The organism is Azohydromonas lata (genome assembly GCF_034427735.1).
GTDB classification, from domain to species: Bacteria; Pseudomonadota; Gammaproteobacteria; order Burkholderiales; family Burkholderiaceae_C; genus Azohydromonas; species Azohydromonas lata.
Map to the genome: position 1 here is coordinate 1 of NZ_JAXOJX010000053.1, position 48,680 is coordinate 48,680.

Here is a 48,680-nt window from a genome sequence, read left to right on the forward strand (position 1 = left end):
CCCGGCGCCGGTGACCTGATGGGTCCGCAGGCGGCCGGTGGGAGCGTGCCGGCATTGCCGGCGCGGGTGGAGGAGGGCGGCGGCACGCTGGTGGAGCGCCTGCACGCGCATGTGCTGGAGTCCATCCTGAACGGCGCCTTTGCGCCGGGCACGCGGCTGCCCACCGAGGCCGAGCTGGCCGTGCGCTTTGGCGTCTCGCGGGCCACGGTGCGCGAGGCGTTGTCGCGCCTGCGCTCCGAGGGCCTTATAGAAACCCGGCGCGGCAGCGGCAGCCACGTGGCCGCGATGAGCCCTGCACAGCCCCAGGCCGCGCTACTGCCCACGGTGGCCAGCCTGGCGGACGTGGAGCGCTACTACGCCTTTCGCGACTGCATGGAGGCGGGTGCCGCCGCTGCTGCGGCCGAGCACCGCAACGCGGAAGACGTCTTGGCCCTGCGGCTGGCCTTCGACGATTTGCAGGCCTGCCTGCAGGCCGGCCGCCCCGCGGCGGACGAGGACGCGCGCTTTCACGCCGCCATTGCGCACGCCACGCACAACCCCTTCTTCATCACCGCCATGCAAGGGCTGGTCGTCCCCATACGCCAGTACATGGACCGCTTCAACGTGGCCCGCGACCAGGCCAGCCCCGCGCGGGTGCAGGCCGCGCTGGACGAGCATCGGGCCATCCTGGACGCCATCGCCCAGCGGGCTGCGTCACAGGCGGCGCAGGCCATGCGCCAGCACGTCTTCAACGCCCGGCAGCGGCTGTTCGAGGCCACGCGGCTGGTGTGACGCCAATGCGGCGCTGATCGCCGCCTTTCTTTCTGTCCCGGTCCGCCACCGCGCCCGGGACTTTTTGTTTTTGGCATTCGCATGCCCGTTTTGGCCTGTGTCGTCGTACAACTTGCAAAGACCTTTCAGGTGATCTTTGCTATGTACGTGCTTCCCACATGCACGCGATCTTGCAGGTAGCGGCACTAGGTTGTACGATGACATACAACGCAGCGATTCAAGCTGTGTGTCACGTACCCGCACCCCCCACGGAGAACACTGAATGTCCCCCCAAGAGCTCAAGAGCGCCCTCCAGTCCGGCCTGCTGTCCTTCCCGCTGACCGACTTCGACAGCGAGCTGCGTTTTGACGCGCGCGGCTACGCGCAGCGCCTGGAGTGGCTCATGCCTTACGGCGCCACGGTGCTGTTTGCCGCGGGCGGCACGGGGGAGTTCTTCTCGCTGGAGCCGGGCGAGTTCTTCGACGTGGTCAAGGTGGCGGCCGAGACCTGCCGCGGCCGCGTGCCCATCATTGCCGGCGCCGGTGGCGGCACCACGCTGGCCATCCAGTACGCCAAGGAAGCCGAGCGCGCCGGTGCCCAGGGCATCCTGCTGCTGCCGCCCTACCTGACCGAGGCCACGCAGGAAGGCCTGCTGCGCCACGTCGAGCTGGTGTGCAAGAGCGTCAAGATCGGCGTGGTCATCTACAACCGCGGCAACACCCGCTACAGCCCCGAGACCCTGCAGAAGCTTGCCGAGCGCTGCCCCAACCTCATCGGCTTCAAGGACGGCATCGGCGACATCGAGGCCTTCGTGAACGTGCGCCAGAAGCTGGGCGACCGTTTCGCCTACTTGGGCGGCCTGCCCACGGCGGAAGTGTTCGCCGGTGCCTACAAGGCCATGGGCTGCCCGGTGTACTCGTCGGCGGTGTTCAACTTCATCCCGCGCACGGCCATCGAGTTCTACAACGCCCATGCCGCCGGGGACACGGCCACCACCGGTCGCCTGATCAACGAGTTCTTCCTGCCCCTGGTGGAGCTGCGCAACCGCGGCCAGGGCTACGCCGTGAGCCTGGTCAAGGCCGGCGCCACGCTGGTGGGCCACACGGCCGGCCCGGTGCGCCCGCCGCTGTCCGAGCTCAAGCCGGCTGAAGTCGAGCACCTGCAGGCGCTAATCGCCCGCCTGGGCCCGCAGTAAGCGCGGGTCAACCGCATCGCAGCCCGTCGCCCGGGCTGCTGACCAGTTTCTGTAGGAGGCCCGCTGGCGGGCCGGACCCGTGGCCCGGCCGCGATTCGGCCCGCCAGCGGGCCTCCTGCAAGGCCAAAGGGGCACGCCCCTCTCAAGGACAAGCCATGTTCAAGAACCTCATCGGCGGCGAGTGGGTCGAAGGCGCCGCCGTCAGCCGCAACATCAACCCCTCGGACACGCGCGACGTGGTGGGCGAGTACGCGCAGGCCGACGCCGCGCAGGCGCGCCTGGCGATCGCCGCCGCGCATGCCGCCGCGCCCGCCTGGGCGCTCACCACGCCGCAGCAGCGCTTCGACATCCTGGACGCCGCCGGCAGCGAGATCCTGGCCCGCCGCGCCGAGCTGGGCGACCTGCTCGCGCGCGAGGAGGGCAAGACGCTGCCCGAGGCCGTGGGCGAGGTCGTGCGCGCCGGCAACATCTTCAAGTTCTTCGCGGGCGAGGCGCTGCGCGCATCCGGCGACGTGGTCGCCTCGGTGCGTCCCGGCGTGGGCGTGGAAGTCACGCGCGAGCCCGTGGGCGTGGTCGGCCTGATCACGCCCTGGAACTTCCCCATCGCCATTCCCGCGTGGAAGCTGGCGCCCGCGCTGGCCTTCGGCAACGCCGTGGTGCTCAAGCCCGCGGACCTGGTGCCGGGCTCGGCCTGGGCGCTGGCCGACATCCTGCAGCGCGCGGGGCTGCCGGCGGGCGTGTTCAACCTCGTCATGGGCCGCGGCTCGGTGGTGGGCCAGGCGCTGCTGGACGACGAGCGCGTCAACGCCATCAGCTTCACCGGCTCGGTGGGCACGGGCAAGCAGGTGGCGGCCGCGTGCGTGGCGCGCATGGCGAAATTCCAGCTGGAGATGGGGGGCAAGAACCCCTTCATCGTCCTGGACGACGCCGACCTGAACGTGGCCGTGAGTTGCGCCGTCAACAGCGGCTTCTTCTCCACCGGCCAGCGCTGCACGGCCTCCAGCCGCGTCATCGTCACCGAAGGCATACACGACAAGTTCGTGGCCGCCATGGTGGAGAAGATGAAGTCCATCAAGGTGGACGACGCGCGCAAGGCCGGCACCGACATCGGCCCCGTGGTCGACGAGAAGCAGCTCGCGCAGGACCTGGAGTACGTGGCCATCGGCAAGGGTGAGGGCGCGACGCTGGCCGCCGGCGGCGAGGCGCTGGGCCGCAACAGCGCGGGCGCGCCGGGCTTCTACATGACGCCGGCGCTCTTCACCGACACCACCGCTCAGATGCGCATCAACCAGGAAGAGATCTTCGGCCCGGTGGTGAGCGTCATCCGCGTCAAGGGCTACGACGAGGCGCTGGCCCTGGCCAACGACACGCCCTTCGGCCTGGCCTCCGGCATCGCCACCACCAGCCTCAAGCACGCCACGCACTTCAAGCGCCATGCCCAGGCCGGCATGACCATGGTGAACCTGCCCACCGCGGGTGTGGACTACCACGTGCCCTTCGGCGGCCGCAAGGGCTCCAGCTACGGCCCGCGCGAGCAGGGCCGCTACGCGGCCGAGTTCTTCACGACCGTGAAGACGTCCTACACGCAGGCCTGAGGCCTGCGCCATTCCCGGCGGCGCCGCACCCCTTGGGGGCCGGCGCCGTCGGTCCATCAAAAGAGCCAAGAAGAAGGAGACAACACATGCAAGACCAGTTCATCGCGCGGCGCCGCCGCCTGCTTCAGACCTTTGCCGCTGGCGGCCTGGCGTCGCTTGGCGGCAGCGCGCTGGCGCAGGCGTTCCCGTTCGCGCCGAACCAGCGCTACCCGGACCCGGCGGTGCTGATCCTGGACCCCAGCTTCGCCAAGTACCGCATCTACAGCTCCAGCGTGGAACAGATCACCACGGGCTTCCGCTGGGCCGAAGGGCCGGCCTACTTCCCGGAAGGCGGCTACCTGCTGTTCAGCGACATCCCCAACAACCGCATCATGAAGTTCGACGAGAAGACGGGTGCCGTGACCGTCTTCCGCGCCAACGCCAACTACGCCAACGGCAACGCGCGCGACCGCCAGGGCCGCCTGGTGACCTGCGAGCACTCGGTGACGCGCCGCGTCACCCGCACGGAGAAGGACGGCAAGATCACCGTGCTGGCCGACAGTTTCGAAGGCAAGCGCCTGAACGCGCCCAACGACATCGTGGTGAAGTCCGACGACAGCGTGTGGTTCACCGACCCGCTGTTCGGCATCAACGGCGAGTGGGAAGGTTTTAGAGGTCAGCGCGAACAGGCCAACACCAACGTGTTCCGCATCGGCGCGGACGGCAAGCTGACGGCCGCCATCACCGATCTGGTGAACCCCAACGGCCTGGCCTTCTCGCCGGACGAGAAGAAGCTCTACGTGGTGGAGTGGAAGGGCACGCCCAACCGCAGCATCTGGAGCTACGACGTGGGTGCCGACGGCGTGAGCCTGTCCAACAAGACCAAGCTGATCGACGCCGCCGACCAGGGCGCGCTGGACGGCTTCCGGGTGGACCGCGACGGCAACCTCTGGTGCGGCTGGGGCAGCAACGGCGCGCTCAACGCCGAGCCCGCCGACGTGGGTGGGCGCAAGGTGTTCCAGCTCAAGGGCAAGCCGGAGGACCTGGACGGGGTGATGGTGTTCAGCCCGCAGGGCAAGCCGCTGGCGTTCATCCGGCTGCCGGAGCGCTGCGCCAACCTGTGCTTTGGCGGGCCGAAGAACAACCGGCTCTACATGGCCAGCTCGCACTCGGTGTACGCGCTGTACGTGGAGGCGCACGGCGCGGTCTGAGCGCCCGGCCCGGCTCGCTCCGAAGGGGCGAGCCGTCCCGCTTCATGCAAGAGAGCCGCCCTCACATGCGCCTGCGGGCAGCCTCTCAACACAGCGCTCAGTCAGCGCTGATCTTCGCTTCGACGACCAGCTTCTGCCAGCGTGCCATCTCACGCTGGATGTGGCTCTTGAACAGGGCGGGGCTGCCACCGGCCGGCTCCGATCCCGTGGCGGCGAAGCGCTCCCTGATTTTCGGTTGCTTGAGCAACTCGTTCACCTCGGCGTTCAAGCGCGTGATGGCGGCTGTGTCGGTACCCGACCTTGCAACAAGCCCCACCCAGCCACGCAGGTCGATTCCTGGAAAGCCGGCTTCGGCCAGCGTGGGCACATTGGGAAACGCGGGAAGTCGCTGTGGAGCCGAGACCGCGAGTGCCCTGACTCGCCCGGAATTCAGGCCCTGCAAAGCCGCATTGGAGCCGGCCAGTGCAACATCGATCTGCTTGCCGGCCAGGTCCGTCACGGCACTCGCAATGGTCTTGTAGGGCACATGCACCAGGCTCATGCCGGCGGCCCGCTGCAGCAGCTCCATCCCCAGGTGCGCAGGCGAGCCGCTTCCTGCGGAGCCATAAACGAGCATCTGGGGCTTGGACTTCGCCAACTCGATGAATTCCTTCAACGTGTTGGCCGGCAGGTTGGTGTTGACCAGCAGCACGGGCGATTCGGTGCTGAGCTGAACGACGGGCTCGATGCCCTTTTCCAAGTCGAACGGCATTTTTCCGTTGCGCATCGCCGGGGCCGCGGCAAGCTGCAGGTGCATCATGCCGAACGTATGGTTGTCCACAGGAGACTTGGCCACCGCATCCAGGCCGATGACGCCTTGAGCGCCAGGCCGGTTTTCTATGACCATGGGCTGGCCCAGGCGGGCGGGCAGAAGGTCTTGAAAAGCGCGTATGGCCGTATCGGCGGGGCTCCCGGGCCCCGCGGGCGCGATGATGCGCAGCGGCTTGGAAGGCCACGCATTGGCGCTTGCGTGGCCACTCAGCGCGGCAGCGGCGCTTGCCAACATGAAGTCTCGGCGGTGCAGTCTCATGGTCTTGTCTCCGTTGTGGCGGACCCCGTGACGTCGGGTCCTTGTCAGGCCAGCGCCGTCGCCGCCGGGCTGGTTTCGGTATGTGCAAGCATTTCGCTCGACAGGCGGGCCCTCAGCGCCTCGCGCACGGTGCGGTATGAGGGCTCGTCCCAGAGGTTGCGTGCCTCATCCGGATCTTCCAGCCGGTCATAAAGCTCACCCCAGGACACCCCGTCGTACACGCTGAGCCGGTGCCTGTGGGTCAAGAGGGTTCGCATGCGCACGGGCTGGTCGAAACCGAAATAGGTCCGCTGGCCTTCTTCCTCGATGAGCAGGGCGTCGCGCTGCCGCTGCGCTTCACCGCAGATCGCAGGCAGGAAGGACCGCCCCTGCATGCCGTTGAAGCGCTCGATACCGGCCCGCTCCAGCAGCGTGGGCGCGATGTCTATGGTCGACAGCAGTGAGCGGTCGGTCCGGCCCCCGTGCGCAGCCCACTGGGGATCGCGCCATATGAACGGCGTGCGGGTCAGGCTCTGGTAGTGCAGCGAGCCCTTGAACAGCAGCTGGTGGTCGCCGGCAAACTCGCCATGGTCGCTGGTGAACACGACGACGGTGTCCTTGTCCAGGCCAAGCTCGCGAAGGACTGCGAGCACGCGGCCGATCTGCGCGTCGATGAAGCTCAGCGAACCCAGTCCGAGCGCCATCGCTTCCCGGACTTCGCGCTCGGTGGCCGCGTAGCAGGCCATCGTGTTCTTGACGGCCCGGCCGGCATCACGCTGCGCCCGCAGCCATGCAAGGTGCGGCGGCGGCGTGTCGGCGTGAAACGACGAAGGCAACGCCATGTCTTCGGGACGGTACAGGTCCCAGTACCGTCCGGGCGGCGTGTACGGGTGGTGAGGGTCGGCAAACGAGCTGTAGAGAAAGAAAGGCCGCTGCCGCCGCTGGGCCTCGCGCAGCTGCGCGATGGTCTGGTCAGCGATCCAGGCCGTCGGATGCAGCTCCTGCGGGATCGCGCTGCGCCAGGCCTGTCCGTGCTTGACCAGTTCGTACCCGGGTGCGGGCAGGCTGTGCTGCTTCCCGACCTTGTCGGCGAACTCGGGATGCTCGGCCTGTAGCCATCGGCGGTAGTGCCCGTCGGAAGCATCGCCGTGTCCGATGGCCAGCTGCACATGGTCGAAGCCGTAGAAGGGCAGCTCCATCTCGAAGGACGGGCTCGCTTCCCAGGTCTTCTGGCATTCCTGTTGATAGTTGCCCGGATAGGGGCGTTGAGCTTCGCGTTTGGGCCGGTGTGCGTCCTGGGCATGCAGCGGCGGCTTGGCCGTCATGTTCTGCAGATGTGACTTGCCGATCAGCGAGGTCGCGTAGCCCGCCTCGCGCAGCAGGTCCGTGACCGCGCCCAGCGACAGCGGGATGCCGTTGTGGCGCACGCCGTGCACCGAGGGCATGCGCCCCGTGAGCAGGCTGGCACGGTTGGGCATGCAGATCGGTGTCGCGACATGGCACTCCTGCGCGCGCCAACCATCAGCGGCCAGGCCGTCGATCACGGGCGTGGCCTCAATGGAATTGCCGTAGCAGCCCAGGTGAGTGGCACACAACTGGTCAACGATGAAGAACAGGAAATTGCAGGTCATGGCAAGAGCTTGGAAATGCGGTTACCTTGCGCGGCACCGATACCAAAGACTAACGGCTCCTGCCTGTACCGGTGCAATACCAATTCATAATGGCGCCATCAGGCTCCGCAATTTCTGCCATCATTTAATCTGAGAGCCCCATAAAAACAAAGTATGCCGCCACTCGCATAATTCAAGTGCACATTGCGTGCCTTGACATCATGCCTGTGGAGACACCGTGAAGATTGCCCGCCAAATTCTGTGCTTCCTGCCATTTGCAGGTTTGGCCCATTGTGCATGGGCACAATCTTCAGTGCAGATTTATGGTATCGCAGACGTATACCTGGGGCCAGTCAAGGATACGCGCACCACCATGAAAATCGCCGACGGCGGTATTGCGGCTTCGCGGCTGGGTTTTCGTGGAACTGAAGACCTCGGCGGCGGCTGGCAATCGGTTTTCAATCTCGAAATGGGGATGAATCTTGACGATGGCTCATTCACCCTGGGCGGCGGATTCGGCCGCATGGCATTCGTGGGTTTGAAAAGCCCGTACGGCACCGTTGAAATGGGCCGGGGATACGCACCGCTGTTCTACAGCATGCAGACGGTCGATCTGTTCACGATGAACGTCAACTGGTCGCCGGCCCAATTGCTGAGCAAATCCGATGGCCAGGGCGCGGCCTTCGCGCCCATCGCACCGCCCATGCGTTTGAGCAATTTGGTGCGCTACCGCCATGGCGACTTGTCCGGCTCGGGGTTTCGTTTCGAATTGGCTGCCGCACCGGGGGAAGGCGCGGCCACATCGGGCCGATTCGTCGGCGGCACCCTGAGCTACCGGGCGGAAAATTATTATGTGTCCTACAGCGGCCAGCGTTTGAACACGGGAACCAATTCCGCAGTCAGCTACCATGCTGACGCCCACCTGGTGAACGGAAAATACATGATGGGTCCGGTCACCCTGAGTGCAATGTATGGCGTTGCCGATGCGGATGCCCCCGGCACATTCAAATCCACGCTGACTTTGCTGGGCGTCACGTGGAACCTTGGCGAGCATCGACTGCTGGCTGAATTTGGACGACGCAACGTCAGCAACAGCACCCGTGACAACGACATGCTGACGCTGGGTTATGACTACAACCTGAGCAAGCGCACCACGCTGTATGCCCGCACGCTTCGCTTGAATAATAAAGGGCAGGCAGCCATTTCCATGGGCCTGGCCACGGTACCGGCCAACACCGGCGTGGACGTGAGCGCCATGGCGCTGGGCATCAAGCACAACTTCTAAAAATCCCTGAAATGCTTGCAAGCCGGCTGAGCAGGTTGACCTTGTCTGGCCCAAATCAGTGACGAGCAGGCCTTCGCGAAATGTCCGTGCCTGGCTGGTATAGGCGGCAGGCCGACATATTCCAGGGGTCAAGGTTGAGTCCGCGGCAGCCTTGTTCGATGCGCCCTGTTGGGCGCTTTTTTCATGGGGCGCCGCCGGCGTGTTTACACAAGGATTTGTCGTGCGAATGGGATATTCCGAAATGCCTTGTGCCCCCGCGCTTTGGGCCGACCTGCTGGCAGGCTTGCTGGGTGCGGTGCTGGTGCTGCCGCAGGGCATCGCTTTCGCGACGCTGGCGGGGCTGCCGCCGCAGTACGGGCTGTATTCGGCCGTGGTGCCGTGCATCGTGGCGGCGTTGGCGGGTTCCAGCCGCCACGTCGTCTCAGGGCCTACCAACGCCAACTCGCTGGCGCTGTTTGCCATGCTGGCGCCGCTGGCCGCCGTAGGCAGCCCGGCCTACGTGGAACTGGCGTTGGCGGTGACGGTGCTGGTGGGGCTGCTGCAGTTCGCCACCGGCGCGCTGCGGCTGGGAGCGATCGCGAACTTCATCTCCCCGACAGCACTGCTGGGCTTCACGACCGGCGCGGCGCTGCTCATCGTGGTCCATGCACTGAAGGACGCGCTGGAGCTGACGCTGCCGCCGGGCGCGAGCGCCGGCGCGGTGCTGCAGGCGGCCGTCTCGCAAGCGCCGCAACCCGGGGCGCTGCTGGTGGCGCTGGCCACCTTGGCCAGCGCCGCGGGGCTCAGGCGCTGGCGGCCCGGCTCGCCTTTCATGCTGGCGGCGCTGGCTGTGGGCACGCTGCTGGCCTGGGCCCTGCAGCATTGGGCGCCCCCGGCGTGGCAACTGCGACTGCTGGGCCCGCTGCCTCCCGCGCTGCCGCCGCTGCATGTGCCCGGCGTGAGCCTGGAGCAACTGCCGCACTTGCTGGCCATTGCCGCGGCGCTGACGGTGGTGGCGCTGGCGCAGTCCATTGCCATCGCCAAGGCCGTGGCCGCGCGCGCAGGCCAGCGCATAGACGCCAACCGCGAGTTCCTGGGACAGGGCCTGTCCAACATCGCCGGCGGCTTCTTCTCCTGCTACGTCTCCTGCGGCTCGCTCAACCGCTCCATGCCCAACCTGGAAGCCGGCGCCCGCTCGCCCCTGGCGGCCGTCTTCTCGGCGCTGCTGGTGGTGCCGATGGTGGCGCTCACGGCGCCGGTGCTGGCGTGGATTCCGTTTGCCGCCATTGCAGGGCTTTTGGTGCTGGTGGGATGGACGCTGCTGGACCTGCCGCGCTGGCACCGCTTGGCCGCCGCCAGCCGCCAGGAACTGGCCGTGGCGCTGATCACCCTGGCTGCCACGCTCACGTTGCGCCTGGAACTGGCGGTGCTCATCGGCAGCGCCCTGTCGCTGGGCCTGTACCTGCATCGCACCTCGCGCCCGGCGCTGCGCACCATGGGCTTAGGCGGCCCGCGCGGTGACCTGCACCGGCCCTTCGTGGTGCTGGACCACACGGCGCACGCGCAGCCGGAGTGCCCACAGCTGAAGCTGCTGCGCATGGAGGGATCGGTCTACTTTGGCGCCACGGCGCACGTGTCGGACCGGCTGCAGGCGCTGCGCGACGCGACGGGGCCGCAAAAGCACCTGCTGGTGATGGCCAAGAGCATGAATTTCGTGGACGTGGCCGGCTCGGAGCTGTGGCGCCAGGAACTGCGCGCACGCCGCGCCTTTGGCGGCGACCTGTATTTCCACCGCCCGCGCCCACGGGTGCTGGACCCATGGCGGCGCGACGGCTTTCTCGACGAACTGGGTGCCGATCATGTTTTCGCCGACAAGCGGTCTGCCATTCGCACCATTTGTGCCCGGTTGGATCCGGCCCTCTGTGCCCGCTGCACGAAGCGGGTTTTTCAGGAATGTTCGGACCCGCTCATCGTTGCACAGCCACCCGCGCAAGCGTCCTCGTCCCTGCATCCCATTTGAATGCTTGAAATTGAAGTGACAAATAAAGCGGATTATTCAATCCAAGGTCTTTTGGGTATTTATCTATGGCGTCAACATAATATTTCACGGTGATTTTTCGTGATGCATCATTTTCCATGATGGGGGGTCAAGAAAAAACCATTGGAGATTTATTTCCTGATGTCCTACGCTTGCATTCCAACGTCAGGAAGTACGGAATGTTCCCATCCAGTCGCATTTTCTCCGCAGGCCGAAGCTTTTGGCTCGCATCGCTGCTGTGCTGTGCCACGCTGGGTCATGCGCAGGGCTGGCCCAGCAAACCCATACAGATCATTGTCCCGTCCACGCCTGGAGGAGCCATCGACAGCTACGCCCGGGTATCGGCCGAGCATTTGGCGCAGCAGGTGAAACAGCCTGTCGTTGTGGAAAATCGGCCGGGTGGCGGTGGCGGCCTGATTGCGACCGAGGCCGCTGCCCGCGCTGCCGCAGATGGATATAGCCTGTTCGTTGGCACCGCCGCGATCCTGACCATCAACCCCAGTGCCTACAAGAAACTCCCCTACAGCCCGGGAGATTTCACCTATCTTTGCAAAGGCGTCGAGTTCCCCTTGGTATTGGTGGCCCATCCATCGACCAACGCCAGAACCATTGACGACCTGGCTCGCTGGCTACAGGCAAATCCCAAAAATGCAAGTTATGCCTCCTACCAGCCGGGCACGCCTTCCCATTTCTTGGGATACCAGCTCGGAGAAAAGCTGGGTATTCCCCTGACCCATATTCCGTACCGCGGCAGCGCCCCTCAGGTGACCGATTTGCTGGGCGGCAATGTGTTCTTCGGCTTCACGCAACTGCCCACCGCACTGCCGCACATCAAGAGCGGCCGGCTGATTGCATTGGCCACGACCGGTACCGTCAGGCCCGATTCGCTGAAGGACGTTGCGACGCTGGCGGAGCAGGGCTTGGGCGACCTGACGACGACTGCCTGGTTCGGTCTTCTGGCACCGAAAGGCATTCCCGCTTCAATTGCGCAACGGCTCATCAAGGCTCACCTGGATGCACTGGGCGACACGAACGTCAAGGCCAAGATGGCTGCCCAGGGCCTGAGCGTATCCGGCGTTTGCGGCCAGGAGTTTCAGGACGCGGTGAAGCAAGAAGCGGCACGCTGGGCCAGGGTGGTGAAGGCCACGGGATTTTCTGCAAATGAATAAGCAAGGCACGGACATGAATCGACCGAATTTCATCTTCATCATGGCGGATGACCTGGGCTATGCCGACCTCGGCTGCACCGGGGCACGAAGCAGCATGCCCGTGTCGCCGAACCTGGACCGCATGGCCGCGGAAGGGATGCTCCTGCGCCACGGCTACTCCAATTCGCCCGTGTGCTCACCGACGCGCTTTGCCCTGGTTACCGGGCGCTGGCAATACCGTTTGCGTGGCGCGGCAGAAGAGCCGCTCACGGGAAGGGCCCGGGGGGACAAGGTCGTGGGTTTGCCGCCGGAGCACCCCACGCTGCCGTCGCTGCTGCGGGATGCCGGCTATGCGACCGGCCTGGTCGGCAAATGGCATCTGGGTTATCCCCCGCATTTCGGCCCGTTGAAAAGCGGCTACCAGTATTTCTTCGGCCCTCTCTCCGGCGGCGTGGATTATTTTTCCCATCAGGGCAGCGACGGCGTGCATGACCTTTGGGAAAACGAAACGCACATCGAGGAAAAAGGCTACCTGACGGACCTCATCACCGACCGGGCCGTGCAGTTCATCGATTCACAAAACCAGTCGAAACCGTTCATGCTGAGCGTGCATTACACCGCGCCCCACTGGCCTTGGGAAACGCGTGCAGACGAGGCGGAATCCCGGCGGATTGGAAAATCCATCCGGCATACGGATGGAGGTTCGCTGGAAACCTACCATCGCATGATTTACGAGATGGACGAAGGCATCGGGCGCATTCTGCGATGCCTTGAAGAAAAAGGGCTAGATGAAAATACCCTCGTGATCTTCACCAGTGACAACGGCGGTGAGCGTTTCTCGGACAACTGGCCTTTTGTCGGCCAGAAAATGGACCTGCTCGAAGGGGGTATCCGAGTGCCGCTGATTGCCCGCTGGCCCGCGAAAATCATTCCCGGCATCACCAGCGACACACCCGTGATCACGATGGACTGGACCGCGACGATGCTGGAAGCCGCAGGCGTCCAAGCCGATCCGGACCATGCCATGGACGGCTTGTCCTTGTTGCCGCTGCTGGCGGACCCGCGCTGGACGCTGGAGCGCGACCTGTGCTGGCGGATGGCCCACCGCGAACAGCGTGCGCTGCTGCGCGATGGCTGGAAATACCTGCAGGTCGATGGACACGAATATCTTTTCAATTTGGCCAAAGACGAGCGCGAACGTGCCAATCTCGCCCAGCTTTACCCCGAGAGATTGAAGGAGCTGCGCAGCCGCTGGCTGGCTTGGGCGGCCACCCTTCCTGGAATTCCTGCCGATGCCAAGGTCACGCTTGCATTCACCGAGGCCGACTTGCCCAGGGCCACACACTGACGGCCGTCAGGGCGGTGTGGGCAACAGTTTCAGACAGGCATGCCATGGATATTCGTCATCTGCGCTATTTCATCGCCATTGTCGACAGCGGCAGCCTTTCGGAAGCTTCGCGCCGGCTGCATATCGTGCAGCCTGCCCTCAGCCAACGCCTGTCCAGCCTGGAAGAGGAATTGGGGGTGCAATTGCTGGTACGCGGCCGCTCGGGTGTCGCCGCCACGGACGCAGGGGCGGAGCTTTACCAACGCGCCAAAATTATTCTCAAGCAGATGGATTTGACGAAGGGCGCCGTCCAGGAGAAAGCCGGGGCGATGAAAGGCAAGGTCTCCATCGGCGTGTTGCGCACCGTCGCGTCGGTCATGGGCGCGCGGCTGTTTCTTGCGCTCAAATCCGAGCTTCCCGATATCACTCCTGAGCTCGTGGTGGGATATTCAGCCGAGCTCAAGAACCAGTTGAACTCCATGCGATTGGACTTGGCCATGCAGGTCTACCGGCCCGACGCCAAAAGCGAAAATGGCATCCATCTGTTTCGTGAACGTTTGTACCTGGTTTCACCACGATCCATTTTCGATCCCCAGCAACCCGTCAAGCTGGCCGATTTGGAGGCGGTTCCCTTGCTGCTGTCGTCCATGCAGCCTTTTTACGGTTTCCTGATCGATGCTGCCCGTGAAGCGGGCGTGGATCTCGCCATCGTGGGAGGCATCGAGGACGGTGCAGCCGTCCTCGACGTCTGCCGCGCAGGCGTGGCATGCACGGTGGTGCCGGAGATTGCCGCGCAACGCATCGAGCCAAATTCGGGTCTGTCGGTGACGGTTATCGACAACGACAATCTCCATCGGGAAATCAGGCTAGAAAGCCATCCCGATATTCCGAAAACCGGCGCCATGATGGCTGTGGAAAAGGTGATGGCCCGCGTGGTGACGGATTTTCTTGCCAACAGGCAGTGACCTGCGCACGGGCATCTGCTGCAAGGCGCCCGTTGTCAATGAAGGCCGGTCCATGAGCCGGGCCACGAATAACACCCCTGGAAACAAGCATGACTTCTGAAGCCATTCGGGCCATGTGCAAGCACATGGCTTCATCCCACGCAGCGACGGTTGGAATATTCGTGTTGACAGCGGCGCTGCCGTTGGTTGCCCACGCCGAGTATCCGGAAAAGCCCGTTCGCATCGTGGTGGGGTTTGCCGCGGGCACGGCACCGGATATCGCGGCGCGCGTGCTTGCCCAGAAACTTCAAGCCCAGTGGGGCAAGGGCGTGGTCGTCGACAACAAGGATGGCGCGGCAGGATTCCTGGCGGCGCAGGAAGTCGCGCGCTCTCCAACTGACGGCTATACCCTGCTTTTTGGCGCCGTGGCCCAAATCAGCATCGCGCCAAATACTTACAAGAAGCTGCCCTACGACCCGCAAAAGGATTTTGCGCCGATTGCCCAGGTCGCCAATCTGGATTTCGTGATGGTCGCGCCCACCACCTTGCCGGCAAAAAACCTGATGGACTATGTGTCTTGGGCCCAGAAGGAATCACCCATGATGGGCACTTTCGGTGCGGGAACCATGGGTCATTTTGGCGCGGCGATGCTGGCAAGCGCGGCCAATTTCAAAATGGAGCCCGTGCACTACAGGCGCACTGGCGACGCGATGACGGGCGTCATCAACGGCGATGCGCAAGGGCTGTTCAGTTCCGTGGCATTGGCCACGCCGTATATCACCGCCGGCAAAATCACGGGGCTCGCAACGACCGGCGCATCGCGCTCGGCTTTATTGCCCCAGGTTCCCACCTTCAAGGAACTGGGATACCAGGATCTCGATTTCACTTCGTGGGTCGGCATGTTTGCCCCGGCAAAAACGCCGGCGCCCATCCTTGACAAGATCAATGCCGATATTGTCCGAGTGCTCAAGGATTCGGACAGCCAGCAGGCTTTGGGAAAGGCAGGCTTCACGCCAGCAGGGTCGAACAGACAGGATTTCGAGGCGTTTATCCAGCGTGAAAACGTCCGCTGGGCCAACGTCGTCAGGACCACGGGTTTCAAGGCACTGGACTGAAGGGCAAGCCATGGGAATCGATGCAGACCGCGCCTTGTGGCGTGCGGAAACCTTTGGCGCGGGCGGACTGCTCTGCACCACGATAGGCGACATCCTGGACCAGCAGGCCCAGGAGCGGCCGCACCGGGAAGCCCTGGTCTACCGTTATCCCGAAATCGGCCTGGAGGTGCGATGGACCTACCGGGCGTTGCGCGACAAGGCCAACGAAGTAGCCAAGGGGCTGATGGCGCTGGGTGTCCGGTCCGGTGACAAGGTGGCGGTGCTGGCCACCAACGTGCCGGAATGGGTGTTGATGCAAATGGCGCTGCCCAAGATCGGTGCCGTGCTCGTGACGGTCAACACGAATTACCGGCGCGCCGAGTTGGAGTACCTGCTCAGGCAGGCGGACGTCCACACCATCGTTCTCATCGAGGAGAACCGCGGCAACGAGTACCTCCAGTCCCTGAAGTCGATTGCGCCCGAGATCGACGCGATATCGGATCCCGAGCGTCGGGCCATCCAGTCGGCGGCGTTGCCCGCGCTGCGCCGCGCGGTGCTCATCGGCGGCGAGGCCAGGCGAGGCCTGGTTGCCTTTGACCGCCTGCCCATGCTGGGGGCCTCGGTTGCCGATGAGGCGCTGGCCTGCCGGCAGAACCTGGTCAAGCCGGAAGACGTGTCGCAGATCCAGTTCACGAGCGGAACGACCGGCGCCCCCAAGGGCGCCATGCTGACCTACCGAGGGACGCTCAACAATGCCCGCCTGGTGGCGCAAAGAGCGGGCCTGGCGCAAGACGACCGCTTCCTGACCGCGATGCCGCTGTTCCATGCCGCGGGCAACGTGGTCAACCAGCTTTCCATGCTCGTGGCGGGCGGCACCATCATCAAGGCCATTGCCTTCGATGCCGTGAAGATGCTCTCGCTCATCGAGCAGGAGAAGGCCACCGTCATGGACGCGGTGCCCACCATGTACATCGCCATGCTGCAGGAGCCCCGCTTCCTGGCCGGCGAGTTCGACGTCTCGTCGATGCGCCGCGTCATCAGCGGCGGCACGTCCATTCCCGTGTCGTTGATGGAGCAGTTGAAGTCGCAGTGGGGCGCCGAGCCGGCCATCGTCTTTGGCATGACCGAGGCCAGCCCGATCATTGCCCAAACGCTTCCCGAAGACAGCTTCGAGCTGCGCTCGACCACCGTGGGCCGGCCTCTTCCCTTCACGGAAGTGAAGATCGTGGACTCGGAAGGCGGGGTGGTGGGCCACGGCCAGCCCGGCGAGCTTCTCGTGCGCGGCTACAACGTGATGAAGGGCTACTACAAGATGCCCGAGCAGACAGCCAGGGCCATCGATGCCGAGGGCTGGCTGCATTCCGGTGACATGGCGTCCATGGATGGCAGGGGCTACATCCGGATCGTGGGCCGCATCAAGGACATGCTCATCCGCGGTGGCGAGAACGTCTACCCGGCCGAAGTCGAGGGCTTTCTCATGCGGCATCCCAAGGTGCGCCAGGCCGAAGTCGTCGGCGTGCCCGACCCTTACATGGGAGAGGAAGGCGCGGCTTTCGTGCGTCTCAAGGAGGGCGAAAGCATGGCCGAGCAGGAGGTGATCGACTATTGCCGCGCCAACCTGAGCCGCCACAAGCTGCCGAAATACATCCGGTTCATCGACGCGTTTCCCTTGACGCCCAGCGGGAAGGTCAAGAAGTTCGAGCTGCGCGCCCAGCTGATCGAAGAGCTTGGCCTCGATGCCACACTGAAGGGGTGATCCATGAGCTTGCCGTTCGTCTATGAGAAGAAAGGCCACATCGCCTATTTCACGCTCAACCGGCCCCATGCCCACAACGCCCTGACGCCGGAGCTGGTGTGCCGGCTGGCCGATGCCGTCGAGGACTACGCGAGCGACCCGCAGCTGCGAGCCGCCATCATCACCGGCGCAGGCAGCAAGGCGTTCTGCGCGGGCGGTGACCTGGGCTCGATGATTCCGCTGCTGGCGGGCAACCGCGCACCGCAGGACGAATGGGATCGTCGCGTGTTGGCCGAGCCCAAGGTGATGGCGGCGTCCTCGCTGCGGGACTATCCGCTGTACAAGCCCGTGATCGCGGCTGTCAACGGCTACTGCCTGGCCGCCGGGGCGGAGCTGCTGCTGGGCACGGACATCCGCATTGCGGCGCAACACGCCAGCTTCGGGTATCCCGAAGCCAAGCGCGCCATCATCCCGTTCGCCGGCTCGCTGGCGCGGCTGCCGCGACAGATTCCCCATGCACTGGCAATGGAGCTGCTGCTGACCGGGGACGCCATCAGCGCGGACCAGGCGTGCCGCATCGGCCTGGTCAACCGCGTCGTTCCTGCCGAGTCCTTGCTGGCCGAGGCCGAAGCGGTGGCGCACCGTATCGCCGAGAACGGCCCGCTGGCCGTGCAACGCATCAAGGAGACGGTGATGCGCAGCAGCGGCACGCCACTGTCCGAAGGGTATGCCCTGGAGGACGAAGCTCGTCGCGCCGTGCTCGCCAGCGATGACGCCAAGGAAGGCCCGCTGGCATTCATGCAGAAACGCGCACCTCAGTACACGGGGCGCTGAATCGCCCGCGAAAGGACAGCAATGAGTGAAATCAGGCTCGACGGCAAGGTGGCGGTCGTCACGGGCAGTGGCCGCGGTCTCGGTCTGGCATTTGCCCAGTCGCTGGCCGCCGCGGGGGCCTCGGTCGTCATCAACGACATCGATGCGGAAGTGGCGCAAGCCGCCGTGGACGCTATCCGCTCCGCGGGCGGGCAGGCGGTTGCCGAGGTCGTGCCGGTCGGTGACGCCGCGGCGGCGGATCGATTGGTGGAGCGTGCCGTCAGCAGCTACGGCCGGCTGGACATCCTGTGCGCGAACGCCGGGATCTTGCGCGACCGGGTGCTGTGGAACATGTCCGATGACGACTTCGACCAAGTCATCGGCACGCATCTTCGAGGCACCTTCACCTGCGCGCGCGCCGCGGTCCGCCGGATGCGCACGCAGGGCAGCGGGGGCCGCCTGATCCTCGTGTCGTCCATCGCGGGGCAGCGCGGGAATTTCGGCCAGACCAACTACTCGGCCGCCAAGGCGGGCATTGCGGCCCTTGCCCGGACCTGGGCGCTGGAATGCGCGCGCTCCGACATTCAGGTGAACGCCGTGGTGCCCGTGGCGCTGACCCGCATGCTCGCGTCCATCCCGGGACTTGAAAAGCAGGTCGAGATGTCGGAGCGCGGCGGACCGATCCTGCCCGGCTTGCGCCGCCTGGGGCTGGGCAGCCCGGCGGACGTGGCGTCCCTGGTCGTCTTCCTGTCTTCCGACCATGCCAGGAGCGTGACGGGGCAGTGCATAGGCATTGGTGGCGACAAGCTGTCGTTGTGGTCTCATCCGCAGGAAATCCAGACCGCTTTCCGTGACGGTGGATGGACGGCAGAGGCCATTGCGCAGACGTGGAGCACCTCCATAGGCCGGGAGCTCCAGAGCTTTGGCGACGACCTGCCCAAGCACCTTGCCGAGGTGATCCCGCCGGGCGATGTGGCGCCCTAGTGCTCGCCGGAGACGAGTACTTCAGGATTCGTTGAGCGAGGGTGCACGCGTGAGCGCCGCCGCCGGCTTTCGCCTTACTTCGGCGTGGCGCCGCGGCGGAACTCGTCCGGCGTCACGCCCGTGAGCCGGCGGAACATGGTGATGAAGGCCGAGGCGCCCGCGTAGCCCAGCTCCAGCGCCACGGTCTCCACCTTCTCCCCGGCCTGCAGCCGCGGCAGCGCCTTGACCACGCGCAGCCGCTGGCGCCACTCGCTGAAGGGCATGCCCAGCTCGCGCCGGCAGCGGCGCAGCAGCGTGCGCTCGGTGCTGTGCAGGGCCTGTGCCCAATCGGCCAGCGAGCGGTGGTCGCCCGGCTGCGCGTCCAGCGCGCGCAGCAGCGGCGCGAGCACGGGGTCGTCCGAGCCGGGCAGATAGCTGCCCGCGCGCGGCGCCCGGGCGAGCTGATCGACCAGCACCTGCAGCAGCCGCGCGTCAGCGGCCGCGGGCGGCTCGTCGCGCGGGTGCGGGTGCAAGCGCAGGTGCTCCAACAGCGCGCGCACCAGCGGGCTCACGCTCAGCGCGCAAGCGTTGGCGGGCAATTGCGCGCACAGCGGCGCGGACACGTAGAGCGAGCAGTGGCTGGCGGCGTCGCGGTTCAGGCCGATGTGCTCCACCAGCGGCGGCAGCCACACGCCGCATTGCGGCGGCGCCAGGAAATGGGCGTCCGACAGCTTCAGCTCCATCAGCCCGCTGTAGGCATAGACGAACTCGCCCCAGGCGTGGCGGTGCCGCGGGTAGGCGGTGTCGGCCGGCAGCTCGTCGGCGCGAAACCAGATGGGCGACGGCAGCGCGTCCACGAAGGGCGGCGTGCGCAGGTGCGTGGAGCGGGCGGGCATGGCGAGGGCGTGCAAGGGGGTGTGCGACAGGCGGCTGCGTCGTGCCCGGCCTGCAGGCTGGCGGATCTACGGCATGGATTGTCCGATATGTGCAATTCCATTTGAAAACGCCAACGGACAATGCGCCGCTCCATCGCCTTTCCAGCAGGACCTCCCCATGTCAGCCCGCAAGCCCCTGGACACCCAAGCCGTCGCCCTGATGCTGTTGCTGTGCACGATTTGGGCGCTGCAGCAGATCGCGGTGAAGGCGGGCGCCGTGGACATGGCGCCGCTGCTGCAGATCGGCCTGCGCTCCGGCATCTCGGCCGTGTTGCTGGCGCTGCTCATGGCGTATCGCGGCGAGCGCGTGTTGTGGCGCGACGGCGCCTGGCGCCCGGGCGCGCTGGCCGGAGCGCTGTTCGGCCTGGAGTTCCTGGTGGTGGGCGAGGGGCTGCGCCACACCAGCGCCTCGCACATGGTCGTCTTCCTCTACACCGCGCCCATCTTCGCGGCGCTGGGCCTGCACTGGCGGCTGCGCGCGGAGGCGCTGCGGACGCTGCAGTGGGCGGGCATCGCGGTGGCGTTCGGCGGCATTGCCTGGGCCTTCCTGGGCCGTGGCACGTCAGGCGCGGCCGTCGGCGACAACCCGCTGCTGGGTGACGCGCTGGGCCTGCTGGGCGGCGCGGCCTGGGGCGCGACCACGGTGGCCATACGCTGCTCGCGCCTGTCCTCGGCGCCGGCCACGGAGACGCTGCTCTACCAGCTCGTGGGCGGCTGCGTGCTGGCGCTGGCGGGCGCCCTGGCCTTCGGCCAGATGAGCTTCACGCTGACGCCGCGGCTGCTGGGCAACCTGGCCTTCCAGTCCATCGTGGTGTCCTTCGCCAGCTACCTGGCCTGGTGCTGGCTGCTGCGCCGCTACCTGGCGTCGCGCCTGGGGGTGTTCTCCTTCCTCACGCCGCTGATTGGCGTGGGTGCCGGCGTCGTGCTGCTGGGCGAGCCGCTGGAGCCGGCCTTCGTCCAGGGCGCGCTGCTGGTGCTGGCGGGCATCGTGCTCGTGAGCGGGCATGCGTGGGTGGCGCAGGCGCTGGCCGCGCTTCGCGCCAGGACCCTGGGGAAACCCCGAGGCATCTGACAGCCGACCGACAGCGCCCCTCACAACAATCCAGCCGCGACGGGGGCGCGGCGATTGCTGCACGCCCGCACACCAGGCGCCGCTGCCCGCGGCGCTCCCACAAGAGACACAACAAAGGGTGCACGCATGGACATGACCAGCGGCTTCTGGCTGGCGCTGTTGCAAATCATCGGCGTCAACATCGTTCTTTCCGGCGACAACGCGGTGGTGATCGCGCTGGCCGCGCGCGGGCTGCCGGCCGAGCAGCAAAAACGCGCCGTGGCCTGGGGCAGCGGCGCGGCCGTCGTGATGCGCATCGTGCTCACGCTGGTGGCGGTGGAGCTGCTGCGGCTGCCCTACCTGAAGCTGGTGGGCTGCGTGCTGCTGCTGTGGATCGCCGTGCAACTGCTGGTGCCGGAAGAAGAAGGCGAAGGCCATGGCGCCGCCGCCACGGGTATGGCAGCGGCTGTGAAAACCATCCTGCTGGCCGATCTGGTGATGAGCCTGGACAACGTCATTGCCGTGGCCGCTGCGGCCAAGGGCAACAACGTGCTGCTGATCGCGGGCCTGGCCGTGTCGATTCCGCTGGTGGTGTTCGCCAGCCGGCTGCTGCTCACGCTGATGGAGCGCTGGCCCGTGATCATCACCCTGGGCGCTGCGCTGCTGGGCTACGTGGCCGGCGAAATGGCCATCGGCGACCCGGTGGTGAAGCCGTGGATAGACGCCAACGCGCCCTGGCTGCACTACGCGGCGCCGGTGGCGGGCGCGGCCCTCGTGCTGCTGGTGGGCAAGCTGCTGGCCGCGCGTGCAGCGCGGGCTCCTGCGCCCGTGGCGGCTCCCGCACTGGCCGGGGCCGGCGTGGCGCCGCTGCAGCGCGTGCTGCTGGCTTCCGACGGCTCGCCGGGCGCGGCCCAGGCGCTGCAGCGGCTGCTGGCGCTGCGCGCGCAACTGCGCGAGCCCGCGGCGCTGGAAGTGCACGTGGTGAACGTGCAGCGGCCGGTGTCCGGCGACGTGGCGTCCTTCGTGCCCAAGACTTCGCTGGACGACTACCACCACGAGCGCGCCGAAGCCGCGCTGCAGCCCGCACGCGCGGCGCTGGCCGCCGCGGGCGTGCCCTTCAAGGAGCACCAGCACGTGGGCGACCCGGGCGCGGCCATCAGCGACGTGGCCGCTGCCCAGGGCTGCGACCTCATCGTGATGGGCGCGCAGGGTTTGGGCTCGCACACCGCCGCGCTGCTGGGCTCGGTGGCGGCGCGCACCTTGCACCTCTCCCGGGTGCCGGTGATGGTGGTGCGCGCCTGAGCGAGCTGGCCCCGCGGCGCGGGGCGGCGCGTCAGCGCAGCAGGTCCAGCAGCGTGCGGGCGACGACCTTGGTGGCGCGGCGCAGGTCTTCGAGCGCCACGCGCTCGTCGTTGCGCTTGGCGTGGCTCTCCAGCACGGTGCGGGGGCCGGCGCCGTAGATCACGGCGGGGATGCCGCGCTCGCAGTACAGGCGCACGTCGGTGTAGAGCGGCGTGCCGGAGGTGGGAATCTCCTCGCCGAACACTTCGCGGCCGTGCTGCTGCAACGCCTCCACCAGCGGCGCGTTGCCGGGCAGGGGCTGCATGGCGCGGGCCATGAGCATGCGGCGCACGTCCACCGCGATGCCGGGGCAGGCGGTGGCGGCTTCCTGGATGACGCGGCGGATGTCGGCCTCGACCTGCACCGGGTTCTCCTCGGGAATCATGCGGCGGTCCAGCTTCAGCACCACCTTGCCCGGCACCACGTTGGTGTTGGTGCCGCCCTCGATGCGGCCGACGTTGAGGTAGGGGTGGCTGATGCCCGGCACCTGCGAGGTCACCTGCTTGTAGAGCCGGTTCTGCTCGTACAGCGCGTTGAGGATGGCGACAGCGCCCTGCAGCGCGTCTACGCCGGTGTCTGGAATGGCGGCGTGGGCCATCTTGCCCTGCACCGTCACTTCCATTTGCAGGCAGCCGTTGTGGGCCGTCACCACCTGGTAGCTGAAGCCTGCCGCCATCGCGAGGTCGGGCTTGGTCAAGCCCTTCTTCAGCAGCCATCCCGGGCCCAGCTCGCCGCCGAATTCCTCGTCATAAGTGAAGTGCAGCTCCACGCCGCCTTTGAGCTGGGTACCCAGCGCTTCGAGCGCGCGCACGGCAAAGGTAAAAGTGGCGAAGTCGCTCTTGCTGACGGCGGCGGCGCGGCCAAACAGCTGGCCGCCTTCGATCTCACCGCCGTAGGGATCGTGGGTCCAGCCTTCGCCCGGGGGCACCACGTCGCCGTGGGCGTTGAGGGCGATGGTGCGGCCGCCGTCGGCGTAGCGCCGGCGCACGATCAGGTTGGTGATGCTCTCCAGGCCGCCGGCCTTCACTTCCTCCGCCGGGACGGCGTGCCTCTCGACGTCGAAGCCGAAGCCGCTGAGCAACTGCGCGGTGCGCTCGGCGTGCGGTGCGTTGTTGCCCGGGGGCGTGTCGGTGGGGACGCGGACCATCTCCTGGAGGAAGGACACCTCCTCGTCGAAATGGGCGTCTATCCAGGCGTCGAGTTGGGCGTAGGGGGTGGTCATGTCGTCCTCTGAGGTCAAGCAGGAAAGTCTGTAGGAGGCCCGCTTGCGGGCCGAATGGCAGCGATGGCTGGCGTCGTGATGGGGCGGCGGTTCGGCCCGCAAGCGGGCCTCCTACAAGGGGTAGTTGTCGCTCGTCCGGCTTCAGGCCAGTTGCACCAGCAACTGGTTGAAGGCTTGGACGCACAGCTCGGCGTCGTCGTTGCTGATGCTCTCCAGCGGGTTGTGGCTGATGCCGGCGTTGCCGCCGCGCAGGAACAGCATGGCTTGCGGCATGGCCTCGTGCAGCTTCATGGCGTCGTGGCCGGCGCCGCTGGGCATGCGGAACACGGGCAGCCCAAGCGCCTGCACGGCCTGCTCCCAGCGCTGCTGCCACTCAGGCGCGCTGGGCGCGGCGGCGGCGCGCAGGGTCTCTTCCAGTTTCAAGGCCACGCCGCGGCGCTCGCAGAGGCGCTGGGCCTCGGCGCGCACATCCGCCAGGCAGGCGTCGCGCACCTCGTTGGTGGTGGCGCGGATGTCCAGGCTGAAGCGGCAGCGGCCGGGGACGACGTTGATGGAGCCGTTGGGCACGTCCAGCATGCCCACCGTGCCCACGAGATCCGGTACTTCAGCCGCCCGCTTTTCCACGTACAGCAGCAGCTCGGCCACGGCGGCTGCCGCGTCGCGGCGCTGGCCCATGGGCGTGGTGCCGGCGTGGCTGGCTTGGCCGGTGATCTCGCCCATGAGCCGCACGCTGCCGTTGATGGACGTGACCACGCCCAGCGGCAGGTCCAGCGCGTCCAGCACCGGGCCCTGCTCGATGTGCACTTCCACGAAGCCCAGGTAGCGGGCCGGGTCGCGCTGCAGCGCCGGGATGTCTTCAATGCGCAGCCCGGTTGCCTGCATGGCCTGGCGCATGGAAACGCCGTGGGCATCGGTCTGGTCCAGCCAGCGCTTGTCGAACTGGCCGACGAGCGCGCCTGAGCCCAGGAAGGTGGCCTTGTAGCGCTGGCCCTCTTCCTCGGCGAAGCCGACCACTTCGATGCCGAAGGGCAGCCGCTGGCCGGCGCGCTGGAGCTCGCGCACGCAGGCCATGGGCACGAGGATGCCCAGGCGCCCGTCGTACTTGCCGCCGTTGCGCACGGTGTCGTAGTGGCTGCCGGTGAGCAGCCGTTTGGCGTCCGGATCGCTGCCGTGGTAGATGCCCACCACGTTGCCCACGGCGTCGATGCCCACGTCGTCGAAGCCGCAGTCCTGGCGCATCCAGTCGGCGAGCTGGCGGGCGCAGGCGCGGTGCGGCTCGGTCAGGTAGGTGACGGTGAGGGCGCCGTCCTGCTCGCTGTGCTGGGCGAGCTGCTCGGCCCAGTCCCACACCTGGTTGCCCAGCGTGGGCGTGAAGCCGAACTTGTCGTTCAGGCGCATCTCGGCAATGCGGTGGATGTGGCGCAGCGCCTCGGCGAACTCGAAGTCCGGGTGATGGGCCAGGCGGCGCTCGAAGGTCTCGATGATCTGCCGCCGGTGCAGGCCGGTGCCGCGCGGGCCGCGCACGGCCATGATGAAGGGCCAGCCGAAGCGCGCGTTGTACTCGGCGTTCAGGCGCTGGAGCTTGTCGAACTCGGCCGGCGTGCAGTCGGTCAGGCCCGCCTTGCCCTGCTCGTGGGTGGACTCGGCCGTGAGCGACTGGGCCACCATGGCCCTGCCGGCCAGCTCGGGGTGGGCGCGTATGAGCCCAAGCTGCGCTTCACGCCCAGCCTCGTGCAGCACGTCCACCAGCGCGCGCTTGAGATGCGCCAGGCTCAAGAAAGGCCTGCGTTGCCAGGCCTTTTCGGCGATCCAGGGCGAGTGTTCGTACACGCCGTCCAGCAGCGCGGTGAACTCGGCCTGGGGCGCGGCGTTGAGGCTTGAGAGGGTGAGCGTGGGGTGCATGGCGTCTCCGGGATCGTCGTCCTGCCGCTGGCGCCGCGGGCGGGGTGCCAGCCTCGGCTTGGGCGCTGCGGTGAAAGTGTGCGCATAAGTGTATACACAAGAGCGCACGAAATGCTCGGCAATTCCCTACCGGAGTGCATGCACCACGACGGCTCCATGTGCTTCACGGCGGTGCGTGGTGCACCGCCGTGAGCCTGGAAAACCCACGTTCGAGGGAGGCTTCAGCAGCCTGCGGAGGCTGGCCACTGCCTGGCCCGGGTCTTGCAAACAATCGAGTCTTGTCGTTGGGCGGTCCGGGAAAACACGGTCCGCTTGGCGCACCAGTCTGTATACAGTTTGTTCACGTCGCCGCGGAGCCCGCGCGGGCGCCTCGCACAGCGAGGGCCTGCATCAGGTTGCGACGTTCGCTCCTCACAGAGCCCGCTGTGGTGAGGGGAAGAGGCCGGCACTTTCCCAAGCGCCGGCCCTTCTTCCGCTGTTCACCGATGGACGTTTCCTACCTCATCGACTGGGCCAACCTGCTGCTGCGCTGGGCCCACGTCATCACCGCCATCGCCTGGATCGGCGCCTCCTTCTACTTCGTGATGCTGGACAACAGCCTCGGCGCGCCCACGCATTCGGACCTGAAGAACAAGGGCGTGGACGGCGAGATGTGGGCCGTGCACGGCGGCGGCTTCTACCACTCCAACAAGTACATGGTGGCGCCCAAGTGGCTGCCGCTGCCCGAGAACCTGCACTGGTCGTACTGGGAGAGCTACTCGACGTGGCTCACGGGGTTCGGCCTCTTCACGGTCCTGTACCTCTTCAACGCCGGGACCTTCCTGGTGGACAAGAGCGTGCACGACTGGTCCGCGGGCGCGGCCATCGGTGCGGCGCTGGGTTTCCTCGCGGCCTTCTGGCTGCTGTACGACGGCATCTGCCGCACGCTGGGCCGCAGGAAGAACGGTGACCTGATCGTCGGCGTGCTGGTCTTCGCGCTGGTGGTGTTCGCGGCCTGGCTGGCCTGCCAGCTGTTCGCGGGCCGCGCGGCCTTCCTGCTGGTGGGCGCGATGATGGCCACGTCCATGAGCGCCAACGTGTTCTTCTGGATCATCCCGGGCCAGCGCACCGTGGTGGCGCAACTGCGCGCCGGGCAGCCTGTGGACCCGGTGCACGGTCAGCGCGGCAAGCAGCGCAGCGTGCACAACACCTACTTCACGCTGCCGGTGCTGATTGCCATGCTGTCCAACCACTACGGCTGGCTGTACCAGGCCAAGAACAACTGGCTGGTGCTGGTGCTGCTGATGCTGGCCGGCGCGCTGATCCGCCACAGCTTCGTCTCGCGCCACAAGGCGCATGTGCTGGGCAAGCGCACGCCCTGGGAGCACGCCGTGGTGGGCACGCTGACGCTGGCGGGCCTGGCCTTCTGGCTGGCGCCTCCCCCGCGCGGCGACGCGGCCCTGGCTGCCGTGCAGCAGCCCGCGGGCTTCCAGCAGGTGCGCGCGGTGGTGGAGCAGCGCTGCGTGCTCTGCCACAACGCCCAAGTGCAGAACAAGAACGTGGCGCTGCACACGGCCGAGCTCGTCAAGGCCCACGCGCAGGCCATCTACCAGCAGGCCGTGGTGCAGAAATCCATGCCGCTGAACAACGCCACGCAGATCACGGACGCCGAGCGCGACCTGCTCAAGCGCTGGTACGAAGGCGGCGCGCCGGCGCAGTAACCCCCTTTTCCAATCCGCACGCGACTTCCATCGTGGCCGCGCCCAGGTGCGGCGCCGCGAGGCCGCGCTTCATCCCTCAACCACCTTCTTCGACAAGCCATGGCCACTTCCCAGACCCATCCGGTGGATGAACGATTGCCCACCGGCCGCCTGGCCGCGCTGGGCCTGCAGCATGTGCTGGTGATGTATGCCGGCGCCGTGGCGGTGCCGCTCATCATCGGCCGCGCCCTCAAACTCAGCCCCGAGCAGGTGGCGATGCTGATCTCGGCCGACCTGTTCTGCTGCGGCCTGGTGACGCTGATCCAGTCGCTGGGCTTTGGCCGCCACTTCGGCATCCGGCTGCCGGTGATGATGGGCGTGACCTTCGCCGCCGTGGGCCCCATGGTGGCCATGGCCAACGCGCAGGGCGGCGTGGAGGGGGCGCGCGCCATCTTCGGCGCCATCATCGGCGCGGGGTTGATTTCCATGGCCATCGCGCCGCTGGTGAGCCGGCTGCTGCGCTTTTTCCCGCCGGTGGTGACGGGCAGCATCATCGCGGTGATAGGCATCAGCCTGATGCGCGTGGGCGTGGGTTGGGCCCTGGGCGGCCCCGCCAACCTGGCGCAGCAGGTGGACGTGCCCAAGCTCGTGGCCATGGTGGACGCGGCCAAGGCCGCGGCGGCCTCGGCGGCGGCCGGCGCCTCGGCGCCCGCGCTCAAGCTGGGCCCCATTCCCATGGTGGACAACCCCGCCTACGGCGCGCTGGACAACCTGGCCGTGGCCGGCTTCGTGCTGCTGGTCATCCTGGCCATCAGCCGCTTGGGCCGCGGCTTCGTGGCCAACATCGCCGTGCTGCTGGGCATCATTGCGGGCTGCGTGGTGGCCACGCTGCTGGGCAAGATGGGTTTCGACAAGGTGGCCAAGGCGCACTGGTTCGACGTGGTGACGCCCTTTTCCTTCGGCCTGCCCACGTTCGACCCCGTCATGGTGCTGACCATGACGCTGGTGATGATCGTGGTGATGATCGAGTCCACCGGCATGTTCCTGGCGCTGTCGGACATCACGGGCAAGCCGATCAGCCGCGCGGAGCTGGCCGCGGGCCTGCGCACCGACGGCCTGGGCACCGTCATAGGCGGCGTGTTCAACACCTTCCCCTACACCAGCTTTTCGCAGAACGTGGGCCTGGTGGGCGTCACGGGCGTGAAGAGCCGCTGGGTGTGCGTGGCCGCGGGCCTGATCATGGTGGTGCTGGGCATGCTGCCCAAGATGGCGGCGCTGGTGGAGTCGGTGCCGGTCTTCGTGTTGGGCGGCGCCGGGCTGGTGATGTTCGGCATGGTGGCGGCCACGGGCATACGCATCCTGTCCACCGTCAACTACCAGGCCAACCGGCACAACCTGTACATCGTCGCCCTCTCCATTGGCGCCGGGATGATCCCGCTGGTGGCGCCGCGCTGGATGCAGCAGATGGCGCATGGCCTGCACCCGCTGCTGGACAGCGGCATCCTGCTGGCCTCCATCACCGCCGTGGCGCTGAACCTGTTCTTCAACGGCATGCGCAGCAGCGCCGGTGAGGCCGTGGCCGCCGCCAAGGCGCAGGACGCGCATGCCTGACCCGACGCGGCTTGACCGTCGGCGCCGCGGCGCCTAAATCCAACAACGGGCCCTGCGGGGCCCGTTGTCCTTGGCGGGCCCTGGCCTGGCGGCATGGGCCTTGCCCAGCGGTGGCAACGTCACTTTGCGGGAGAGTCGCATGCAGCAGGATCAGCTCAGGCAGCGCATCAACCAGGTCGAGCAGTGCGCGGAGGACGCCAAGCGTTCTTCGTATGGCAACACCGTGCCGGCCGAGGTGCGCGAGTGCGTGGACAAGATGTACTGGCAGGCGCGCCAGGCCCGCGCGGCCTGCAGTCCGCAATTGCAGCAGCAGGTGGCCGGGGTGGATCAATTGCGCGGCATGGTGGACGAGCTGCAGGAGTTGGGCGGCCGCGCCGTGCAGGCCTGCCGGGCCAGCGGCAACGTCGACCCGGCGCTGGAGAAGGCCGTGCAGCGCGCGCATGACGAGACGTCGCGGCTGCGCCAGCAGATGGGGTGAGGCTCGCTGGGAGCCGCCGCGCGGCCCCCGCCAACGAAAACGGGCTCCCGAAGGAGCCCGTTCTCATGTTGCCTCGACGCAGCGCTATCGCTGCCTCAGAACGACGTCCACTCGTCGCTGTCCGAGGTGCCGGTGCGCGCCGGCGGCGGCTCGGCGGCGGGCGGCGTGGAGCGGGGCAGGGTCTTGCGGCTGAAGTCCGGGCGCATCACGTTGGGGGCCGTCGCCAGCTCCCTGCTGCTGGACGCGGACGCCATGGCGGTTTGAACCGGCTTGGCTTGCAGCGGCGCGGGCATGGCGGGCACCATGGCTTGAGCCGCCCGCGAGCCCATGGCGCCGCCATGGCTGTGCAGTTGGAACACGGCCACCGCGTGCACCAGTTGCAGCGCCTGCACCTTGAGGCTTTCGGCGGCCGCGGCGCTTTCTTCCACCAGCGCGGCGTTTTGCTGCGTGGCGTGGTCCATCTGCGTCACGGCGCTGCCCACCTGCACCACGCCCTTGCTCTGCTCGGCGCTGGCGGCGCTGATCTCGGCCATGAGGTCGGAGACGCGCTGCACGGCCGTCACCACCTCTTCCATGGTCTTGCCGGCCTCGTCGGCGAGTTGCGAGCCGTGCTCCACGCGGCTGACGCTGTCCGTGATCAGGCTCTTGATTTCCTTGGCCGCCGTGGCGCTGCGCTGCGCCAGGTTGCGCACTTCGCCGGCCACCACCGCGAAGCCGCGGCCATGCTCGCCGGCGCGCGCGGCTTCCACCGCGGCGTTCAGGGCCAGGATGTTGGTCTGGAAGGCGATGCTGTCGATCACGCCGATGATGTCGGCGATCTTGTGCGAGCTGGCCTCGATGCCGCGCATGGTCTCCACCACCTGCGCCACCACCGTGCCGCCCTTGGCCGCCACGGAGGAGGCGCCCACGGCGAGCTGGTTGGCCTGGCTGGCGTTGTCGTCGTTGTGCTTGACGGTGGCGCCCAGCCGGTCCATGGCCGCGGACGTCTGCTCCAGCGACGTGGCCTGCTGCTCGGTGCGCTGGCTCAGGTCCAGGTTGCCTTGCGCAATCTGCGCGCTGGCCGTGGCCACGCCCTCGGCGTTGTCGCGCACGCGCGCCACCGTGACCGTGAGCTTGTCCTGCATGGTGTTGAGCGCGCCCAGCAGCTGCGCGGTCTCGTCGCTGCCCTCGACCACCACTTGCGCGCCCAAGTCGCCCTCGGCCACGCGCAGCGCCACATCGCAGGCGCGCTTGAGCGGACGGGTGATGGAGCGCGTGATCAGCAGGCCCATGAGCATGGACAGCGCCATCATGGCCGCGGTGCAGCCTATGAGCAGGTTGCGCGCGCCGGCGTAGGTGGCCTCGGCATGCTCGTAGGTCTGCCAGTTGGCGGCGTCCTGCAGCCGGATGGTCTCTTCCACCAGGGCCTGCCAGGCCAGGTTCAGCGGGCGGGCCTTGGTCATGAGCAGCGACATCGCCTCATCGCGGTGGTCGATCATCGCCAGCTTGTACAGCTCCTCGTTGATCGGCCGCGCGGCAAAGCGGGCGTCGTCGAGCTGCTTGAGCAGGGCGTCGAATTCTTGCGAGGTGTGGATGTCCTTGAGCGCCTCGCGCGAGACGTCGTAGATCTTGGCGTTGCTCTCCAGCTCTTCCTTGAGCTTGCCGCGCTCGGCCTCGTCGGTGACCAGCACCAGCGTCGGCAGGATGCGGTTGGCGTTGTGGATGGCGTCACTCATGGTGTGCGCATACGCACTGGCCACGTTGTTCTTCTTCACCACCACTTCCAGGTTCTCCTGGATCTCCGACAGCTTGTAGAGCGACAGACCGGAAGATGCGAAAGACATGAGCATGATCAGCCAGAAGGCCGTGCCCAAACGGAGCCCGATCTTGAAGTCGGCAAGTTTCATGAAAGCTGTTCCTCTCCTCCGGACCGCGGATGCTGCGGCGGTACTTCCGCGGCGGACTTTGCAGCAGGACGGGCCAACTTGATCTGTGCCAAGTCAAGCCCGTGTTTGCGTGAAGTCAGATTATTTGTGTCAGGAGGCTACAAACGCGGTGCTGGCGTGCACGGCAGCGTGAAGGTTTGCTCACCTGCCGAAAACCTTTTGCAGGATGGCGCTGCCCGTGGCGATGGGGTCCTGGCGGATGCGGCGCTCCTCCTCGCCGATCATCAGGTACAGCCCGTCCACCGCCTTGGCCGTCACGTGGCGCTCCAAGTTGGCATCCTCGGCCTTGACCAGGCCCATGGCGCCGGCCTTGCCCACGAGCTCGTTGTAGCTCTGGGCCAGCGACACCTTCTCGGTGGCGCGGGTGACGATGGGCAGGAAGCGCTGCGTGAGCGGCTGCCGGGTGCGCGAGGCGAAGAAGTCCGTCACCGAGGTGTCGCCGCCGCGGACGATGCCCAGGGCGTCCTCCACCGACATGGACCGCACGGCCTCCACCAGCAGCGCCTTGGCTTCCGGCACGGCCGCCTCGGCGGCGCGGTTCATGGCCGTGACGAGCTCGTCCACCCGGCGCTGCTGCCCCATGAGCTTCAACACGCCCGAGGCCTGCTCCAGCGCCGGCGGCAGCGGGATGCGCACCTTGGGGTTGTCCAGAAAGCCGCCCGGGCGGCCCAACAACGCCACCGCGCTGGCCGCGCCCCGCTCCAGCGCCGCACGTATGCCGGTGGCGGCGTCCGCCGACGTGACGGCTGCCTGCGCCAGGCCCGGCACGCCCGCCGCACAGGCCACCGGAATGGCCACCAGGAACACGCGACGCTGCATCTGCTTCTCCAACTTGTTTCGAATCAATTCTAGAACCGCGCGAAGACTGCTCATCGTGCCTTGTCCATCCCCGGAGCACGCCCCCGGGGCATGGCCGGTATTCCCGGGAAAGCCCTGGGCGCGAAGGTGATCCGATTGGATACGCCCGGATGCAATCCGGGCCGGCCGAGCGTGCATTTGCCCCTCGCCGGGCTTTGCTGCAGCGCGCAAACTTGTTTCATGCGGCCCTGACCACCCCCGTGATCAGGCGTCGCCTTGGGGCGCCCTACCCAGCTGCGGGGTGGGGCGGAACAGTGAGCGTCGTCAGGAATTTCCGGGACCCGGCATGTTGACCTACGCCACGCTGGCCGCCGCGGGCATCTCGCCGCGGGTTGCCGACACCTTCACCCCCTTGCTGGCGCAGGCCTGCGAGCGGTTCGACATCCGCACGCCGGCGCGCATTGCCGCCTTCGTGTCGCAATGCGCTTTCGAAAGCCGCGGGCTGGTGGCGCTGGAGGAGGGCATGGTGTTTCGCACGCCGGAGCGCATCTGCGTGATGTGGCCGGACAGGGTGCCTGACCTCGACGCCGCCGAAAGCCTGGTGTGCGCGCCGCAGGCGCTGGCCAACCAGGTGTTTGCCGGCCGCCACGGCAACGGCGACGCCGCCAGCGGTGACGGCTGGCGCTACCGCGGGCGCGGGCTGATCCGGCTGCTGGGCCGCGCCAGCTACTGCGAGGCCGGCGCCGCGCTGCAGCGCCCCTACGAGGCGTTGCCGGACCTCGTGGCGCGCCCGGCCGACGCCTGCCTGGCCGCGGCCTGGTTCTGGCAGCGCCGCGGTTTCAACGAGATGGCCGACCGGCTGCAGTTCGACGCCATCACCCGCTTCGCCCACGAGCAGGTCTCGCCCATGTGCGGGCTCTACGAGCGCCGCGCCCTCTACCGCGGCGCGCTGGCGGCGCTGGAGGACATGCGCTGCTGAGGCGCTGCCGCGGGGGCCGGGGTTGGGCGCGCGGCCCGCTCAAGAGGCCGGCCGCGCCTGGCGCAGCACCTCGGCCGCTTCCCGCTCCAGCAGCGGCCCTTCCACAAGCACGGGCGGCCGGCTGCCCGCCAGCACGTCGGCGCAGCACGCGGGCAGCAGCTCTCCGCCCAACAGCTCGGCCATGAGCGGGTTGGAGGCGGCCCACACGATGCGGCGCACGCCGGTCCAGAACATCGCGCCCGCGCACATGGCGCAGGGCTCGCCGCTGGCGAACACGGTGGCGCCGCGCAGCGCGTCGCGGCCCAGGCGGGCCTGCGCCTCGCGCACCAGCACCAGCTCGGCGTGGGCGGTGTCGTCGGCGTCTGTCTCCTGGCGGTTGCAGGCTTCGTGCAGCAGGCGGCCTTCGGGGGAGAGCAGCACGGCGCCGTAGGGCCGGTTGCCCGCGGCCAGCGCGCGGCGCGAGGCGGCGATGGCGCGCTGCATGGCGGTGGTGTCGTCCAGGGTCATTGGGCGAAGTCCTTTCAACTGCCGCGGTAGGTGGAGGCGCTCCAGGGCGTGCACAGCAGCGGTACGTGGTAGTGCTGCTGGACGTCGGCGATGGCAAAGCGCACGGGCACGGTCTGGTCCACGAACAGGGCCTCGTCCGCGCGCTGGCCCTGGCGCTCGTAGAACTCGGCCACGTGGAAGCTCAGCTCGTACTCGCCGGGTTGGGCGGCGTCGGCGCTGAGCACCGGCTCGTCGGTGCGGCCGTCGGCGTTGGTGCGCAGCGTCTTGACGAGCTGCCAGCGCCCGTCGCGCCGCATGGAGAAATCGATGCGCATGCCCGCGCCCGGGCGGCCGCCGTGGTTGTCGAGCACATGGGTGGAAATGCCGGCCATGGGGTGTCTCCTTCTGTGGGTTGTGGGTGGCGCCGACTTCAACTGCCGCGGTAGTACGAGTAGCCCCAGGGCGAGAACAGCACGGGCAGGTGCACGCGCTCGGCCGCGTCGCGCACCACGAAGCGCAGCGGCACTTCGGACAGGAAGGCCGGCTGCGCCTGCTTCGCGCCCAGCGCCTTGAAATAGTCGCCCAAGTGCAGCAGCAGCTCGTAGCGGCCGGCGCGGTAGGCCTCGCCTTCGAGCAGCGGCTGCGCGGTGCGGCCGCCGGCCACGGTGCGGGCGGTGGCGAGCGGCTGCCAGCCCTTGCCGTCCTCGAAGCGGGAGAGCGTCATCAGCAGCCCCGCGCCGGTGGCGCCGTGGTAGCCGTCAATGGCGTGCACGGTCAGGCGCGGCGGGGCGCCGGCCTGGGAGCGCGGGGCGGCGGTGAGGCCGGCCGGCGACTCGGCGGCTGCCGCGCCCAGCGCGGGCAGCGCGGCGCCGCCCAGGGCCAGGCCGGTGCGCAGGAAGCGGCGGCGCGCCGCCGGGTCTTGGATCAGGGTGGGCATGGCGTGCTCCCGGACTCTCAAGCGGCGCGGGCCAGCGCGTCCACGCGCAGGCGGCTGATGTCGGCGATCTGCGCCAGGGCTTCGTGCAGCTCCTGCTCGCTGTCGCGCTGCGTGCGCCGCTGCAGCTCGGCCAGGATCTGCGCCTTGCCGTGGCGCCGCGCCGCGATGATGAAGGGAAAGCCGTGGCGCTCGCGGTAGGCGCCGTTGAGCGCGTTCAGGCGCTGGAACTCCTCGCGGCTCAGCGCGTCGAGGCCGGCGCTGGACTGCTCGGCGACGGATTCGTCCGTCATGGTGCCGGCCTGCGCCTCGCGGCCGGCGAGCTCGGGGTGGGCGCGCAGGAAGGCGAGCTGGCGCTCGCGCGGCGCCTGGCGCACCACGTCCATCAGGGCCGCGTGGAGCTGCTCCACGCTGCGAAAGGGCCGCGCGGACCAGGCGCCTTCGGCCACCCAGGGCGAGTGCTCGAAGCTGCGGCCCAGCGCGGCGACGAAGGCGTCGCGGTCCAGGGCGTTGATGTCGTTCAGCGACAGGGGCGTGGTCAGGGTCGTCATGGCGTCGGGAGGTTGAGGGTGAAACCGGGGTGCTTTCAGTGCGCGGGCTGCGCGGCCGGCAGCGGGGCGCGCGACAGGCGCGGGACGAAGGCCAGGATGAGCGCCGTGGCGCAGATCTCGACGGCCGCCACCACGTACAGCCCGGTGGTGAGGCTGCCGGTGGAGGTCTTGATGAGGCCCAGCATGTAAGGCGCGCCGAAGCCCGCGAGGTTGGCCACCGAGTTGATGAGGGCCAGGCCGCCGGCCGCAGCCGAGCCGGCCAGCACGCGGTTGGGCATTTGCCAGAACACGGGGATGGCGCTCATGGTGCCCACGATGGCCAGCGTCAGCGCCACCAGCGTGGGCAGCGCGCCCAAGGGCAGCAGCAGCGCCACGGCCAGCAGCGAGGCCGCACCCAGCGCGGCGGCCAGGCCGCAGTGCAGCCGGGCTTCCTGGTGGCGGTCGGAGTGGGCGCCGTTGAGGATCATCCCCGCCGCGCCGAAGAGATAGGCCACGGACATGATCCAGCCCACCGCCGCCGGGCTGGTGAAGCCCACTTCCTTGACCAGCGTCGGCCCGTAGAAGGTCAGCGAGGAGTTGGCCGCGATGATGCAGAAGAAGACCAGGATGAGCAGCCAGATGCGCCCATCCTTGAGCGAGGCCAGCAGGCTGTGCTCGCGATGGCCCAGGGCGCGCTGGTCGCGCTCCAGGTCGGCCTGCACCAGCGTGCGTTCGCGCTGCGTGAGCCAGGCCGCCTGGGACGGCTTGTCGGTCAGGTAGAACCAGGTCACCACGCCGGCGATGACGGACGGGATGCCTTCCAGCAGGAACACCCACTGCCACCCTTGCCACCCGTTGACGCCGTTGAGCGTGGTCATGATGGTGCCGGCCAGCGGCCCGCCGATCACGCCCGCCAGGGCCGACGCCGACATGAAGAGGCCGAAGGCCTTGGCGCGGCGCTGGTCCGGGAACCAGTAGGTCAGATAAAGAATGATCCCGGGGTAGAAGCCGGCTTCGAACACGCCCAGCAGGAAGCGCAGGAAATAGAACATCCCCGGCGTGGTCACGAACATCATGGCGATGCTGGTGAGGCCCCAGCCGATGGTGATGCGCATGATGGTCTTCTTGGCACCTATCTTCTGCAGCAGCAGGTTGCTGGGCACCTCGAAGAAGAAGTAGCCGAGGAAGAAGATGCCGGCGCCCAAGCCGTAGATGGCCTCGCTCCACTTCAGGTCGTCCAGCATGGTGAGCTTGACGAAGCCGATGTTGACGCGGTCTATCCACGCCAGCACCCACAGCACCATGAGGAATGGGATGAGCCGCTTGAGGATCTTGCGGTAGATGCCGTCGAGCTCGCCGGGGGCGGCCAGGGGTGCCGCGCAGGCGGGCGCAACGCGGGTTGCGGTGGTCATGGGCCGGTCTCCTGGGCCGCGGGGGCGTTGCGGCCGGTGGTCGGTGGTGGAAGGCGGCGGGCGCGTCGCGCCGCTCGCCGGTTCAGGGACAAGGGGGTGTGTCCGCAGTGGGCGCAGTGTCCCGGCGCGGGCGCGGCACGGCGCACGGGCGCTGCTATAAGCGCCATTCGGAAAACCGAATAAAGGGTCGCCTGCCGCCATGAACCGCGATCCCCTGGACAGCCACCTGCTGCGCGTGCTGGTGACGCTGGTCAACGAGCGCAACGTCTCGCGCGCGGCCATACGGCTTGGGCAGTCGCAGCCGGCGGTGAGCACGGCGCTCAAGCGGCTGCGCGAGCTCTTCAACGATCCGCTGCTCGTGCGCGAGAAGGGCGGCATGGCGCCCACCGAGCGCGCGCTGCTGCTGCGCGAGCAGGCCCGGCGCGCGTTGGGCGAGATGGACGCCATGCTGTCCGGCCCCGAGCACTTCGACCCCGGGGCCAGCCAGGCCACGTTTCGCATCGGCTCGCCGGACTTCATGGCCGCGCCCTTCCTGGCCGCCGTGGTCGCGCGCTTTTGCCGCGAGGCGCCGCGCGCGCGGCTGGAGGTGCGGCCGCTGGGTGCGTCGGTGGACGTGGAGCAGGCGCTGGCGCAGGGCGAGCTGGACCTGGTCATCGGCAACTGGCCCAGCCCGCCGCCCTCGCTGCACCTGTCGCTGCTGCTGGAAGACGAGGTCGTGTGCCTGGTGAGCCGCCGCCACCCGCGCGCGGCCGGCGGCTTCACGCGCGAGCAGTACCTGGCCGCGCGCCACCTGGTGCCGCTGCCGTACTCGGCCGCGCAGCGCGGGCTGGTGGAGACGCACTTGGCGGGGCTGCGCCTGTCGCGGGACGCGCGCGTGGCGGTGCCGTACTTCGAGCTGGCGCCGCAACTGCTGGTGGAGACGGACCTGGTCTTCACCACCGCGCGGCACTTCGCCGCGCACTACGCGGGGCTGCTGCCGCTGGCCATCGTCCCCGCGCCCTTCGACTTTCCGGCCATGCGCTTCTACCAGCTCTGGCACGAGCGCTCGCAGGCCGCGCCCGCGCACCGCTGGCTGCGCGCGCTCATGGGCGAGGCCGCGCGGGGGCTGGCGCCGCCGGGCGCCGCAGCGTGATAGGGGGACATTCAGGCCTTCCGGGATAATCCCGGCATGCGTTGGTTATCCCAATTTCCGGCGGCAAAAGTATTTGTTGCCGCTTTATTGCTGCTGCAGCTCGCGGGCTGCGGCTCCATGAAACCGCCCAGCGGCAAGCTGGTCGAGAATTTCGACGCGACCGACCGTTTTTCGCGCACCGTGGCCGTGGAGCCGGCCAATGCGTGCGAGGCCTCGCGCCAGGCGCTGCTGAGCCAGGGTTACGTGGTGGCCACCGTGCAGCCCACGGAAATGCGCGGCCGCAAGAATTTCCAGATGCCCAGCGGCCACCATGTGGAAATGGAGATCCGCGTGGTGTGCACCGAGGCCGCGCGCGCCGATGCCGAGCACCGCGCCGTGGTGTTCGTGAGCGCCGTGCAGGAGCACTACGAGCTCAAGAAAAGCAGCAACTCCGCCAGCGTGGGCGTGGGCGCGCTGGGCTCGCTGTCGCTGCCGTTTTCCACGGGCACGGATTCCATGGTGAAAGTCGCCAGCGAAACCGTCACCGCGCCGCGGTTTTATGACCGGTTTTTCGAAATCCTGGACAGGTACCTGGATTCGCCCAGCAAATTGCCCAGCGACCAGGCCGGGTCCGATTTGAAGGATTTTTCGGAGTTTTAAATCCAAAAATAATATCGGGCTATTGATTTACTGCGCCGCTTCGGCGCAGGGGCTGCTGTCGAACGCCGTGGTCGCCAGCGTGCTGCCGTCTTCCAGCACCAGCGTGCGCTCCGGCCAGCGCAGGGCGGCCAGCCGGGTGTAGCCGGCGGGCACCTCGCCGCGGCGCTCCAGCCAGCGGCCGCCCACGGCGTAATCCACGCAAAACACCTTGCCGCGTGGGCCCAGCCAGGCGTGGTGCGGCACGTCGCTGAACAGGTCCGGGCCGCCACGGCCCAAGTGCGCGCGCTGCAGCGGGGGGAAATGGCGCCAGAAATGGCCCACGACCACGGGCGTGTCCTCGGCGTAGTCCTGCCACCAGCGCACGCGCTCGGTGAAGCGCCACTGCCCGTTGTGGAAGAAGGGCGCCTCGGCCCGCCGCTCCAGGCCCAGCGTGAGCACGCGCAGCGGGTTCAGGTGCTGGCGCGCCTCGTCGCAATGGGCCACGGCCTCCAGCATGGGCACGGGCGCGGTGGGGTCGCCCAAGTGATGGCGCCAGGGCGCCTTCTCGGCGCGGGCCGCCGCGCGCCAGCCTTCGCCCAACAGCAGGGCGCCGGCCTCGTCGTCCAGCCGCTCGAACAGCGCTCCCAGGCCGTCCCCGTTGGAAAGCGCCTTCAGCCGCGCCACCGAGGGCGCGTGCCAGGCGGCATGCGCCACGCGCAGGTCGTCGCGCTCCAGGCCCAGTGGTAATTCCTCGAAGAAGGCCAGTACCTCGGCACGCTCGGCCTCGCCGCCGAGGGTGGCGTAGGGACGGAAACGCTCGTCGCGGTGCGCGCCCTCGTTCCAGAACCAGTCGCTGCCCTGCTTGCGCTCGCCGCGCAGCAGGTTCAGCTCGTGGTTGCCCAGCACGGCATGGGCGCGGCCGGCGCGCACCAGCTCGCGCACGCGGCGCACGACGCCCGGGCTGTCCGGCCCGCGGTCGCACAGGTCGCCCACGAACACCAGGCGCCGGCCTTGCGGGTGCATGCCCGCCTCGTCATACCCCAGCGCCGCCAGCAGTGCGCACAGTGCGTCGTGCTCGCCATGGATGTCGCCCACGATGTCCAGGGGTCCGGCGGGCAGCGGGGCAAGCATGGCGAAATTCCGTTTTCGAACTCACTTCGGTAGCCGCATTGTCGGCCGCCGCCACGCCGGCCATTTCAAACGTAGGCCTGCCACAACAGCGCCGCGCGCAAGCGCGGCTCACGGGCAAATACGGCGGCTGCATTTTTTCAAAACAGCTTGAGCCGCTCATGTGCATTTGCACGACACATACACGATGCATCCAGACAAATACAGCACCGGATTTGTTCCCCGCCGCCTTGATGGCTCGGCTGAATTCTGGAATTCACCTCCCAATGGCTTTCACTGTCCTGACGCTGCCCAGTGCACCAGGCTTGGAACCGGGAAATCGCAGGCCGGCGTGGTGTGCTTGGGAAAGTGCTTACTCGTGTATGTTGTAATTCGCGGCCTTTTGAACGAGGAAACCCCATGCTGATCCGCGCCGCCGAACCCCGCGACTACGAGCAATGGCTGCCGCTGTGGCAGGCCTACCAACGGTTTTACAAATCCGATATTCCCCAGGCGGTGACGGACCAGACCTGGGCGCGCTTCCACGACGCCGCCGAGCCCATGCACTGCGCCGTGGCCGAGGACGAAGGCCGGTTGGTCGGCCTGGTCCATTTCATCGACCACCGCAGTTGCTGGACCACGGGCAATTACTGTTATCTGCAGGATTTGTACGCTGCCGAAGACAGGCGCGGCCAGGGCATCGGCCGGGCGCTGATCGAGCACGTGTATGCCCAGGCCGCCGCGGCGGGCGCCGCGCGCGTGTACTGGCTCACGCACGAAACCAACGAGAACGCGATGAAGCTCTATGACCGCATCGCCGACAAATCGGGTTTCCTGCAGTACCGCAAACTGCTGGGCTGAGAAAAAAAAATCCCGACCCCGCCCAGCCTTGCGTTGGTGCGCAGGGCTGGGCAGCGTCGGGCAAGAAAGCGCCTTACGGCGGCGCCATCGCACGGAGACGAATTCAAAAAGCCTTTTGAACCCGCCGCGGCTTGAATTTCAGGCTTCTCCAGGGCCCGCCGCCCTGATGTCCTGAATATTCAAGCGCTGCGGTGAATGTTTCCAGGCCAGGCCGATCAGGCGTTGTTGCCGGCGGCCACCGCACGGGTATTGGCCACGGGCTCTGCGGCAGGCTGCCGCGCCGAAGCCGAGCGGCCGTGGCGGATCATGGCCACCGCCACCGCCGCGATCACCGCCGGGATGGCGATGGCTACGAAGTTCTGCTGCAGCGGCAGCGCCATGCTCACCAGCGAGCCGATCACGATGGGCGCCAGGATGGCCCCGCTGCGGCCCACGCCGGACGCCACGCCAATGCCCGTGGACCGGATGGCCGTCGGGTAGAACTGCCCCGCGTAGGCATAGGTCACGATCTGCGTGCCTATGGTCGAGGCGCCGGCCAGGCCCACCACCACGAACAGCGCCCACGTCGGCAGCGGCGTGCCCAGCAGCGTGATGGACACGGCCGCCAGCACGTACATGGAGCACAGCACCCACTTGATGTGGAAACGGTCGGCCAGCCAGCCGCCGCCCACGGCGCCTATGACCGCGCCGAAGTTCAGCGTCAGGACGAAGGTCAGCGCCGAGCCCAGGCTGTAGCCGGCGCCGGCCATCAGCTTGGTGAGCCAGGAGCTCAGGGCGTAGACCATGAACAGGCACATGAAGAAGGCCACCCAGAACATCGCCGTGCTGAAGCCGCGCCCTTCCTGGAACAGGTCGCGCACCGGCGCGCTGCCGGCACGGGCGGCCTCAGGCATCGCGAAGCGGTCAGCCTGCGTGGGCCGCAGCGACGGCTCCAGCCGCGCCACGATGGCCTTGAGCTCCTCATGCCGACCCGTCTTGAGCAGGAAAGGCATGGACTCCGGCAGCGAGCGCAGGATGAACGGGATCAGCGCCACCGGCAGCACCGCCGCCACGAACACCGACTGCCAGCCGTAGCTTTCAATCAAGCCCTTGCCCAGCAGCGCCGCGAGCATGCCGCCCACCGCGTAGCCGCTGAACATCAGCGTCACCAGCGTGGCGCGCAGCCGCCTGGGCGCGTACTCCGTCATCTGCGCCACCACGTTGGGCATCACGCCGCCTATGCCCAGGCCGGCGAGGAAGCGCGTGGCGCTGAACATCACCGGGTCGCTGGTCGTGCCGGCCGCCGCCGTGAACACGCTGAAGAGCGCGATGCAGATGGCAATGGCCCAGCGCCGCCCAATGCGGTCGGCGATGGTGCCCAGGAAAATGGCGCCGAACATCATGCCGAAGAGGGCCGAGCTGACCATGAAGCCCGCGCGCGTCGGGTCCACACCCATCTCCTTCATGATGGACGGCAGCGCGATGCCGGCCACGGCCAGGTCGTAGCCGTCAAAGATGATGATGAGCGCGCACCAGAACAGCACGAGGCCGTGGAAGCGGTTGAAGCGGGCCTCGTCGGCCACCTGGTGGACGTCGATGTGTCTCATGGGAGTCTCCTAGGAATTCGATGTGGACGGCGGCTCTGCGGCCGCTCCGGTGGCCCGCCTTGCGCGGGCCGGGCGCCGGCTGGCGCCCGGGAAGGGACCTGTCGCCGGGCGCGTCAGCCCAGGTCGCCGCCGCCCACGGGCAGCGTCACGCCGGTGATGTAGGCCGCCTCGTCGGAGGCCAGGAACAGGATGGCGCCCACCTGCTCCTCGATCGTCCCGTAGCGCTTCATCAAGCTGGACTGCACGGTCTGGTCCACGATCTGCTGGTACCAGGCCTTTTCCTGCTCGGTGGGCTGCTGCGCGTTGCGCGGAATGCGCCGCGGCGGTGCCTCGGTACCGCCCGGCGCGGTGGCGTTGACGCGTATGCCGCGCTGCGCGTTCTCGAAGGCCAGGCAGGCCGTGAGCGCGTTGACGCCGCCCTTGGCCGCGCCATAGGGCACGCGGTTGACGCCGCGCGTGGCAATCGACGAGACGTTGACGATGGAACCGCTGCCCTGCTCGATCATCTGCGGCAGCGCCGCGTGGCAGCACCACAGCGTGGGGAAGAGCGAGCGTCGCACCTCGGCCTCGATCTCGTGCTCGCGGTAGTGCTCGAAGGGCTTGGCCCAAATCGTGCCGCCCACGTTGTTGACCAGCACGTCCAGCCGGCCGAAGCGCGCCACGGTGTCGGCCATCACGCGCTCGGCATCGGCGTTGCGCTCCAGGTCGGCCGTGAGCGTGAGCAGCCGCTCGGCCGCGTTGGGCAGCGAGGCCAGCTCGTGCACCAGCTCCGAGCGGTCCACCGCCGCCACGCGGGCGCCTTCCTCCAGCATGCGCTCCACCACGCGGCGGCCTATGCCCTGGGCCGCGCCGGTGACGACGGCCACCTTGTCCTTGAAACGTTGGCTCATGGTCGTGTTCTCCTCAGGCGCTGGCCGCGAACTTTTCGAAGTAGAAATTCGCGGGCTCTATGCCTTGCTCGCGAACAAACCGGCTCACCGCCTCCACCATGGGCGGCGGGCCGCAAAGATAGATGTCCACTTCGCCGTCGTGCAGGTGCGCCGGCTCGATGTGTTGCGTCACGTAGCCCTTGCGCGGCCAGGCGCTCTCGGCGCTGGCCACGCAGGCGCTGAAGGTGAAGTTGGGGATGCGCGCGGCAAAGTCCTGCAGCTTGTCCATCTCCACCAGGTCGGCGTCGTTCGTCACGCCGTAGATCAGGTGCAGCGGATGCGCGCTGCCCTCGGCCGCGATCTTCTCCAGCATGGCGGTGAAGGGCGCCAGGCCCGTGCCGCCGGCCAGCAGCAGCAGCGGCCGCTGGATGTCGCGCAGGTAAAAGCTTCCCAGCGGGCCGGTGAGCGTCATGCGGTCGCCCTCCTTGGCCAGGCTGGTGAGGAAGCTGCTCATCAGCCCGCCGGGGACGTTGCGGATGAGGAAGGACACGGATCCGCCCTTGGGCAGCGAGCTGAACGAGTAGGCGCGCGTGGCGGCGCTGCCGGGCACCTGCAGGTTCACGTACTGGCCGGGCAGGAAGGCCAGCTTGTTCAGCGACTCGCCCTGCACCGTCAGCGATATGGTGCTGGGCGAGAGCTGGCGCACCTCGCTGATGGCGGCATCGAACGAGGCCTGCTGCGTGCGGCACACGGCCGAGGAGGCGGGCACGCGCACCACGCAGTCGCTTTGGGCGCGCATCTGGCAGGTGAGCACGAAACCTTGGGCGGCCTCGTCCTCGCTGAGCGCGTCCTCGATGTACTCGCCCATCTCGTAGCGGCCGGCCTCCGCGAAGCATTTGCAGGTGCCGCAGGCGCCGTCGCGGCAGTCCAGCGGGATGTTGACGCCTTGGCGGTAGGCGGCGTCGGCCACGGTTTCGGACGGGTTGGCCTCGATGAAGCGGGTGAGGCCGTCCTCGAACTGGAGGGCAATCTGGTGGGGCATGGCTTGTCTCCTGTGCGTGGCCTTGACGAAAAGTGCCCGCCGGGCAGGCACTTTTCGCGGGCCGCTGTCTCAGATGTGATAGACGTCCACCACGTGGTGGATGTAGTCGTTCTTCAGGACCACGACCTTGCGCTTGATCAGCGGCTGGCCGCTGGTCAGGTCCAGCGTGTAGTGGCTGGTGCCGAAGTAGCTGTCCGTCGTGTGGTAGCGGTAGCTCAGCGTGTGCCAGTTGAAGCGCACCACCAGCTGCTCGCCCTGCTGCGACACGATCTCCACGTTGTGGATGTTGTGCCCCGTGCGCGGGTCCGGCGTGCTGGCGGCCGAGCGCTCGGTCTTGATGCGGAACACCCGGTCTTCCAGGCCGCCGCGGTTGGGGTAGTAGATCAGCGAGATCTCGCGCTGCGGGTCGCGGGTGAGCTCGTCGTCGTCGTCCCACGCGGGCATCCAGAATTCGGCGTCGGGGTGGTAGCAGGTGAGCCACTCGTCCCACTGCTTGTCGTCCAGCAGCCGGGCTTCGCGGAACAGGAAGGCCTGGACTTGTTCAATGGTCATCATGTCGGCTTCTCCCTCAGGCGTGGTCGCAGGCGTGCTGGTGGCCGCACACGACGTGCTCGACGCCGGCGGCCTCGCGGGCCTCCTCGGTCTCGACGGCGCGCTGCATGGTCTGCAGCCAGTAGCGGTGCTGCTCGGTGTAGAGGCCCTCGTCCTCGGTCTTCACGCCGGAGAGCGTGGGGTTCAGGCCGATTTCCTTGGCGGCGTCGTCCGGGCCCTGCACCCACTGCTTGGCGCCGCGGCACATGTCGTTCCACTCCAGTGCGATGCCGGCGTAGCCCTGCTGGCAGGCGCGGAACTCCTCCAGGTCGTCAGGCGTGGCCATGCCGGTGGCGTTGAAGAAGTCCTCGTACTGGCGGATGCGGCGCGCGCGCGCCTCGGCCGACTCGCCCTTGGGGGCGATGCAATAGATGGTGACCTCGGTCTTGTCCACGGCGATGGGGCGCAGCACGCGGATCTGCGAGCTGAACTGGTCCATCAGGTAGACGTTGGGGTAGAGGCACAGGTTGCGCGAGTGGCCGATCATCCAGTCGGCCTTGGCCGCGCCGTGCTGCGCGGCGAGCTGGTCACGGATCGGGTAGGCGGGCCGGTCTTCGGGGTTGGCCCACTTGGTCCACAGCAGCATGTGGCCGTGCTCGAAGGAGTAGAAGCCGCCGCCTTGCTTGGCCCAGCTGCCCGCGTCCATGGCCTTGATGTTGTCGCCCGCGGCGGCCAGCTTGCGCTGGTTGGTGGTGGCCGCGTAGTTCCAGTGCACGGAGCTGACGTGGTAGCCGTCGGCGCCGTTCTCGGCCTGCAGCTTCCAGTTGCCGTCGAAGGTGTAAGTGGAGGAGCCGCGCAGCACTTCCAGCCCTTCAGGCGACTGGTCCACGATCATGTCGATGATCTTGGTGGACTCGCCCAGGAACTCGGTGAGCGGGGGCACGTCGGGGTTCAGGCTGCCGAACAGGAAGCCGCGGTAGCTCTCGAAGCGCGCAACCTTTTTCAGGTCGTGGCTGCCGTCCTTGTTGAAGGTGTCGGGGTAGCCCGCCCCGTTCGCATCCTTCACCTTGAGCAGCTTGCCCGAGTTGTTGAACGTCCAGCCGTGGAAGGTGCAAGTAAAACTGGCCTTGTTGCCCTTCTTGTGGCGGCACAGCGTGGCGCCGCGGTGCGAGCAGGCGTTGATGATGGCGTTGAGCTCGCCGGCCTTGTTGCGCGTGATGACGATGGGCTGGCGGCCGATGGTCGTCGTCAGGTAGTCGTTGGGGTTGGGGATCTGGCTCTCGTGGGCCAGGTAGATCCAGTTGCCCTCGAAGATGTGCTTCATCTCCAGGTCGAACAGGGTTTCGTCGGTGAAGGCGCTGCGGTGCAGGCGGTAGACGTGCCGGTCGGCGTCCTCCACCAGCATGCCGGCCAGGCGCTTCTTGACGTCGGCGAGGGGTGCGGAAGTGCTCATGCTTGTCTCCAGGCCCGCACGGAGCCGCGGGCAATGAAAGTCGGGCAAGGCTTCGCCCAGCCCGGGCCGCCTGGCGGCGCGCCCGGGTGAACAGTCAGCCTCTTTTCAGCGGAAGGCGGGGGGCCTGGTCAGGCCGCGGCGCGGGGGCGGGCGAAATCGGTCGCCGGGGCGCCGGCCTGCTCGGCATGCAGGGTGAAATCGAACTTGATCTCGTAGAAGGGCTTGTCCACGCCCAGCGCCTGCATGGCGGCCGCGTCGTTGTTGGTGTGCACGGGCGGCACCAGGCCCTGGCGGGTGCCGAAGGCGAAGTCGTCCCACAGGTGCGGATCGTTCTCGATGTTGATCTGCGTGGTGAGCTTGCGGTGGCCCGGCGCGCTCACGAAGAAGTGGATGTGCGCGGGGCGGTGGCCGTGGCGGCCCAGTTGCGTGAGCAAGCGTTCGGTGGAGCCGCCGGGAGGGCAGCTGTAGCCCACGGGCATGATGCTGCGGAACTTGTAGCGGCCCTGGGCGTCGGTGACGATGGTGCGGCGCAGGTTGAAGGCGCTTTGCGTCTTGTCGAAGAAGGAGTAGTTGCCCAGGTGGTTGGCATGCCACGCCTCCACCTTGGCGCCGGCGATGGGCTGGCCGTCGGTGCCGCGCACCGTGCCTTCCATGACCACCACCTCGCCGGGCGACTGGCCGTCGTCCATGCGCGCCTCGCCCTGCACCACGGGGGCGCCGGCCACGTACAGCGGGCCCTCGATGGTGCGCGGCGTGCCGCCCTTCAGGCCGGCGCGGGCCTCGGCCTCGTCCATGCGCAGGTCCAGGAAGTGCTCGATGCCGATGCCGGGGGCGATCAGGCCCATCTCGTTGTTGCGGCCGGCTTCGCTCAGGAAGTTCAGGCCAGCCCAGAACTCTGCGGCGCTGATGTCCAGCTCCTCGATGGCCAGCATCAGGTCGCGCACCAGGCGGCCGACGATGGCCTTGGTGCGGGGGTTGCCCTCGCCGACGACGCCGGTCGTCTCGAAGCGGGTCATCAGTGCGTCAATCGTCTTCTTGTCCATGGATGTCTCCTCGTGGGGTGCTTGCAATGAGCAAGGGTGGGCGGTGTCGGCTCGGGAGGCCGGGTTTGAAAAGGGTCGGTGGGGCCTGAAGGAAGACCTGCTCAGCGGTCGCGGCACAGCCGCGCGAGCTTGGCTTCGTCGATCTCGATCCCCAGGCCGGGGCGCGTGGGCAACTGCAGCGAGAAATCGCGGTAGGGCAGGGGCTCGACGAGGATTTCCTCGGTCAGCAGCAGCGGGCCGAACAGCTCGGTGCCCCAGGCCAGGTCGTGGAAGGTGGAGAACACCTGGGCCGAGGCCAGGGTGCCCACGGCGCCTTCGAGCATGGTGCCGCCGTAGAGCGCGATGCCCGCGGCCTGGGCGATGCCCGCCACCTGCGCCGCGCCGCGCAGGCCGCCGGACTGGTTGATCTTCACGGCGAAGATGTCGGCCGCCTGCGTGCTGGCGACCTCGAAGGCGTCGCGCGGGCCGTGCAGCGCCTCGTCGGCCATCACCGGCAGGATGTTGGCCTGCGTGAGCCGGCGCAGGCCCAGCTTGTCGTGCGCGGCGATGGGCTGCTCGGCCATGTCGATGCCCGCGTCGGCCAGCATGCGCAGGCCTTCGAGCGCCTCGGTCACCGACCAGGCCTGGTTGGCGTCGATGCGCACGCTGGCCATGTCGCCCAGCGCCCGCTTGATGGCGGCCACGTGGGCCACGTCGTCCTTGACGCTGCGCAGGCCGATCTTGAGCTTGAAGACGTTGTGGCGGCGCAGCTCCAGCATGCGCTCGGCCTCGGCGATGTCGCGCCGGGTGTCGCCGCTGGCCAGCGTCCAGGCCACGGGAATGCTCTCGCGCACCCGGCCGCCGAACAGCTCGCTCAGCGGCACGCCCAGCCGCTTGGCCTGGCCGTCGTACAGCGCGGTTTCCACCGCGCACTTGGCGAAGCGGTTGCCCTGGATGCGCTGGTTCACCTGCGCCATCAGCCGCGCCACGGCGCGCGGGTCCTCGCCCACGAGCAGGGGCGCGACGTAGGTGTCGACGTTGACCTTGATGCTCTGCGGGCTCTCCTCGCCGTAGGCCAGGCCGCCTATGGTCGTGCCTTCGCCCCAGCTCACGATGCCGTCGCTGGCCGTGATGCGCACCAGCACCAGCGTCTGGTGGTTCATGGTCGCCACGGAGAGCTTGTGGGCCCGGATGGTGGGCACGTCCACCAGCAGCGTCTCGACCGAAACAATACTGAGTTGAGAGCTCATTTCAATTCCCGGCGGCTTGCGCCATTTCCATGACCACCCCTCGGGGGAATATCCCCATGGCTTGGCCAAACAGTTGAGAGGCGGATTTGAAAATCCAGGCGAGCCTTCTGATGGAAATATCCCGGGCTGCTTGGTTTTTAATGTCTGCCTTGAATGCCGTGAATATTAGGCAGCCGCTTGCCGCCAGTCCAAGACGCTTTTAGACTGCTTTCATACCTTGAAGGCATGAAAATGGAACTGCGTCACCTGCGCTACTTCGTCGCCGTGGCCGACGAGCAGAACTTCACCCGGGCCGCGGAGCGGCTGCACATCTCGCAGCCGCCCCTGAGCCGGCAGATCCAGGACCTGGAGGAGGAGCTGGGCACGCCGCTGTTCGAGCGCGGGTCGCGGCCGCTGAAGCTCACCGAGGCCGGGCGCTTCTTCTACGGGCAGGCGACGCGGCTGCTGGAGCAGGCGGCGCAGGCGCAGCGGGCCACGCGGCGCATCGCGCGCATGGAGCGGCGGCTGGTGATCGGTTTCGTCGCCTCCACCATGTACGGCGCGCTGCCGCGGCTGGTGCGGCTGTTCCGCGCGGCGCGGCCGCAGACGGAGCTCTCCCTGGTGGAGATGTCCACCCTGGACCAGACCGAGGCCCTCAAGGCCGGCCGCGTGGACGTGGGCTTCGGCCGGCTGAAGCTGGACGACCCGGCCATCAAGCGCGAGGTGCTGCGCATGGAGCGTCTGGTGGTGGCCATACCCATGGAGCATGAGCTGGCCATCCCTGACATGCCGCTGCTGTTGGCCGCGTTGGCGCATCGGGATATTCTGGTTTACCCTAAATCTCCACGACCCAGTTACGCCGACCAGGTTTTGTCCTTATTCCGCGACCAGGGTTTGGAGCCCGGCACGGTGCACGAGGTGCAGGAGATTCAAACCGCGCTGGGCTTGGTGGCCGCGGGCATGGGCGTGTGCGTGGTGCCCACGGGCGTGAGCCGGCTGCGGCCGGACGAGGTGGTGTACCGGCCGCTGTCCGACGAGCAGGCGGTGTCGCCCATCGTCATGAGCACGCGGGCGCAGGACCAGAACGAGGACATCGTGCTGCTGCGCTCGCTCATCGACCAGATCTACCGCGAGCAGGCCGAGGCCAGGCGGCGCGTGGAGGCCGCAGCCTGGGCGGCGGTGAGCGCGCAGGCCGCGGAGGCCGGCGACGCGGGCCAGGACGCCACCGGCCCC

At 67.7% G+C, this 48,680-nt stretch carries 43 protein-coding genes and 1 pseudogene; 24 read left to right on the forward strand and 20 right to left on the reverse strand.

All coding sequences use genetic code 11. The features are described 5' to 3' along the window. The 4 genes from SM757_RS25220 to SM757_RS25235 all read left to right on the forward strand — a co-directional run. The coding region (locus tag SM757_RS25220; protein ID WP_322467507.1) for a FadR/GntR family transcriptional regulator at nucleotides 1-771 on the forward strand (771 nt) is incomplete at its 5' end. 262 nt (nucleotides 772-1,033) lie between these two features. Further along, the gene (kdgD, locus tag SM757_RS25225; RefSeq protein WP_322467508.1) at nucleotides 1,034-1,945 is read left to right on the forward strand and encodes a 5-dehydro-4-deoxyglucarate dehydratase; all 912 of its coding nucleotides are present in this window, start codon (nucleotides 1,034-1,036) and stop codon (nucleotides 1,943-1,945) included. Between the two features lie 155 nt (nucleotides 1,946-2,100). Then, a complete protein-coding gene (locus tag SM757_RS25230) occupies nucleotides 2,101-3,540 on the forward strand; it encodes an aldehyde dehydrogenase family protein (RefSeq protein WP_066341935.1) in 1,440 nt (479 codons plus the stop codon). Between the two features lie 86 nt (nucleotides 3,541-3,626). Then, nucleotides 3,627-4,730, forward strand: a complete 1,104-nt coding sequence (locus SM757_RS25235; protein ID WP_066341934.1) for an SMP-30/gluconolactonase/LRE family protein — start codon at nucleotides 3,627-3,629, stop codon at nucleotides 4,728-4,730. 97 nt (nucleotides 4,731-4,827) lie between these two features. Here the strand turns inward: SM757_RS25235 and SM757_RS25240 are convergent, their stop codons facing one another. Then, on the reverse strand, nucleotides 4,828-5,799 hold the full coding sequence (locus SM757_RS25240; protein ID WP_322467509.1) for a Bug family tripartite tricarboxylate transporter substrate binding protein: 972 nt from the start codon (nucleotides 5,797-5,799) through the stop codon (nucleotides 4,828-4,830). Nucleotides 5,800-5,843: 44 nt separating this feature from the next. Beyond that, the gene (locus tag SM757_RS25245; protein ID WP_322467510.1) at nucleotides 5,844-7,409 is read right to left on the reverse strand and encodes a sulfatase family protein; all 1,566 of its coding nucleotides are present in this window, start codon (nucleotides 7,407-7,409) and stop codon (nucleotides 5,844-5,846) included. Nucleotides 7,410-7,626: 217 nt separating this feature from the next. On the opposite strand from SM757_RS25245, the gene SM757_RS25250 reads away from it, so the two are divergent. The 9 genes from SM757_RS25250 (at nucleotide 7,627) to SM757_RS25290 (ending at nucleotide 18,735) form a co-directional block, all read left to right on the forward strand. Continuing rightward, the gene (locus tag SM757_RS25250) at nucleotides 7,627-8,673 is read left to right on the forward strand and encodes a porin (protein ID WP_322467511.1); all 1,047 of its coding nucleotides are present in this window, start codon (nucleotides 7,627-7,629) and stop codon (nucleotides 8,671-8,673) included. A gap of 241 nt (nucleotides 8,674-8,914) precedes the next feature. After that, on the forward strand, nucleotides 8,915-10,672 hold the full coding sequence (locus tag SM757_RS25255) for a SulP family inorganic anion transporter (protein WP_322467512.1): 1,758 nt from the start codon (nucleotides 8,915-8,917) through the stop codon (nucleotides 10,670-10,672). 89 nt (nucleotides 10,673-10,761) lie between these two features. Beyond that, nucleotides 10,762-11,859 (forward strand): Bug family tripartite tricarboxylate transporter substrate binding protein, encoded by a 1,098-nt coding sequence (locus SM757_RS25260; RefSeq protein WP_322467513.1) that lies wholly within the window; start codon nucleotides 10,762-10,764, stop codon nucleotides 11,857-11,859. Further along, nucleotides 11,852-13,186, forward strand: coding sequence for a sulfatase family protein (locus SM757_RS25265; protein WP_322467514.1), 1,335 nt, complete (start codon nucleotides 11,852-11,854; stop codon nucleotides 13,184-13,186). Before SM757_RS25260 ends, SM757_RS25265 begins: the two co-directional genes overlap by 8 nt. A 44-nt stretch (nucleotides 13,187-13,230) precedes the next feature. Beyond that, nucleotides 13,231-14,130, forward strand: coding sequence for a LysR substrate-binding domain-containing protein (locus SM757_RS25270; RefSeq protein WP_322467515.1), 900 nt, complete (start codon nucleotides 13,231-13,233; stop codon nucleotides 14,128-14,130). An 89-nt stretch (nucleotides 14,131-14,219) separates the two neighbouring features. Then, the gene (locus SM757_RS25275; RefSeq protein ID WP_322467516.1) at nucleotides 14,220-15,224 is read left to right on the forward strand and encodes a Bug family tripartite tricarboxylate transporter substrate binding protein; all 1,005 of its coding nucleotides are present in this window, start codon (nucleotides 14,220-14,222) and stop codon (nucleotides 15,222-15,224) included. Nucleotides 15,225-15,234: 10 nt separating this feature from the next. Next, complete coding sequence (locus SM757_RS25280; protein WP_322467517.1) at nucleotides 15,235-16,959, forward strand: AMP-binding protein; 1,725 nt, start codon at nucleotides 15,235-15,237, stop codon at nucleotides 16,957-16,959. A gap of 3 nt (nucleotides 16,960-16,962) precedes the next feature. Continuing rightward, nucleotides 16,963-17,772, forward strand: a complete 810-nt coding sequence (locus SM757_RS25285) for an enoyl-CoA hydratase/isomerase family protein (RefSeq protein ID WP_322467518.1) — start codon at nucleotides 16,963-16,965, stop codon at nucleotides 17,770-17,772. Between the two features lie 21 nt (nucleotides 17,773-17,793). Next, complete coding sequence (locus SM757_RS25290; protein ID WP_322467519.1) at nucleotides 17,794-18,735, forward strand: SDR family NAD(P)-dependent oxidoreductase; 942 nt, start codon at nucleotides 17,794-17,796, stop codon at nucleotides 18,733-18,735. A 74-nt stretch (nucleotides 18,736-18,809) separates the two neighbouring features. Here the strand turns inward: SM757_RS25290 and SM757_RS25295 are convergent, their stop codons facing one another. Then, on the reverse strand, nucleotides 18,810-19,610 hold the full coding sequence (locus tag SM757_RS25295) for an AraC family transcriptional regulator (protein WP_322467520.1): 801 nt from the start codon (nucleotides 19,608-19,610) through the stop codon (nucleotides 18,810-18,812). 157 nt (nucleotides 19,611-19,767) lie between these two features. Between SM757_RS25295 and SM757_RS25300 the strand changes: the two genes are divergently transcribed. The 3 genes and pseudogenes from SM757_RS25300 (at nucleotide 19,768) to SM757_RS25310 (ending at nucleotide 22,002) form a co-directional block, all read left to right on the forward strand. Further along, the gene (locus SM757_RS25300; RefSeq protein ID WP_322467521.1) at nucleotides 19,768-20,721 is read left to right on the forward strand and encodes a DMT family transporter; all 954 of its coding nucleotides are present in this window, start codon (nucleotides 19,768-19,770) and stop codon (nucleotides 20,719-20,721) included. A 126-nt stretch (nucleotides 20,722-20,847) separates the two neighbouring features. Beyond that, nucleotides 20,848-21,519: pseudogene (locus tag SM757_RS25305) on the forward strand (TerC family protein); the annotation flags it as partial. Between the two features lie 57 nt (nucleotides 21,520-21,576). Continuing rightward, on the forward strand, nucleotides 21,577-22,002 hold the full coding sequence (locus tag SM757_RS25310; RefSeq protein WP_322467537.1) for a universal stress protein: 426 nt from the start codon (nucleotides 21,577-21,579) through the stop codon (nucleotides 22,000-22,002). 31 nt (nucleotides 22,003-22,033) lie between these two features. On the opposite strand, the gene SM757_RS25315 is transcribed toward SM757_RS25310, so the two are convergent. Both SM757_RS25315 and SM757_RS25320 read right to left on the reverse strand, forming a co-directional pair. Continuing rightward, on the reverse strand, nucleotides 22,034-23,263 hold the full coding sequence (locus SM757_RS25315; protein ID WP_322467522.1) for a M20 family metallopeptidase: 1,230 nt from the start codon (nucleotides 23,261-23,263) through the stop codon (nucleotides 22,034-22,036). Between the two features lie 141 nt (nucleotides 23,264-23,404). Then, complete coding sequence (locus tag SM757_RS25320; protein ID WP_322467523.1) at nucleotides 23,405-25,165, reverse strand: allantoate amidohydrolase; 1,761 nt, start codon at nucleotides 25,163-25,165, stop codon at nucleotides 23,405-23,407. A gap of 485 nt (nucleotides 25,166-25,650) precedes the next feature. Here SM757_RS25320 and SM757_RS25325 point away from each other — a divergent pair, with 485 nt between their 5' ends. The 3 genes from SM757_RS25325 (at nucleotide 25,651) to SM757_RS25335 (ending at nucleotide 28,933) form a co-directional block, all read left to right on the forward strand. Beyond that, nucleotides 25,651-26,865: a urate hydroxylase PuuD gene (locus SM757_RS25325; protein WP_322467524.1), complete on the forward strand. Its 1,215-nt coding sequence runs from the start codon at nucleotides 25,651-25,653 to the stop codon at nucleotides 26,863-26,865. A gap of 99 nt (nucleotides 26,866-26,964) precedes the next feature. Then, a complete protein-coding gene (locus SM757_RS25330; protein WP_322467525.1) occupies nucleotides 26,965-28,455 on the forward strand; it encodes a nucleobase:cation symporter-2 family protein in 1,491 nt (496 codons plus the stop codon). 139 nt (nucleotides 28,456-28,594) lie between these two features. Then, complete coding sequence (locus SM757_RS25335; RefSeq protein WP_066343481.1) at nucleotides 28,595-28,933, forward strand: hypothetical protein; 339 nt, start codon at nucleotides 28,595-28,597, stop codon at nucleotides 28,931-28,933. A gap of 95 nt (nucleotides 28,934-29,028) precedes the next feature. On the opposite strand, the gene SM757_RS25340 is transcribed toward SM757_RS25335, so the two are convergent. Continuing rightward, a complete protein-coding gene (locus SM757_RS25340) occupies nucleotides 29,029-30,819 on the reverse strand; it encodes a methyl-accepting chemotaxis protein (protein WP_322467526.1) in 1,791 nt (596 codons plus the stop codon). Nucleotides 30,820-30,999: 180 nt separating this feature from the next. After that, nucleotides 31,000-31,677, reverse strand: a complete 678-nt coding sequence (locus tag SM757_RS25345; RefSeq protein WP_322467527.1) for a DUF4197 domain-containing protein — start codon at nucleotides 31,675-31,677, stop codon at nucleotides 31,000-31,002. Nucleotides 31,678-32,002: 325 nt separating this feature from the next. Between SM757_RS25345 and SM757_RS25350 the strand changes: the two genes are divergently transcribed. Beyond that, nucleotides 32,003-32,635 carry a glycoside hydrolase family 19 protein gene (locus tag SM757_RS25350; protein ID WP_066340026.1) on the forward strand — a complete coding sequence of 211 codons (633 nt, stop codon included), beginning with the start codon at nucleotides 32,003-32,005 and terminating at the stop codon, nucleotides 32,633-32,635. A gap of 39 nt (nucleotides 32,636-32,674) precedes the next feature. On the opposite strand, the gene SM757_RS25355 is transcribed toward SM757_RS25350, so the two are convergent. The 5 genes from SM757_RS25355 to SM757_RS25375 are packed head-to-tail and all read right to left on the reverse strand — an operon-like array spanning nucleotide 32,675 to nucleotide 35,997. Next, nucleotides 32,675-33,142 carry a nucleoside deaminase gene (locus SM757_RS25355; protein ID WP_322467528.1) on the reverse strand — a complete coding sequence of 156 codons (468 nt, stop codon included), beginning with the start codon at nucleotides 33,140-33,142 and terminating at the stop codon, nucleotides 32,675-32,677. 14 nt (nucleotides 33,143-33,156) lie between these two features. Next, nucleotides 33,157-33,513 carry a hydroxyisourate hydrolase gene (uraH, locus tag SM757_RS25360; RefSeq protein ID WP_322467529.1) on the reverse strand — a complete coding sequence of 119 codons (357 nt, stop codon included), beginning with the start codon at nucleotides 33,511-33,513 and terminating at the stop codon, nucleotides 33,157-33,159. Between the two features lie 38 nt (nucleotides 33,514-33,551). Then, on the reverse strand, nucleotides 33,552-34,058 hold the full coding sequence (locus tag SM757_RS25365; protein ID WP_066340019.1) for a hydroxyisourate hydrolase: 507 nt from the start codon (nucleotides 34,056-34,058) through the stop codon (nucleotides 33,552-33,554). Nucleotides 34,059-34,075: 17 nt separating this feature from the next. Further along, nucleotides 34,076-34,606, reverse strand: a complete 531-nt coding sequence (gene uraD / locus SM757_RS25370; RefSeq protein WP_322467530.1) for a 2-oxo-4-hydroxy-4-carboxy-5-ureidoimidazoline decarboxylase — start codon at nucleotides 34,604-34,606, stop codon at nucleotides 34,076-34,078. Between the two features lie 35 nt (nucleotides 34,607-34,641). Further along, nucleotides 34,642-35,997, reverse strand: a complete 1,356-nt coding sequence (locus tag SM757_RS25375) for an MFS transporter (protein WP_322467531.1) — start codon at nucleotides 35,995-35,997, stop codon at nucleotides 34,642-34,644. 199 nt (nucleotides 35,998-36,196) lie between these two features. Between SM757_RS25375 and SM757_RS25380 the strand changes: the two genes are divergently transcribed. Next, entirely contained in the window at nucleotides 36,197-37,129 is a 933-nt protein-coding gene (locus SM757_RS25380) for a LysR family transcriptional regulator (RefSeq protein ID WP_066340011.1), read from the forward strand. A 117-nt stretch (nucleotides 37,130-37,246) separates the two neighbouring features. Further along, nucleotides 37,247-37,768 (forward strand): DUF2242 domain-containing protein, encoded by a 522-nt coding sequence (locus SM757_RS25385; protein WP_169805966.1) that lies wholly within the window; start codon nucleotides 37,247-37,249, stop codon nucleotides 37,766-37,768. A gap of 27 nt (nucleotides 37,769-37,795) precedes the next feature. On the opposite strand, the gene SM757_RS25390 is transcribed toward SM757_RS25385, so the two are convergent. Further along, on the reverse strand, nucleotides 37,796-38,878 hold the full coding sequence (locus SM757_RS25390; RefSeq protein ID WP_322467532.1) for a metallophosphoesterase: 1,083 nt from the start codon (nucleotides 38,876-38,878) through the stop codon (nucleotides 37,796-37,798). Nucleotides 38,879-39,274: 396 nt separating this feature from the next. On the opposite strand from SM757_RS25390, the gene SM757_RS25395 reads away from it, so the two are divergent. Continuing rightward, nucleotides 39,275-39,715, forward strand: coding sequence for a GNAT family N-acetyltransferase (locus SM757_RS25395; RefSeq protein ID WP_066340004.1), 441 nt, complete (start codon nucleotides 39,275-39,277; stop codon nucleotides 39,713-39,715). Between the two features lie 215 nt (nucleotides 39,716-39,930). On the opposite strand, the gene SM757_RS25400 is transcribed toward SM757_RS25395, so the two are convergent. From SM757_RS25400 to SM757_RS25430, 7 genes are all read right to left on the reverse strand, one after another. Next, a complete protein-coding gene (locus SM757_RS25400; RefSeq protein ID WP_322467533.1) occupies nucleotides 39,931-41,301 on the reverse strand; it encodes an MFS transporter in 1,371 nt (456 codons plus the stop codon). Between the two features lie 113 nt (nucleotides 41,302-41,414). Continuing rightward, nucleotides 41,415-42,191 carry a 1,6-dihydroxycyclohexa-2,4-diene-1-carboxylate dehydrogenase gene (locus SM757_RS25405; RefSeq protein WP_066340000.1) on the reverse strand — a complete coding sequence of 259 codons (777 nt, stop codon included), beginning with the start codon at nucleotides 42,189-42,191 and terminating at the stop codon, nucleotides 41,415-41,417. Between the two features lie 13 nt (nucleotides 42,192-42,204). Continuing rightward, a complete protein-coding gene (benC, locus tag SM757_RS25410; protein ID WP_322467534.1) occupies nucleotides 42,205-43,212 on the reverse strand; it encodes a benzoate 1,2-dioxygenase electron transfer component BenC in 1,008 nt (335 codons plus the stop codon). 69 nt (nucleotides 43,213-43,281) lie between these two features. After that, nucleotides 43,282-43,767 (reverse strand): benzoate 1,2-dioxygenase small subunit, encoded by a 486-nt coding sequence (gene benB, locus SM757_RS25415; protein WP_066339990.1) that lies wholly within the window; start codon nucleotides 43,765-43,767, stop codon nucleotides 43,282-43,284. A gap of 13 nt (nucleotides 43,768-43,780) precedes the next feature. Next, a complete protein-coding gene (gene benA / locus SM757_RS25420) occupies nucleotides 43,781-45,196 on the reverse strand; it encodes a benzoate 1,2-dioxygenase large subunit (protein ID WP_066339986.1) in 1,416 nt (471 codons plus the stop codon). A 128-nt stretch (nucleotides 45,197-45,324) separates the two neighbouring features. Further along, the gene (gene catA, locus SM757_RS25425) at nucleotides 45,325-46,239 is read right to left on the reverse strand and encodes a catechol 1,2-dioxygenase (RefSeq protein WP_066339978.1); all 915 of its coding nucleotides are present in this window, start codon (nucleotides 46,237-46,239) and stop codon (nucleotides 45,325-45,327) included. Nucleotides 46,240-46,340: 101 nt separating this feature from the next. Next, on the reverse strand, nucleotides 46,341-47,468 hold the full coding sequence (locus SM757_RS25430; RefSeq protein WP_322467535.1) for a muconate/chloromuconate family cycloisomerase: 1,128 nt from the start codon (nucleotides 47,466-47,468) through the stop codon (nucleotides 46,341-46,343). Nucleotides 47,469-47,699: 231 nt separating this feature from the next. Here SM757_RS25430 and SM757_RS25435 point away from each other — a divergent pair. Further along, nucleotides 47,700-48,680 (forward strand): LysR family transcriptional regulator (locus SM757_RS25435; protein ID WP_322467536.1); only part of this gene is annotated, 981 nt, incomplete at its 3' end.

Coding starts and splice junctions, on each gene's coding strand:
- SM757_RS25430 (WP_322467535.1), bottom strand. CDS start 47,468: ATGAGCTCTCAACTCAGTATTGTTTCGGTCGAGACGCTGCTGGTGGAC.
- benA (WP_066339986.1), bottom strand. CDS start 45,196: ATGAGCACTTCCGCACCCCTCGCCGACGTCAAGAAGCGCCTGGCCGGC.
- kdgD (WP_322467508.1), top strand. CDS start 1,034: ATGTCCCCCCAAGAGCTCAAGAGCGCCCTCCAGTCCGGCCTGCTGTCC.
- SM757_RS25395 (WP_066340004.1), top strand. CDS start 39,275: ATGCTGATCCGCGCCGCCGAACCCCGCGACTACGAGCAATGGCTGCCG.
- uraH (WP_322467529.1), bottom strand. CDS start 33,513: ATGGCCGGCATTTCCACCCATGTGCTCGACAACCACGGCGGCCGCCCG.
- benB (WP_066339990.1), bottom strand. CDS start 43,767: ATGATGACCATTGAACAAGTCCAGGCCTTCCTGTTCCGCGAAGCCCGG.
- SM757_RS25335 (WP_066343481.1), top strand. CDS start 28,595: ATGCAGCAGGATCAGCTCAGGCAGCGCATCAACCAGGTCGAGCAGTGC.
- SM757_RS25345 (WP_322467527.1), bottom strand. CDS start 31,677: ATGCAGCGTCGCGTGTTCCTGGTGGCCATTCCGGTGGCCTGTGCGGCG.
- SM757_RS25245 (WP_322467510.1), bottom strand. CDS start 7,409: ATGACCTGCAATTTCCTGTTCTTCATCGTTGACCAGTTGTGTGCCACT.
- SM757_RS25265 (WP_322467514.1), top strand. CDS start 11,852: ATGAATAAGCAAGGCACGGACATGAATCGACCGAATTTCATCTTCATC.
- SM757_RS25270 (WP_322467515.1), top strand. CDS start 13,231: ATGGATATTCGTCATCTGCGCTATTTCATCGCCATTGTCGACAGCGGC.
- SM757_RS25320 (WP_322467523.1), bottom strand. CDS start 25,165: ATGCACCCCACGCTCACCCTCTCAAGCCTCAACGCCGCGCCCCAGGCC.
- SM757_RS25340 (WP_322467526.1), bottom strand. CDS start 30,819: ATGAAACTTGCCGACTTCAAGATCGGGCTCCGTTTGGGCACGGCCTTC.
- SM757_RS25275 (WP_322467516.1), top strand. CDS start 14,220: ATGACTTCTGAAGCCATTCGGGCCATGTGCAAGCACATGGCTTCATCC.
- SM757_RS25255 (WP_322467512.1), top strand. CDS start 8,915: ATGCCTTGTGCCCCCGCGCTTTGGGCCGACCTGCTGGCAGGCTTGCTG.
- SM757_RS25295 (WP_322467520.1), bottom strand. CDS start 19,610: ATGCCCGCCCGCTCCACGCACCTGCGCACGCCGCCCTTCGTGGACGCG.
- SM757_RS25355 (WP_322467528.1), bottom strand. CDS start 33,142: ATGACCCTGGACGACACCACCGCCATGCAGCGCGCCATCGCCGCCTCG.
- SM757_RS25240 (WP_322467509.1), bottom strand. CDS start 5,799: ATGAGACTGCACCGCCGAGACTTCATGTTGGCAAGCGCCGCTGCCGCG.
- SM757_RS25290 (WP_322467519.1), top strand. CDS start 17,794: ATGAGTGAAATCAGGCTCGACGGCAAGGTGGCGGTCGTCACGGGCAGT.
- SM757_RS25350 (WP_066340026.1), top strand. CDS start 32,003: ATGTTGACCTACGCCACGCTGGCCGCCGCGGGCATCTCGCCGCGGGTT.
- SM757_RS25375 (WP_322467531.1), bottom strand. CDS start 35,997: ATGACCACCGCAACCCGCGTTGCGCCCGCCTGCGCGGCACCCCTGGCC.
- SM757_RS25405 (WP_066340000.1), bottom strand. CDS start 42,191: ATGAGCCAACGTTTCAAGGACAAGGTGGCCGTCGTCACCGGCGCGGCC.
- SM757_RS25400 (WP_322467533.1), bottom strand. CDS start 41,301: ATGAGACACATCGACGTCCACCAGGTGGCCGACGAGGCCCGCTTCAAC.
- SM757_RS25230 (WP_066341935.1), top strand. CDS start 2,101: ATGTTCAAGAACCTCATCGGCGGCGAGTGGGTCGAAGGCGCCGCCGTC.
- SM757_RS25315 (WP_322467522.1), bottom strand. CDS start 23,263: ATGACCACCCCCTACGCCCAACTCGACGCCTGGATAGACGCCCATTTC.
- benC (WP_322467534.1), bottom strand. CDS start 43,212: ATGCCCCACCAGATTGCCCTCCAGTTCGAGGACGGCCTCACCCGCTTC.
- SM757_RS25325 (WP_322467524.1), top strand. CDS start 25,651: ATGGACGTTTCCTACCTCATCGACTGGGCCAACCTGCTGCTGCGCTGG.
- SM757_RS25280 (WP_322467517.1), top strand. CDS start 15,235: ATGGGAATCGATGCAGACCGCGCCTTGTGGCGTGCGGAAACCTTTGGC.
- SM757_RS25365 (WP_066340019.1), bottom strand. CDS start 34,058: ATGCCCACCCTGATCCAAGACCCGGCGGCGCGCCGCCGCTTCCTGCGC.
- uraD (WP_322467530.1), bottom strand. CDS start 34,606: ATGACGACCCTGACCACGCCCCTGTCGCTGAACGACATCAACGCCCTG.
- SM757_RS25390 (WP_322467532.1), bottom strand. CDS start 38,878: ATGCTTGCCCCGCTGCCCGCCGGACCCCTGGACATCGTGGGCGACATC.
- SM757_RS25380 (WP_066340011.1), top strand. CDS start 36,197: ATGAACCGCGATCCCCTGGACAGCCACCTGCTGCGCGTGCTGGTGACG.
- SM757_RS25330 (WP_322467525.1), top strand. CDS start 26,965: ATGGCCACTTCCCAGACCCATCCGGTGGATGAACGATTGCCCACCGGC.
- SM757_RS25285 (WP_322467518.1), top strand. CDS start 16,963: ATGAGCTTGCCGTTCGTCTATGAGAAGAAAGGCCACATCGCCTATTTC.
- SM757_RS25300 (WP_322467521.1), top strand. CDS start 19,768: ATGTCAGCCCGCAAGCCCCTGGACACCCAAGCCGTCGCCCTGATGCTG.
- SM757_RS25385 (WP_169805966.1), top strand. CDS start 37,247: ATGAAACCGCCCAGCGGCAAGCTGGTCGAGAATTTCGACGCGACCGAC.
- catA (WP_066339978.1), bottom strand. CDS start 46,239: ATGGACAAGAAGACGATTGACGCACTGATGACCCGCTTCGAGACGACC.
- SM757_RS25235 (WP_066341934.1), top strand. CDS start 3,627: ATGCAAGACCAGTTCATCGCGCGGCGCCGCCGCCTGCTTCAGACCTTT.